We start from the raw sequence: 54108 nt of genomic DNA on the forward strand, positions 1-54108 counted from the left end.
ACACTTAACCAAGTTGAATTCATAATTTTCGGTATTGAAGCTGTGCTGTTGCCATTTATAATTTATCAAAGGAAAACTTTTGATGGGTATTTAAGATTAACGAATACCACTTTAAAAATAAAAAAGAGGAAAAAACACCTATCTTTTAATTTAAAGAATATTCAACAAGTATTTAAGAGTTATGATTCTAGTTATGAAGATTATCGTATTAGAATTATATTAAATGACGGTACAATAATCGAGGAAAAATGGTTTAATAAACAAGACAAGAAAACGTGGGAACTTGGAGAGTTATTTTTGGATGAAATCAACAAAAAAATCCAAAATCAAGATGACAATTAAAAAGGAAAAATCTGAATTATCTTTTTATAATAATAGAAAACAATTATTCATTCGTACAGAAAAAAATGATTACTAAAACAACTAATAACCTACTTCTTCCCTACCAACGAAAACAAGACATTTATTTGCCTTTGGACTTCAATGGTAATCTGATTTTAAAACAGCATAAATTTATTAAGTGGTCATTAAGGATTGCTTCTCCTTTGGTAGGTGGAGCAGAGTTGTATCAACTAATTGATGGATACCTTAATTTTGGTTGGAAAGGTATTGAATATCCAGATCTTTTTGGTTTTACAATTGCTGTACTCCCTGTAATTCTACTTCCTACTTTTTTATTTAAACCAAAGAAAGCTTGGCCTTTTAGATTTATTAGTTTCGAAGAAGATGCTTTAATTTTCAACTTTAAACGAAAAACCATTAAGGTTAAATACAATGAAATTTTAAGGTTTCAAATAGATAGTAATGGTAGTCGCTGTCATATAAGATTTACATTAAAAGATAACAGTAGTATTTCTGCTCCATGGATTCCTGAAAATACAGATAAAAAACATATCGCATTACGTATTGCGATTAATGATGAATTAAATAGCAGAATAAATAATTAGAAAAGTCGCATATCTAATTACTGAAGATATGCGACTTTTCTATTTTATTTTTTGATCACTTGTCGAATGATCACACCAACTTCTGTTTCAATTTTTATCAAATAAATACCTTTTCCATGATTAGATAAATCTATTTGGTTATGAGATGAATTGTTAATCTTGTTGCCTTGAAGATTGTAAATTTCAACTTTATCGTATTCAAATGATGAAATAATATTAAAAATTCCATCAGATGGATTAGGGTAAATTTGAAGAAAAACTTCGTTATTATCGATCTCTGTAATTATTTGAGGAGATGCTTGAATTGCATTTTCACAGCTTCCTCCTTCTTGCCAAGCCCAACCCCAATTATTATCAACATTGTATTTAGGGGATTCTCCAACATTTGGCCAATCACTAATTGCAGTATAATTAACCCCTGAATATTCAACAACATCTCCATTTTGATATTGAGTATTAGCATCCCAAATTGGACATGACGCCACTTCTTCAACATTAACAGTAACAGTTCTTATTTCTGAAACAGTTGTTGCACCTTCATTATCTTCAGCTACAGCAAAAATTTGAAAAGTACCATTTTCAGGTTGCCAATCATAGGTATATGGACTTGAAGAATCAGAACCTAAGTAATTATTATTGACATAAAATTCCACTTTTTCAATCTCTCCATCACTATCTTCAGCAGAAGCAGTAATGGTGAAATCATTGTTTTCAAATATTCCTGTAGAAGGAGAAGTAATAGAAATGAATGGTGAGATATTTTCAACAACATTAATAATTTTTTCAACTATAAATGTCTCTTCTGTTTGTTCATCAAAAGTACTCACTGAAATAGTAAAGGCTCCTGCTTGAAATCCAGTAAATTCTCCATCTAAACTATTTTGAGACCAAATTGGTGTAATTGGAATCACTCGATTACAGCTATCATACCCTATCGCCTCTAAACTAACTTTCTCACCAATTTTTATTTCATCTTTTGGTAAAATAAGTGCTAAATGACTCAATCCATTTGATTCACAAATTTGAAGAGGTGTTTCAAAAATTAAACCTTCAATCTTTACCTCATCGATATATATTTCTCCTTGATCTCCAGTATTACCATTTTTCTGCCATTTAAATCCGACAACTTTTGATAAGTCCCAATTTACAGAACTACCCCAATTGGGTTGATCAAACGAAGACCAATTTAACGTCACTTTTGTCCAATTTGCATGTGAAGGAATATAAGTTTGATAATGTGCATAATCTGACACCGTTGAAAGTAGCGTTTGCAAATGCAACCCATCCCCTTTATGATAAAAAGAAATGCCTGTTGAACCATTTAAATTAAAAGGAGTATCCTCTTCATTTAAGTTAAAACCAAAAGCTACAAAAGGGTTATATGGTAAAGATCCTTGATTTAGAGAGTAAGTGATTTTTGATGAATAAGCGGTATTATTAGCTCCTTCCGATGTCATTGTAAAACTTCCATTAGGATAAACAGATGACCCGCCATTAACACCATCATCATGTGCGTACCATTCTGTATTCATCATTGAGAGATTATCTATCTCACTATTACTAATCAATGTAGCATTTTCAGGTAAAACAGTGATCTCTTTTTCAATCGTGATATCATTAAAAGTGACAGATATTATATGTTCCCCCAATTGATTTGCTCTAAAAAGCCCTCCTTCTACATTTGATGCCCAAATTGGTTCAATTGATTCTTCTCCTCCACATTTATTGAAAGCTTTTACTATAAACTGTACTTGTTCACCTAAAAACAAATTTGAAATATCTGGAGATAATTGTAATTCCACTACAGAAGGATCTGAACAATTTTCAGGATCTTCAATAACATGAATCACTACTTGTTTTTCAATATTCCCTACACTTGCTGTTATTACGAAACGTCCAAAATCATTCGATGAAAAAACACCTTCAGGGGCATTATTTGACCAACTGATTGCTGTATTAACGATTTCTCCACATTCATTGTAAGCCTCTGCATTTAAAGTAATAACTTGATCTCTGAAAATTGAAATAGAATCAACTGCAAATTGAATAGCTGTGACATCATTGTTTGTACATTGTGCTCCATTTCCTACCGCTTTAAAAGCCATTGTATTACCTATTCCACCAACTTCAGAGATTGCTAGATTACTTGGACTACCGTCTAACCATCTTGCATTGGGGGATGATGAATCATTAAAAGTAACATTTCCTCCTTGATGCCAACATGCTCCAGTATGTCCATCTCGAGTATTATTCGCATGTTCTAACCATACTTCATGGTCCCAAGTTTGATTATTACCTGTCCTATCGATGTGCCAAATTGCTAAACCCTCATCTGGATAGAATTTTCCTCGTCCAGTTTTCCTCACTCCTTCCAATATGAAGAATTCATTTGTATTTGACGGATGATCGTATTTATAAATGGTTTTATCATTTACTCCATCTTCAATTGTGCCATTATAATTCGAAATATTCGTAGTTTGAGTCCACCCCGCTAACCATCTAAAATAAGGATTTGGAGGAATAGGATTCTTTGTACTTCCATACCCAGACATGATACAAAAGTTCCCAATACCACTTGTTCCTGTACTACTTGAATATTTATATAAGTCAGGCCAACCACAAAGCATATGACCATTTTCATGAATAATTGTTCCTATTGAAAGGTTGTCATTCACTGGAGAAGTATTATAATCTCTAGTTCCTACTCCATCTGCTGAAAACCCTGTATAAGTACCTTTATGATACCACATTCCTTTTGCCCAAGCTCTAGGACTTCCAGTATACATTAAGTTTATAGCCTGAATGTTCCCGTTTTTTTTACTGAGACTTGAAAAATCAAATCCCTCTTCATCAATTTTTGATAGTACAAACTGAAGTATTTCTCTAGCTCCAGCAGCGTATGACATGTTATCATATTCAGCAAAAGTCTTTGGTGCTCTATAATAACCAACTACTACATTGTCATATTCAACCAATCCCCCAGAGACATCTTTGAAGTATTTCTTTACTGAACTATAATTTCCATTGACTGTAAAATTCTCCCCATTCATCATTTGCTCAATGGTAGATTTATCCCAAACTGCAGGAGCATCACTAAAATCTACAAGTATGCTTATTGCCTTATACTTTCCTATCACTCGATTGGTATTTGTACCATGTTGTGTAGGTTTCAAGTCATGAAAAAATGAATTTCCAAAATGCTGATGCCCCCCTAAATCGTCTTCCGTTTGTTTTCTTTGTTTTTCAATAACAGACAGTGGTAAATCAAGGTGCTTCAATAAATCAGAAGTTGAAGTACGCTCAAATGTCGAAAGTGACGTTGAACCTTCATAGTGTATACCTGTAGAAACCAATTGGTCTTTTGTTTGATTCAATTGGGCATAGCAGATCCACCCTGTTTTTTCGTCATGAATTAATGTGTAACCATCAAGGCTTTCTGCTCTTAGATAGTAATCGTCTCCGTAAAGTTTGACTTGAACAATAGAACCATCAGGTTGATGAAATTCATAAAGCTCCCCATTTCTTGGAGCCGCTAACAATTCACACGTAGTAAAATACAGAACTGTCAGAAAGATTGGCATTAATTTAAAGTAAGTATTCATAGCTATTTATTTTATTCGCTTACAACAGCATCGTTGTAATTCATTTCATACGTCTACAATACTTCAAAAGAAATTAAGTACTTACTTCATCATTTATTCAAACTTCTACATTATTTGATTATATATTTTTTAGAGAGCGTTAGAAAAGGATTTTATTGATAATTATCATTATAAATTTATGTTGTTTCTCATTTTTATTTTCTTTTAAGTAACTTGCGTCATCAAATATTTACTAAATAAGTACAGATAGAATGGCCTATAAAATAGTTACTGATAAAAATTATGTATTCATTGAACTTTCAGGTAAAGTTTCTCAGCAAGAGATGCTTAAAGCAATTGCTGATGCTTCTATTGAATTAGAAGATAAAAGTATATTAATGGTTAATAGTAAAGCACTTAGTATTCCTTTTAACTTATATGAAAAGCATTCTTTTTTTGTAGCTTTAAATGAATTAAAAGTAAATAAGAACATACACATTATTACAGTTACAAATTTCATCAATGAAGAGCATAATTTATTGGAAATGGTTGCAAAAAATCGTGGATGGAAATTAAAAAATTGCCTCTATATAGAACAAGCTGAGCGTCTCATTGAAAAGATCATTCAGCCTGTATTATTATCCCCAAAAGATAGATTATAATATTAATTTATCAATTTTTCGATTCTATTTACCTCGTTAATTAGAAGAGGTAACGCCGGGTAAACCATACCATGATTGTACCCATCTAATTCCATTATTCTGGTTTCTTTGTGCCCTGCAACTTTCATCATTCTGTACATATAAGCATTCTCCTCATATCTACCCAAAAGTTCAAGTTCACGATCACCTGTTATTAATAATAAAGGTGGGGCATCCGCACGCACGTGATACAGGGGTGCTAAATTATCAATAATAGGTTGTTCACCTTTTATACCTCTCTCCTCTCTTACTGTAAAATGTGTAATTGTATGTCCTGAAAAAGGAATTAATCCTGCAATAGTATTTGCATCAATATCATGTTTAGCAAGATAAGATTTATCTAAACCTACCATACTAGCCAAATAACCACCGGCTGAATGTCCAGATATAAATATTTTTTCAGGACTTCCTCCATATTTCGTTACATTTTTAAAAGCCCATGCTACAGCTGCTGCTGCATCTTCAATATATACTGGCGCTTTTACTTTCGGATAAAGTCTGTAATTAACACCAATAACTGCTATTCCTTTTTCTTTTAAATATTCTGGAATTTCCTTTTGTCCTGAAGTTAAACCACCCCCATGAAACCAAACAACAGTTGAATAATTCTCTTTATTAGCTGGATAATAAAAATCCAAAACACATCTCTCATCTAAATAAGAATCTGTTTTTCTGGTTTTAGAATCATAATAATGAATTTCACTTTCTTGCTTGTATTCAATTTCTTGAGCTAGAGTATAAAACGAAAGGAATGTGAATAAAATCGTAAAATTTAATAGTTTGCTTTTCATATTTAGTCATTAAAAATAAACCCAAAATTTAATATATTCTTAAACTTTGGGTTTTCAAATTATAAACTCATATAATATTTTATGGCTTCTTCAATATCATTCCATTCAATATATTGATCGTAAGTACAATCTCCAATTTTGGTCAATAATGAGAAACTAAGTTTCTTGCCACTATTCTTTTTATCTTGTAATAGATAAGCGTAGAAATGTTGAAGGTCCGTTTCAAGGATTTCAACTTTACCATAAACAGAAAGAATATACTCTTGAATTTCTTTTAATTCCTCTTCTTTTAAACCCGTAAATTTTACTGATAAATAAGCTTCTGCAATCATTCCAATAGCAATTGCTTCACCATGTAATAATTTCCTACCAGGAATATCAAGAAGATAACTTTCAATCGCATGACCAATTGTATGACCATAGTTTAAGATTTTCCTTAAACCTTTTTCCGTTGGGTCGGAAGTTACTACACCATCTTTAATATTGATAGAATGAGGGATAATAGATTTTAAGTCTTGATCTGCTAAAGGTTTAGAAGAAACAGTTTTCCAATGTTTAGCATCAGCAATAAGACAATGCTTAATAACCTCTGCAAATCCAGAACGAAGTTCATTCGCAGGTAATGTTTTAATAAACTCAGGATATACCAATACCATATCTGGAATTCTAAATACACCGATATGATTTTTAAGTTTACCAAAATCAATTCCTAATTTCCCTCCAACACTTGCATCAACTTGAGATAATAAAGTTGTAGGCATTTGCCAAAAGTTAATTCCTCTTTTGTAGGTCGAAGCACAAAAGCCTCCCATATCACCAATTACTCCACCACCAAGATCAAGTACTGCAGCTTTTCTGTCAAAGCTAGCATTAGTTAGTTCTTGCCAAATGTGTTGACAAGTTTCAATATTTTTATTTTCCTCTCCACTTACTACTTCAATCAAAATATGTGAAGGTAAATAGTCTTTTACAATAGGATAACAGTCTCTTTTTGTGTTCTCATCCACAATGACTGCAAGGTTTGTATAGTTTTTTAGCCCTTCAAAGGTACTTTGATCTACGGTTTGTAAAAATGATACTTTATTAATACTCATAGCACTTTAATATTGAAAACTACTCTTCAAAAGAATGAACGCTTAGGATAAAAAATAAGGCGGAAGCACTTTCGTGTTCCGCCTAAATATTATCTAAACAGAAAAAATTAAGCTTTTTCTGTGTTTACTACTGCAGTTTGAAGACGGATAGACTCATCGTGAACCAATTTGAATAATTGCTCCATGAAAGTCTTGCTTAAACCTAACTTAGCTGCTTGCTCAGGACGGTTTTGGAAAATATCGATCCAACGACCTGCTTGGAAAACAGTAAGGTTATTGTCTCTCTTGTAGTCTCCGATTTCGTTAACAACACTCATTCTTTGAGATAATACCTCTAATAATTCGTTATCTAAACGGTCGATTTTACCACGAAGAGTATCTAATTTAGAATTTACTTCTTCAGCATCCGTAGTTGCTTTCTTGATTTTCACTTCGTTAAGAATCTCCGCTAAACGCTTAGGAGTAACTTGTTGTGAAGCATCAGACCAAGCATTATCTGGATCTCTGTGAGTTTCGATCATTAAACCGTCAAAGTCTAAGTCGATTGCTTTTTGAGATACAGGGTAAATAAGGTCACGCGTACCACCGATATGTGATGGATCACAAATCATTGGTAAGTTAGGAAGTTCAGTCTTTAAAGCGATTGGTAACTTCCACATTGGTACGTTTCTGTATTGTGTTTTTTCAAATGAAGAGAATCCACGGTGGATACCTGCAATTTGACGAACACCTGCACCATAAATACGCTCAATCGCACCTTTCCATAATGCTACGTCTGGGTTGATTGGGTTTTTGATCATTACAGGAACATCTTTCACACCTTTTAAAGCATCAGCAATTTCTTGGATTGTGAAAGGGTTTACAGTACTACGCGCACCGATCCAAAGAACATCAACACCATACTTAAGTGCTAACTCAACATGTTGAGCATTTGCAACCTCAGTAGTGATTGGCATATTTAGTTCTTTCTTTACATTTGCAAACCATTTTAAACCTTCTTCACCAATACCTTCAAAAGATCCTGGTCTAGTTCTTGGTTTCCAGATACCCGCTCTTAATAACGTAATATCTATCTCTTCAGTGATCTGACGGCAAGTATCCATTAATTGCTCCTCAGACTCTGCACTACATGGTCCTGCAATAGCGATTGGACCGCCATTTTTTACTACAGACCAGCTTTCTAATGATTGTATATCTTTCATATCGGATTTGTTTCAAATAGTAATAACTTCAAAATTACGAAAAATTGATTTAAATCAATAAATAATTGAAATAATTAAACAAATTAACATACATTTTTAATTATCGACAAAAAAATTTAAACGTTTAAAATGAAATTCGTATCACCTTTTTAAGACAAAAAGATAAAATCAATCCTAATACAATTGTAAAGCCGGATTTAAATAAGCATAATTGCATTGTAAAAGAGTAAGTACTTTTGAAGTGTATTTATTACCTTTACATAAAATTTATAAAAAAATAGAGTGACAAAAGATACAAAACATACAGAAAGCACTGAGAATCAAAACGATTTACCTGATATTTCAAAGATCGCCGTTATTGGTGGAGGTAGTTGGGCCACTGCATTAGTTAAAATTTTATCTGATGGTGGTAATACTTCTTTACATTGGTGGATTAGAAATAAAGAAGATATTAAACATATTCAACAATATCACTCTAACCCTAGATATTTACCTTCAGCAAAAATTTCAAGCGAAAAAGTAACCCCTTTCAATAATATAAAGGATGCTATTAAAGATGCCAATGCAATTTTATTAGCTGTTCCTGCTGCATTCGTTCTTGATGCAATCAAAGATTTGACTCCTGAAGATTTTAAAGATAAATATGTGATTTCAGCAATAAAAGGTTTAATACCTGAAAAACACATACTTGTCACAGAACATATTGAAAAGAATTTTGGTGTACACCATAAAAAAGTTGCAGTAATTGGAGGTCCTTGTCATGCTGAAGAAGTGGCAATGGAAAAACAAGCTTACCTTACTATTGCATCTGGTAGTAAACGATTTGGTACTGCTTTATCAGAAGCTATGAGTAATCGTTATATCAAAACTACTTCAATAAGAGATATTTATGGTGTAGAGTATTCTGCAGTAATGAAAAATATTGTTGCAATTTCATGTGGTATTGCCCATGGACTTGGATATGGTGATAATTTTCAGGCAGTTTTAGTCTCAAATGCTATGCAAGAAGTACAATATTTCTTGAAAGCAGCATATCATATTAAGAGAAATTTATTAGGAACGGCATACCTAGGTGACATGTTGGTTACTTCTTACTCACAATTCTCAAGAAATAGAACTTTTGGTAATATGATAGGCCATGGATATTCAGTGAAAGCTGCTCAACTAGAGATGCAGATGGTAGCAGAAGGATATTATGCTGTCAAAAGTATTTTCGAAATCGCTAAAAGATTAGAAATCGAAAATGATTTACCAATTACAAGAGCAGTTTACAATATCTTATATGAAAGAATCTCACCAATTGTTGAGTTCAGAATTTTAAAAGATCAATTAAACTAACTATATTCACACAACGTATATATAAACATAACCTTAGAATAGAAGTAAATCTCGTAATGAGACAACACTAATTATATATTGAAAAAAGCCTTTATTATCACACTTTCGTGTGGTCTGTAGTTTTCACATTCAAACTTTACAGGATAATAATGGCTTTTTTTTGGCTCTATACTTTCGTAGAAAAACACTTAAAACACATATAATAAACATTTTTAATTATTACTCGCATGCTAACGTCTAGTACAAAACAGATGGAAGAAGTGGATTTTCTTCCTATCAACGGAACTGATCACATTGAATTTTATGTAGGCAATGCCAAACAAGCTGCTTATTTCTACCAAGCTGCTTTTGGATTTGAGTTAATTGCTTACTCTGGGCCTGAAACAGGGGTTCGCGATCGAAGCAGTTATGTACTTCAACAAGGCAAACTTCGCTTCGTATTTACCACATCATTAAACACTAACTCAGAAATTGCTGAGCACGTGCATAAGCATGGTGATGGTGTAAAAGTATTGGCATTATGGGTTGATGATGCTCGTAAATCTTTTGAAGAAACTGTCAAAAGAGGTGCTAAAGCTGTACATTCTCCTCGTGTTATCTCCGATGAACATGGTGAAGTAGTCATGGCTACTATCGAAACATATGGCGATACAGTACATACTTTTGTAGAAAGAAAAAACTACAATGGTACATTCTTACCAAAATTTGCGGCCAAAACATCAAACTTCAAAACAAAAACTGTTGGTCTTAAATATGTAGATCACTGTGTAGGAAATGTCGACCTTGGTGAGATGGACAAATGGGTAAATTTCTATGAAGAAGTGATGGGCTTCAAATTACTGTTGACTTTTGATGACAATGATATCTCTACAGATTATACTGCATTGATGTCAAAAGTAGTCTCAAATGGAAATGGGTATGTAAAATTCCCAATTAATGAACCTGCTGAGGGTAAAAAGAAATCTCAAATTGAAGAATATCTTGATTTTTACAATGGCGCCGGCGTACAACATATTGCAGTAGCTACTGATGACATTTGTTATACCGTACAAGAATTAAGAGAAAGAGGTATTGAATTCCTTTATGTACCAGATAATTATTATGATGATTTAAGGGAACGAGTTGGTGATATTGATGAGGAAATTGATCAATTGAAAAAACTAAATATCCTTGTTGATCGTGATGAGGAAGGATACCTACTTCAAATATTCACTAAGCCAGTAGAAGATCGTCCAACTTTATTCTTTGAAATTATTCAACGTAAAGGGGCTCGTTCTTTTGGTAAAGGTAATTTTAAAGCTTTATTCGAAGCAATCGAAAGAGAACAAGAATTAAGAGGAAATTTATAGACACTTTAAGTTTAGAAATAATAAAAGGCCATCATTTTTCGTAATGATGGCCTTTCATTTTGAGGATATTTTCTTTTACTGCGTCAATGAATATTTAAATTGGAAACCAAATGCAGTAGATGTTCTTCTATAGGCATTTGATATTTTAGGATCATTGATTGTACGATCAAAGTAACATTGTAAACTTGCTCTATCATTCAACATATAATTGATTGTAGGTCTTAATGCAAGGTTCATATTTCCTGCAGTTACTACATTCTCCTCATCAATTCTATATTGAGTAGTTTGATTATCTCTTATTGAGAACGCCAATCTAAATGTAATATCATTTTTCAATACAGTGGTTCTACCTTTTGAACGGAATGGTAATTTCATTCCTGCCTTTGTATATCCTATATCTACAGTGAAATCATTATTTAATTGTTCTGTAACTTGTGCATTTGATAAATTCAAGGCTAACATTCTACCTTTATTATAATCAAATTTGATTTGAAGATCATTCATCAACTTGATATTAATACCAATCAATGGACCAAAACGCTCTTCGATATTTACTTGATTAATAACATAAACAGGAACAATTGTCGTAGAACCACCACTTTCAGGTCTAGCCTGAGGTTGATCATTAATATCATTTTGGGGTCCAATTTCAGTTGCTCCATATAATAGAGAAGAATTGTAACTACCTACTGTATAATTCGACTGATAACTATGTGATAAAGTGATCGACTTAAATGTATTTTTTAATGCCTTAATATTTGTCAGTCCTGTATATCTCACATCCCAGCTTGGAATTGGGAATGATGAAGGAAAAGCAGAAAGACCAACTTCACTTGCATCCTTACCAGTATACGCCGCGATAAATGCAGGAATTAAAACATCTTGATCATTATCTTCATATGTACCTCCTGAAGTATTTGTTGCATTTAAACGACCTTTTACTACATCTCTATTGGCAACAAATTGATTAAATACATCAGACTCACTATTTCCTGTAGGCTTACTAAATGCAGTTGGTAAAGTAAAGAAAGACATACCGAAAGTACCTGTTCTTTGTGGAGAAAACGACATATACTCATCTGATGCCTGATCAAAACGGAATACTTCTGAGTAAGCTTCGGTTGTTGTATGAGTACTAGATAAGGCAATTTTGAGATCTTTAATAGGCTCTAAATTTGCTCTAAATCGATATTCTTCTCTTTTTTGCTGAACAAATTGTTGATTTAGATAATCACTTGGTGCCAACCATCCATTCTTTGCCGCTTCATAACGAATTGTTGGATCTTGACTACCTAAAATAAAGGCTAAACCTGGTGCGTTATAACTAGGATCAAATCCCATATATTGAGCCGTTGGCATATAACCTGGAAGAACTGTTGAATTATTTTCAGAGTAAGTAAAATCAACATCTTTCAACATGGTTGCAATACGAATACCTACGTCTGTCAATTGTTCTCCAGCACCTTTCTTAGGTTCTTCTCTTCCTTTTAATTCTTTATTAATAGCAAGAAGTTCCTCTTCATATTCCTTAATTTGCTCTGTAATCTTCGCTAATTTTACATTTTTCTCCTCTACTTCTTCCTCAGTTGGTTCAGCTTGTAGAGCGGCTATTTCTGTATTATACTCTTCGATTTTGGCTTCAAGTGGAGCAATATCTTTTTCTTTTGCTTTATACTTCTCAATTTTCGTCTTTAACTTCGTAATTTTCTCTTCCAATTTTTCTGTCTCTTCTTTGACTTTATTGGCTTCTTCATTACGAATTTCTGTTTGCTTGGTTCTAAGTTTTTTCAACTTATCTTTTAACTTAATTTTCTTATAAGCTAACATTGTGTTGTCTTTCTTTGCTTTAGAACCATTAGAATTTCTTGAACGAGAACGACTTCTTGATCTTGTTGAAACCCCATTTTCAAGGTGATTAACATATCCCATTTTTTTATAAATGGTACTGAAATCAAGTTTCGAGTTAAACGATATTTGTTGTGTGTTTGAGAGAGTATTACCTAAAGTATCTGCTAAACCTAATGTTCCAGCTGTCCACTTAGTTCCTGCCACATATCTAGCGTTTGCTCCAACGAAATCTAAAGCAGGAATCTTATTTAATGGAATATTATATGTTCCTGAGATTTGTTGATCAAAAACTTTCATACGGCCAAAATTTAAGAGGTTCATTTTAACAGAATCTCTTTTTGCTTCAGAGTCTAAAGCTCCTTCAGGTTCATCCACCAATGCATTTGCAGTCGCTGCGTAATCAATCTTTAAACTTTTTGCGAAGTTCCATCCAATATTATAACCTCTATTAAAAAGGAAACTCTTCTCATAGGTTGGTGCAATTGTCGCAGTCGTAAACTCATTAGTATCTTTATCAAAAGTTCTGAATTGAGTGTAGCGATATACCCTATCTAAGTCACCTCTAATTGAATATGAATTAGGGATTGGCATAATATTAAAATCTTTAATAATTGCTCCCCAGTCACTCATTTCAGCATTTTTGAAAGGTTCCCAATTTTTCAATGGAGATTGATAAGAATAAGCAGCTCCTACTTTCCATTGTATGTAATCTTTTGCTTCGGTATTTTGATCTCTCATATGAGAATCACTATATGACCCACTTAAACTAAGGTTTTCAATATCCCAAGGATAACTTTTCGCCTCAGGATTCATTTTCACTTTACTTAAGTTTGTCAAACTAATACTTCGTGATTCTTCTAAATAACGAACTTGATCAGAATAATAAGCACCCTCAGATGCACTACCAAAACTAGTTTCAGCAATTGACAATGGTGTATCTGGATTTAACGGATCAAAATATGGATTAGAACCTTTACGGTCATAACTCATGTATATTGGAATTGTTAAACCGACTCTATTCAGGAAGATCTTTTCTAAATTAATATTTGTAGAGATACCAAATTCTAGATTGTCTTCTCTTTGACGGTCCCCAATTTTATCTTGTATGCCACCAAAGCCAACAGTACTATATCTCGTATTTGCTTTAATATTCATAAAGTCTGCGAGAGTAGCATCAATTGAAGCATTTGCCGCCCATGCTGAGAAAGTGCTGTACTCTGTCGCTCTTAATTCATTTGCCCAAATACAAACATCATATGGTCTTAAATCGTCTGTATTAGGGTTTCTAACACCGATCATCGCTGTTTGAACAGAACTCAAATCAGGATTACCAACTACTCGAACTCTATAATTGCCAATATTTGGCACAGTCAATACTGCTGGATAAGGATCACTAATAGAAGCTCCTTCAGAATTTCTCTTCGCTTTTAATTTATAGAGAGATTCTATGGCGATATCAATCTCATTTTCACGAGGCCAAATTTGCTCTTGTGTTGTAGAATATGGTTGAGTGATATATAGAGGAACTTCTATTTCATAATAGTTATTCACTAAATCAGTACCCAATCTTAAAAATGCTCTAAGGTCTTCATCAGAAGCATTATCAGATTCAGCATGAAGCTCCATTTTAATTCGCTTATAATTGACCAAATCTAGACTGAAGTTTTTATAAACGCCTACTCCATCATCATTATCTAAATTATCAACACAAACCTGTATTGACTGTTCATTAATTCTTCTTGTTACGGTTGATGTAGCATCATAGTCTCTTTCGAAACCTGGAGGTAATACATAGGGTATTTTTCCACTTTCATCAGTAATACCATTCTGTTCAATATTTACTGATGAAATATTTACTGTAGCGGTTGATGGAGTTCCAGATTCATCATCTATATTATCTGAATACTGTCTCCATTGTGCACCCACTAATTGAAAATCTAACATTCTTAATACAACAGGCTGCTCCCAATCTGTCATAAATAAACGAATATATTTAATTGATTTAAAGTTATCGATGCTACCTACTTTTGTATAATTATCTTCATCACGGATTGGAATTCTCACTTGATACCAAGTTACTAACTCTCTTGTTTCAGGTGCTTCTGATGTTACTCTATCAACAATATATGGGTTATTATTCAGTTGATTTGGACGTAAATCAAATTCATACTCAAAATATGCATTCAATTCATTCAGCGTATTATCAGCATTTAAATCCTCATTGTTTGGATAACTTGTATTTGAAGGAGTATATGAAGTTCCTCCAGAGTTTTCAGGTGAGTTACCTTCTGGACCATTAAACTTCTTATATCTTTCTAATACCTTTAAATCTTCAGCATCTAAATCACCACCCAAATAATATTGAAAATCATCACTAGATGGGTCAGATAAAATCTCATTTCTTGCTTCAGGAGAAAGGACAGCAGGTAAACGATCTATGAAGTTAGTTCTAAAAAATTCCTCTTCTTCTGCACTCGTTAAACCATCATATCCGATATCTTGTACTCCTCTACCAACTGCAGTATTAAATACATTATTTACGAATTGAGTAGTTGGAGAATAACCCCAAACAGATTGGTACAACAAATCTTTATTCGGTGTCATACCATTCTCAAAGAAGTGTCTTCCATCAGGAACTACATCTTCCGATACACTACCTAAATCGATGTATAATTTACCACCTGTTGTATTGTTTTGTCCCTCAACTAAAGCATTTTGACCTGAAATAAATGGATCCATCATCCAGAATTCAATATACTGAACATTAAGGTTATCAAAATCGACATCTGTAGTAATTGCCTTAGTAATTGCTCCAAAATTATCTGATGGATTCTTTAAAGTACCATCACCATTAAGATCAACATTATAGTTATAAGGACCTTTTTCTGAAGGATAGTATGCTAAATCAAAAGTAACTTCATTCGTATTAATTTGATTAGCTTGTCTATTTTTATAAACTTCATCATATGGAATCAAACGAACATAATGATTTTGCATATCTTCATCACTAATGTTAGAAGGTCTACTTGTGTTGCCTGAAGTATAATAGAATACATTATCAATATTATACCAAGCTAAACGTGCTCTCCTATCATTATACTTTAAAGAATCAAGTGGGTTATTTGGTACTACTCCAATTAAACCTTGATCTTCTAATATTTTTTGAGGTGTACTACCATGTGCCCATGAAGTAGGATTTAAACCTAAATCATAAGGTACTTCAGCTCCTTCAAAATCATCTATATAACCTGTACCATTTGTTCCAATCAAAGAAGGTGTGCCAGGAATCAACTGAGCAAATTCACCTTTAAATGAGAAAGTAGATTTTTCTTTTGTATCTAAACCAGGAATTCCATCCACTAATTTTGTTAGAAATCTTGATTCCGTAGTGTAATCCATTGTTAAACCCCACATAGTATTTTTGATAGGTTCACTACCAACATTTACACGAGAAATCAATGGCTTCTCAGATAAGTGCATTAAAGTACCAGAAATGATAAAGTCATCACTGATATGGTATTCTAAATCAACACCTGCAAGTGTTTTTGTTTGAAAGTTGAATAAATCTGCTCTTTCATAAGAAATTCTAATATCTTTTCCTGAAGTTAAAACCCCTTGATCTAAGATAGTTACTCTACCGAATTGATAATCTACAGTATACTGCACACCTTCAGTTAGTGTTACTCCTCCAGAAGTAATAATCACTGAATTTTCTGCTATATTAATACCTGGCAACAAAATCTCATTTGAAGAACCACCTTTATAGCTTCCTCGCATGAAGTATTTATTCTGTTGAGTGTTTAATATTGCATCAGCTTGTGTTTTATCGTATAAATCATAGAAAACATACTTTTGTTTTAAAGTACCTTCATCAGCCTCAAAATCATTCTCTAAAGTAGACCCAAAAGGTTCTAAAACTGGGAATATTATCCTACCATCTTGAGAATCAATTGTTACTCCTTCAACAAAGTCAAAGTTACCATCCTTTTGTAATTCGAGGTTCATATTTAATCGGTCTAAACCTGTTACCTCAATTAATGGTACATTCGCTAATTTCTTACCTTCTTGAATAGATGGGTTATCAACACCTGTATCATCATCTCTATAGATAATTCTAAACTGAAAATCTTCTCTTTGAATACCTGAAGTTTGAAGGGAATAAATATTTTTCATCATTAAATCCCACATTGGTAATGATGTATTAATTGTTGATGGGCTTAAAAGCTTCATGAACATTACATCATCTTGGGCAAGATTAGCAACATCTTCATTTAATTCACCCACTTTATAAGTCACACCACGATATTGATATTCAAAAGCCACTGCTAAAATTTCATCGTTTCTTAATGGTGAGCTTAATGATATATAACCCAATTGCTGATTATATGTAAACTCTGAAGGTGATAATTCTCTTGCACTTCTTAAAATTTCAAATTCAGAACCATTTTGCATTCCTAATGCCTCAAGTTCTCCTTTTACACCATCAGATTGTCTGTTTATACCTTCAACTGTAGCATATAATGTGTTTGCATCATTATCAGCTGTAGCACTTGTTACAGAATTATCTATCCATCTTGGATTGTAAGGTGTTTTTTCACCTAAGTCCATTAAACCTACTAAGTTTCTTTGGGTCTGAGTATCATTACTTCTGTTTGTAACATACACTTTCATACGTGTTACATTTACTCCAGAATTGATGGTAGGTGTTTGTGCTAAAGAAGATTCATAAATACTTCTAAAAAAATGAGCTATAAAAAAGTGTCTATTATTATCGTATGTATCTGCACGGAATTCAAATTCTCTATTCTGTCCACCATTTTTGATAGTAATCGTTTCTTGTGAACCTCTTTGACTAGAGAAAACACTGCTGACATATAGGTTACCGAATCTTAATTTAGTATAAACACCAAATAAATTTTGAGCACCAGTAATTAATGAGTTACGAACATTAAAAGATACATTACCTACTTGAATATCTTGAATGATATCATAATCATAGGCAGTATAACTCATATTATATTGTTGATCGAATTGGAATGTACTTTTTGTATCAAAATTGGCTGACATTTCTAATTTATCACCAATTTTACCTACCATTCCTAATCCAACTTGTTGATCAAAGTTAAATCCTCCATTTCGTTGTTGCGTTACAGGAACCTGAGGATTGTCAACTCTTTGGTAAAGTAAACCAAAGTCAAGCATTGCACTACCATTCAACTCAAAATCTAAAGTACTTCCTCCAAATAAGAAATCGGCAACTCTTCCTAATTCAATCTCTGGGATCAACCTTCCACCATCTTGACCAGGTAGAGCATCACCTCCATCCTGTGCTGTTGAAAGATTATTATAGTAATTGGCCATTTGCTTTTTGAACAGATAATCTCTGTAAGCATCATATTGAATGTAGGAAGGCACACGGTAATCGAGATTACCATTCAGGGTTTCTTTGACATTGTATTTACTACCTGTAGAATCAATAGAAATTGTCGTTTCTACATTAGGAGTGGTTCCTAACAAAGGCGTTTGTCGAGAAGGGACAGCAATAGGATCACCTAAGCGATCTTGCTCATACGGTTTAGAAGGCACAAACTTCGTTGTGTCTTGTTCCTGTATTGGCTCTTGAGGTTTATCTTGCTGAAAAACCTCAAGAGTTGTACTATTTATTGTTTCAGATGAAAAGCCATCGTGATTAAGAACGATGACATAAAATAGCACGCTTACAATAGTTACAACTCTTAAGCGAAACAAAGTGAGGTCAGATTATGTTGATAATTTAAATTGCACGCGAAATGCTCAAAAAGTAAATATTTATCTTATAGGCTGTTAATTATTTTTCAGAGCTAGTTTTATTAATTTTTCAACAGATAAGTCAGAACCATGTTTCTTAATTATCAGTTTGATTGACTTTTGTGCTCCTGCTCTTGTAAATCCTAAGGCTACAAGAGCATCCATAGCTTCATCCACTTTAGCGTTATCAGCAGCTACAGGTACAGAAGTCTGCATAAGTTCTCCTGAATACTGTAACTTAGATATTTTATCTCTAAGCTCTATCACTACTCTTTGTGCAGTTTTGGCACCTACGCCTTTTACACTTTGAATAGTTTTGGCATCTTCCTGCATTATGGCAGAACAGATTTCAGATGAAGACAGAGAGGATAAAAACGCTAATCCAGTGGAGGGACCTATACCTGAAACACTTATCAATAATAAAAATAAACTCCGATCATTCTCAGTTGCAAATCCATACAACTGTTGAACATCTTCCTTAACATAAAGATAAGTATATAAAGTACATTCTTCTCCTTCATTCAAAAGACTGAATGCATTTAAAGGCCAACGAATCTCATACCCAATTCCGTTTACGTCTAAAACGGCAAATGTGGGTAGTTTTTTCGTTAACTTTCCACTAATATAATAATACATATTTAAATTCTCTAGTCTATTTCCTTGAATGTTTTCAATTGTGCCTCCATTTCTCTAACTAAATCCCTTTTATTCATTCCTGGAGCAAAAATAAAGCCTTCTAAGTAGTATAAATAGGCTCCTGTTTTATCTGTAAAAGTATAGCTTACAAACGGGCCTCCCATTGAAATATTATTTGTTTTCCAAAGTCCTCTTACTTCCACTGCATGACGACCATCAATTTTAGTCGTTACTGCCTCAACAGGGACTAATTTCTCTGTTAACACAAATGAATTTTCATTACTTGGATCACCATATAGGTATTGTTTTGCTATTTTATCTCTAAAAGCTACAATCTCTTTTGGGTCAAACTGCTTCTTGTCAGTATATGGTACTTTTATTAAAAATACATTCATATCAAAAGCTAACTCAGGATGTCTTAACCAAATAAAGTTCTCATCATTTTGAGCTACTTTATAGCCATCCAATAGTTGTAAAGAAACTTTCCAATCTCTTCTTAAAAAATTGTCTGTTACTTTAGAATAATTTTTAGCAATATTTTTTTGAAGTATTTCAGTTTCCACAGTATGGAAAGGCTCTGAAATCGATCTTGCCTTAACAGGGTCTTCTAAAATTTCTTTTAATGTTGCCTCATTTTTAGCAAATAAAAGCTCAACCGTTTGTCCTTGAGCCCAAGCATCTTTTTTGACAAAATGAAACTTTTTATCATCTTTTCTTAATTTTTCAATTACACCTTTACCAAAATATGACCTTAAAACTGCACTTTCTTGTGTATTTTGATCAAAAGTTGTAACAATTAAAACATTTCTAGCCTGTTTCAAAATACTTGTAAAACCTGAAGGTGCAACTTGAGTCACAGTAAATTGTGGTTCTGGCTGAGGCAATACTCCTCTTGTTTTGCCTAAAACATTTTTATATAATAAAGAACCTACTCCATTACTAGGTTTCCATTGAACGGTATCGATAACCAATACCATTTCTCCTGGTTTACCTTTTGCTTTTGGTAAATATGATTTTTCAAACTCAGTTTTAGCTCCTTCCTTAGAAATACAAGAAGTGAAGTAAAATGAAATACTGAAAATAAATAGTGTTTGTAGTATTGTTTTAAATAGTTTCTTCATCTTATTCTTTCGTTCTGATTGTTGAGTGATCATTTATAAATTCTAAGCTTCTAACCTCAGAATAAGTATACTTTGACCCTTTTACACAAAATCCTACATGGCCTCCTTTTTTTGGAGTTTCCAAATATAGATATTTACTCTTTTCTGCAATATCAAAAGGATAGCTTTCTTTTGTTAGAAAAGGATCATTTAATGCATTAAGTATAAGTACGGGTTTTCTAATTTCATTCATTCTTCTTTCAGGACTTGCCTGATAATAGAATTCTTCTGCTGAAGAAAATCCATGAAGTGGCGCTGTATACAATTGATCAAATCCTCTCAAAGATTTGATTTTCTCCTCAAGCAAAGGTGATGCATCCACAGAAGACATCGTTTTACTTTTTTGGATAACTTTAGCTTTTAGCTTTTTGAAGAACTTCTGATTGTAAAAACTCTTCGCTTTTTTTTCTAATTCATCGCTACAAGTTTTTAAATCAATAGGCGTAGATATTGCTACTGCAGCTACAATATCATCCGTTTTCAAAGAATTTGTTCCTAAAGTATTTAATGAGATTGCTCCTCCCATACTGAAACCAACCAAAGCAATTTCTTTATATCCTTTTTCTCTGACAATATTCAATACAAAATCCATATCTATCACATCACCATGATGATAAAATCGTGGTAATCGATTGATTTCGCCACTACAAGACCTACAATTCCAAGCTAATGCATCCCAATTGTTTTCATTGGCTATTTTTGCCAAACCTTTACAATAATGACGATCAGCTCCCCCTTCTAAACCATGGGATATTACCACGATTCTTCTGTTACCTTTTGCTGACCAATCTAAATCTAAGAAATCTCCATCAGGTGTGTCATACCTTTCTCTATCATACTTAATCTCTTCAATATTACGCTTAATTGAAGGAACAATAGTTTGAAGATGACCATTGAGTTGCCAAAAAGGCATTTTAAATTTCTTTGGTTTAAGTACAGGCATATTTTTTAATTAACAATAGTCTGCATCCTGATTAGAATACTTTTTTCATCAGTGATGAGCTTAAAATAATCTCTTGAAGCTCCTTCTTCAGCAAATTTTATTTTCAATGGAATGAGAACGACCTCACCTTGTTCAACATTCCTCGGAAATTCTAATGCTTCCGCTTTCCCTTTTGTATTGAGTGATTCTAACACCAAAGGTTTAGCCCCAATATTAGTAATGTATAAAGGAAATACCACTTCATCACCTTGATTACCTTGTAGTTGAATTGAATAATTAGAGAGGACAGGAATTGCTTTTTTCTTCTCCATCCACCTTACATTATACTCCAATGGTATAGATACAAGATTCTTTAAATTCGTCACATTTCCTTGTAATGAGATCGAATATTGTGATATTTTAGCATCTGTTAATAAAATTATACTTCTGTAGAATGGTGTTTCCCCTTCTATAGGTTTAAAATTGACACTAAGCACAGCCGCATCGCCTGGGTTTAACCATTCGTGTGAAAATGTAGCTTGAGAACAGCCACAATCTGTATTTACCTTGAGTAAGTGGATTTTATCTGTCCCAATATTTTTAAAAGGAATATTAATTTGATATATATCTTCATAATAAACATTACCAAGATCTATATTTTGATTACTAAATTCCAACACACCATTATTTCCAAAAGCCAAACTTTCACAAATGGAAATCAGTAATAAGACTAAAAAATATCTAGTAATAAATTTTTCTTTCAATCCCTTTTTTCTTTCTTAAAATTCCTCTAATTATTTTATTGACATCGGCATTATTAGGGTAGGAAGTAATTACTTTTTCCAAATCCTTAGCTTCATAATGCTTGTTCATTTCTATATATCCAAAGCCACGGTAAATACCTTTAGCAATTTGAACAACCGCTCGTTCATTCTCATTACGACCTTTATCTATTAAAAACATATTGGGCACACCATAACTAAAACGCATCGCTGCTTGCTTTGCTCTTTTGTTATATTCTTCTACGGTTTCTTCACCTACACAAGCTCCATTACATGTTTTAAGATGATATCTAAAACAAGCTTTATCACTGTGATCAATTCCTGATAGTTTTTGGCAAAGTATATTTTTGTCAACCATTCTATCAAGAATTTTTTCAGCTTCTTTTCTAGAAAAAGTTGTCGTAATTGGATTATCACCTTCAGATAAAGGTGCTATTGAAAAATTGATATAACCATTAGCATCAACACTTTGGTAAATGCCGAAAAATGTTTTTGATCTCCTCTGAGCACGATTGAATTTTGGCAAATTCTTCTTGATCTCATCCGATTCCAAAAGTAATGCTACCAATTCACTTCCCGTCAGAGTTGTTTTTACATCTCTCACCATATCTGCCATCCTTTCTGCTCTAGGAGTAGACTTATTAGCGAGATGTTGTAAGATTCTTTTTCTAATATTTTTTGATTTCCCAATATAAATCAGTTCATCATCTTTGTCATAAAGATAATAGACACCTGTTTCATCTGGTAAACCATCAATCACTTCTTTAGACAATTGATAGTGTTTTTTTGAAGAGTACACATCATAGTCCGTCATCTCCTCAATCACTTCTAATGCATTGGGTTGCTTAAGTAATAATTGAAATAGTTTTGCTGTAGCTTCTGTATCTCCTATTGCTCTGTGTCTTGAGCTATGAGGAATACCAATTTCATCACAAAGTTTACCTAAGCTATATGATTTTTTACCCGGTAATAATACTCTAGATAATTCTACAGTACAAACAGAGTTTCTTCTGTATTTATAACCTAATGATTTGAATTCATCTTTAACGAAGTTGTAATCGAAATCTGCATTATGAGCTACAAAAAGACAATCTTTTGTAATTTCAACTACTTTTTTTGCGATTTCGAAAAATTTTGGAGCATTGCGTACCATTCCATTTTTTATCCCCGTTAAATTTTGGATAAATGGTGGTATACTCATTTCAGGATTGACAAAAGATTCAAAACGATCTATCTCAACTCCATCTTCTAAAATGATGATTGCTATTTCAATTATTCTCCCCCCTTGAGCAACTGAACCTCCTGTTGTCTCAAGATCTATTACCGCATACTTCATAAGCTGACAAAGCTAATAAAAAAAGCACTCTTTTACAGAATGCTTTCTTATGATTTCGCTATTTTTTTAGTTTCAGCTTCGTATAAACAGGAAAGTGATCAGAGACTTGCCCAAAATCAGTTAAAACTTTCCAATCTATTAACTCAAAATGCTTGGTTGAAAAGAAGACAAAATCAAGTTGTTCAATTGGTGTATCTGTTGGATATGTCAATGTATTCTTACTTAATAAATCTTCCTTTGCACACATTGCTCCAATTCTTTCATCATTATAAAACTCTAATACACCTTCTTCTTTGTAAGTTGGATCACTATTAAAATCTCCAACCATAATTACAGGCATTTCTTTTTCAACTCTTAAGAACCAATCTTTAAGAAATCGAATTTGTTTCTCTCTAGTTTTTACATCAAAAGCTTCTGTATGTACATTGAAAACCATTACATCTTGTCCTCCAACATTTATCAAAATTCGTTCTGCCAAACGATCTAAATACATCGCAGAATAGTAGTAGGGATGACTTTTCACTCTAGCCAATTCAGTTCTTTCGTGATCTTTAATTTCAAAATCAGTTAAAATTGCTTGACCACTAAGCATCTTACCAAAGTGAACAGACGGAGGAAAATACGGAAAAGGAACATACGTTTTATCCCAATTTATAGTCATTGCTCCATTTGCGTATCCTAATTCTTTACCTATCACTTCAAATTGATTGACTTCATATGAACGATTTCCACCATAATCTATCTCTTGTAAAGCCAAGATATCTACGCGGTTTTTCTTTAATTCTGCTAAAACTTTATCCATATTTTGCTGATAAAATTCCTCAGTAGGTCTTACCGAAGTATTATTGGTCATACCAGATAGATATCCAATATTATAAGAAATTACAGATATAGTAGAATCACTATTACTGGAGTTAGATTTTTCAAAAGTAACAGTCTTTGCATATTCAGATTTCTCTAGGTTGGGAGATTTTGCCCAAAAGAAAAATGCAACAGCCGCTCCAATTAAAATTAAAAGGAAATAGAGCACTTTGAGTAAAATTTGTTTCATTATGTATTCAGAATATAGTCAAAATTACCTCAGAAATCAATTATCTCTTTTAATGATTTCTGAAGTACAAAAATTAAAAAATCTTACCACAAGTGATAGACATCTCAAATTAATAACGAATTACTCAAAACTTTATCATTTTTAAGAAGAAAATTACACTTTCGGCATGATTTATTATTATCAATAAATATTGAATTAATGATTTATTACATTTCTAGCATTTATTTTCGATTTTATCTTACAAAATTTTAAAAATTTGTTAGATTGCATACTACATAAAGAGATTTTTTAAACATTTTTTGAATGAAGTCTACTGTCAAGGTAATTTTTGTCTGCCTAGGTAATATCTGTCGCTCCCCGTTAGCGGATGGATTAATGCATCATAAAGTATTAGAAAGAGGAATTGAAGAGTATTTCACAATAGACTCCGCTGGAACATATGCGGGTCATGCTGGCGAAAGAGCAGATTCAAGGATGCGTTCAACTGCTAAAAAACATGGTGTAGAATTAGCTTCAATTGCAAGACAATTTACAAAAGAAGACTTCGACAATTTTGATTATATAGTTGTTATGGATGATAGCAATTATACTAATGTGACTAGACTTACAAATGATCAAGGTCAAATAGCGAAAGTTGTTAAGTTAAGATCATTTGACAATCAAGCTTCAAATAAGGATGTAGATGACCCCTATTATGGTGGAATTTCTGGTTTTGAAGATTGCTTTCAAGTTGTTTCAGAAAGTGTAGATAATTTTTTAGAACAATTGGTTCAAACCCACAACATTCCAACTCCTTAACAAAATGGAAAAACTTCGACACTACAACTTCTTTATCACGATCATCCTTTTTTCTCTACTGACATATTCATCAGAACTAAAAGCACAAAAGAAAAAAACGTATGTAGTGGTAATTGACCCCGGACACGGTGGCAAAGACCCTGGCAAACCCAGAGGCTCATCATCTTATAAACATGAAAAAGATTTAAACTTATTGATTGCAAAGAAGATAGGACTTCTAATGCGTCAACAGTTACCGAATATACAAGTCTATTACACACGTACAAGTGATAAATATGTAAGCTTAGAAGATCGTGTTGATTTTGCAGAAGTTGCAAAAGCGGATTACTTTTTAAGTATCCATAGTAATTCAAATCCAAATAAATGGATTGTAGGCGCCAAAGCTCATGTAGATACTGATCAAGATGAAGTAAGTGTTGAACTTGCTAAAGTTTTATTAAACTCAATTGAGAAAAAAACACTGATTCAATCTAGAGGCATGATGAATAAAAGTGATAGAGGTTACAATCTTTATGTACTTAAAAATACATCAATGCCTTCAGTCCTAATTGAATGTGGTTTCTTGTCTAATCCTTATGAAAGGAAATATATTAATTCCACAAAAGGACAAAATGATATTGCAAACGCTATCTTTTTAGGCTTTAAAAATTTCCATGAGCAAAAGAATGTTCCTCAAGGAAATAATTATAGCATTCAGATATTGGCTACCAATAAGAAAGTTCCTAATTCAAATCCACAGTTTAAAAAACTATTGGCAAAAGGACATCTTATTAAAGAGCATCAAGTAATCAGAAATAATAAAAAAATATATAAATATACTGTAGGCAATGTTCCTACGACTCAAACTGCTCAATCATTAAAATTACGTATCCGTAATTTAGGATTCAGCGACGCTTTTGTGGTCAAACTCCCTTAACAATTTAACCACATTTTATATAAGCTCATTTCGGTGAATTTGATTATAAATCATTGAAATGAGCTTTTCTTTTTATATTTTGACGGAAATAAATAGACAAACAAAGCAAATGAACATTAAGAAATTATTTTTCCTTCTTTTAGGAATTACAATCCTAATTGGATGTGAGGAAAAACAAACAAGTAAAGGAGGAAAAATCGAAAGAGCTACATTTGGTGGAAGTGACGAAATCAAACAAGGCTTACACATATATAACTTTGATAATTCTAAAAAGAAAAGAGCTGAAATCAATTATACGGATGGAAAAAAAGACGGTATTGCTAAAGAATACTACAAAAATGGTCGTCTCAAACAGACCATAAATTATGTAATGGGGAAAAAACAAGGAGTTTCTAAAATGTATCAACAAGATGGTAAAACTCTTTATAAAGAAGCTTATTACGAAGACGGTATCGTTGTTCAAAGAAAGTACTTTTACAAGGATGGTACTTTAAAATCTGATGCATCATATATTGATGGAAAACCAACTATACACTTAAAAGAATATTATAAGTCAGGTAAATTAAAGACGAAGTATCCAAAAATACAGGTCAAAGAAAATGACGATACTGCTTTATATGATCAAGTTGTGTTGGAGGTTACATTATCAGAAAAAAGAAAAAATGTTCGCTTCTATGTTGCTAAAGATGAAAAAGCCAAGATAGAAACCATTGATCTTAAAAAATATGACTTAACACCAGTAGCTATGGTTGATAAAAGAGGTGTCATAGAATTTAAAGTACCAAAAGAACATCATATTATGGCAAAACTGCCAATTTATGCAGAATACACTACGATAAGTGGTCGAAAGAAAATAGATAAGCTGATTTACAATTTATACGTAACAAACTATTAAAAATAAAGCCTTCACTGTGAAAAGTGAAGGCTTTATTTTTAGAGCATATTGAGTTTTGTTGTTAAATTATAGGCATTCGGAAAATAAGATAAACCTTTCTTAAAGGCATTCCTTGCATTGGTTATTTGATTTCTTTTGAAATAAATCATTCCCAAATGATCATAGATTGTGACAACATTTTGTTCTGGAACTTGATAATGCTCAGCTGGATCATAGATTTGTTCAAACGCATCAATATTTTTCTTTGCTGTTTTCAAATCCTTCTGCATTAAAGCATCGAAAGCATTTTTGAAATATATCTCCAATAAGATTACTTGTAATTCCGTTCGATCTGTTAAAACTGGGTATTTTTCAAATATAGATTCCAAATATGATAACCTTGCATTTAAGTCAACTCTATAGTTTTTCATACAATTCTTGATCACTGATGCATTAATTAAGTTATTAACTTCCATATTCTTGGGCATCATTTCATAAGCCTGCATAGCATAGTCTATCGCTTTATCAAATTCCTCTTTTTCATAATAATAACGGCCTAACATTTCATAATGATCTAACTTGATTTTTTCTTGTGTAGTACTATCTCCAATATTCTCCAGGATTTCATAATACTTCAGATAGGTATCAACATCATTTTTATTAATTACCCATTCTTGTAAAAAACCATAATGCTCAGAAGTAAATGTTGAACTTGAAAGGTTACTATTATAGTCAAAGAACTTTGATAATTCTTTAAGTATCATGGCATACTTTTCAGTATATGGCTTATCCTTTGCTAACTTTTCAATATTTATATTGACAATAATCTCTTCAAATATCTCATTTTGTTCTATGAAATAAGCCTTTTTATATTCCTCTAGTGCTTCAGATAATTTTTCTTCAACAACATCTTGATATGCTTCATTAGAATATAACCAAGATATTAACTTTCGAAAATTGATATCAGTATCGCTAAAGAAATACTCATTAAAAACTGCATTAACTCCTTTAGTTTTTACTTCTTGAGCAGTTACTACCTTATCTGCAATAAGTTTATTAATGATATTTGATTTCATATTATCATTAATCGCTATAACTCCACTTGATCCAGGAGACGTAGATTCCATTATAATATCATATTCCTTTGGATATGCTGTTAAATAGACATGATTAGGTTTTTCTTTAATTTGGTAAGGAATATTGTAATGATCCAGAACCATTGCATATATCGCAGTAGCAGTGGCACAATTGTACTCTCCAATCGTAAATGCTTTATAAAAAGGGATCACTTCTATATATTTTGTAAACAAAGAGCTATGTACCTCTTTATAAATGACCTGAATCTGTTTCTTTGGCTTTTTTAATGTTATTTTCATCTTATCCAAATTACTGTAGATAGCATTCATTTTTGTCTCTACTTTTTGAATAAGTAATGCATCAGGATTACCTCCCATTTCAACCAATAAGGGTAAAAACAAAGTGGAATCATTTATGAAATCAGAAAAAGCAACTTTTTCTCTTTCCGTAGAAAATTTTAGTTCATCAATTGTATAATACTCCTGAGCATAAGAAAATCCAGAGTTAGTCAATAATAAAATAAAAAATAATAATTGCTTCATTCTTGGCAGAAGTTTGTCTTAATGGAATAATTTGTTTGCTTTCAGCAATATTACTAAATAATCTTTCCTTTTAAAACAGACCGATTAAACTCATTTTTGTTTGCAGTTATTACATTTTAACTCTATAATTGTATAGAATTTAAAATTAGTCAACATGTACACATTACAACAAACATATTCCCAGTATGTTATGGATGGTCAATTCTTCGACCCATCTCAGTTGTTGGCGTTCTCATAATTCAATTTTCTGTAGAAATACATCTTTTAATTAAAATAGGTTATCCTATTTCCGTCTACTATTTTTTCCAATAGCTAGACCTCAAACACATAGACAATTTTTGCATACACGCACTACTGCATACCCTTTTACATTCAAGTAATAAAGGGCCTATATAAACACATATCTACACATAACATAAAAAGATTAACACCTATGGAAAATATAAAATTACTAACTGTACGTTCTGAAATCGCAGCAGGTACAAGAGGCGCTGGCATGGGTATAGATGCCCTTATTGTCGCAAGTTTAGATCAACAATCTACTTTCTTTAAAGAAAATAAAGTTCAGAATATTGATGATGTAAACAACATCTTATTTAACAACAACAACTACCCTCATGCTAAGCATATCGATGGTGTTCACACGATGTTAAAAAGAGTTTCAAATCACACTTATGAAACGCTTGAAAATGGTGAAACACCTGTAGTATTGGCGGGAGATCACTCTACTGCAGCAGGTACTATTTCAGGTATTAAGAAGGCCTATCCAAACCAAAGGTTGGGTGTAATTTGGATTGATGCTCATGCAGATTTCCATTCTCCTTTTACAACACCATCAGGAAATATGCACGGCATGCCTTTGGCAATGGTTAGTGGTATTGATAACCTTGAAAGTGCCATTAATAGTCCTTCTGAAGAAACATTAGATTATTGGGAAGACATCAAAAATGTTGGTATCAATGGTCCAAAAATCGTTCCTTCAGATGTTGTATTTATTGGTGTAAGAGACACAGAAGGCCCCGAAAATGAGATCATTTACCAACATAATATCCGTAATATCTCAGTAGCTGAAGTAAGACAACATGGTGCTGAAAAAGCTTCTCAAATTGCTTTAGATCAATTAAAGGATTGTGATATTATTTATATTTCATTTGATGTAGATAGTATGGACCCTTCAATTAGTAGAGGTACTGGTACTCCTGTAGAAAACGGATTAACTGTAGAAGAAGCAATGACTTTGAATACTCTTTTAGTTAGTAATGAAAAAGTAGTTTGCTGGGAAATGGTGGAAGTAAATCCTACTCTAGATCGGGATAACGTTATGGCAAACAATGCCTTTAGAATTCTCAATAAAACTGTAGAATCGATAAAAAAGAAAGCTATGTTAATGGTTGGATAAAAGGAAAAGCCTATCATTTTCACATCAAATGATAGGCTTTTATATTGCTTCGAGGTTTTTATTTCGTACCTCTGTACATTTCAAATTTTGCAAGACGACATTCAATTGATCCATTATACAATTGAATTTTCTTACTTGGTCTTAACCCAACATATTTCAATGCTTTCATATTTCCAGAGAAGATCCAAGCATCATATCCACTGAAATCTTGCTTTAACTTATCTCCCATTTTTTGATAAAGCTCTTCAATATCTTTACCAATACGCTCACCATAAGGAGGATTACAAACGATGATACCATTTTCACCAATTGGCTTTCTATCAAAGAAATTGATTTTAGAGATTCTTAAATCTTCGTCTAAACCTGAACGTTCCGCATTTGAGTAAGAAACATCAACTGCTGCTCTATCGATATCTGAACCTACAATAGGAACTTCAATCTCTTTTCTATTTCTTTTGGCTTCTCTAAAAATCTGATTGAATAATCTACGATCATAATCTTTCCAATTCATGAAAGCAAACTTCCTTTTTAAACCTGGAGGTGTATTACTTGCGATCATGGCTGCTTCAACAAGAAGGGTTCCTGAACCGCACATTGGATCCAAGAAAGGCCTATCACCTTTCCATCCTGTCATCATGATAATCCCTGCCGCTAAAACCTCATTTAAAGGAGCTTGACGTTGCTCAGAACGGTAACCTCTCCTATTTAAAGCCTCTCCTGAGCTATCTAAAGATAATATACATTCACGTTGTGAAACATGAATATGGATCAACACTTCGGGGCTCTTCACATCCACATTAGGTCTTCTTTTAAAAACCTCAGAAAAGTGATCTGCAATAGCATCTTTTACTTTTAAAGCGACATATTTGGAGTGACGGAATGTATCCGACCATACAGTATGATCAATTGCAAATGTACCGTCAACATCAATATATTTTGCCCAATTTACTTTCTTTGTTTTTTCATAAAGGTCCTCTTCGCTTCTTGCTCTAAAGTTCTTTATTGGAAGTAATATTTTTAAAGCAGTACGAACATGTAAATTCGCTTTATAAAGGATTTCTTTATCTCCTTCAAAAGTAACCGCTCTGTTCGCAACTTTTACATTTCTAGCACCAATTGCTATTAATTCGTCTTTTAATAATTCTTCCAAGCCAAAGAAGGTTTTGGCTGTCATTTTAAAATCTTGTTCTGCCAATGCTCTATATTTTAAATATTTCCGCAAAGGTAAGCAGAAAAAATAGTATTCTTAAGGCAAACATACATTCATTGACAATGTGAAAGGCTAAAGTGTAATACTGTATTAAAATAATCTTATGTAAATAAAAAAAGAGTCCACCCATTTTATTGAGTTGACTCTTCTAGGTATAGTAAAATTACTTTACTATTCATTTATTTTCTTCTTTGCCAATTTTAAGATACTTTCTACTTGTTGATCAATTGTCAAGTAAGATGTATCTACAACAATAGCATCTTCCGCTTTTTTCAATGGGCTTTCTTTACGAGTAGAATCCAAATGATCTCTATTGCTAATATCAGCTTCCACATCTACAAGGTTAGTAGCCACACCCTTCGCTTCCATCTCTTTCAAGCGACGTTTTGCTCTAACAGTAACATCTGCTGTCATAAATACTTTTAATTCAGCATTTGGAAAAACTACTGTACCGATATCTCTACCATCCATTACAATACCTTTCTCTTCACCCATTTTTTGTTGTTCAGCTACATTAAAGACTCTCACTTCTTTAATACTAGCTACATCACTTACTCGACTTGTAATCTCCATATTTCTGATAAATGGCTCAACATTCACATCATTAATATGAATATCACCAATACCTGTAGATGGATTTAACTCAAATTTTAAAGATATATTTTCTAAAGCATTATTTACTTCATTCATATCTGAAAAATCAACTTCATTTTTCAGAAAGTAATAAGTAACGGCTCTATACATGGCTCCAGTATCAATAAAAATATAATCTAAAGCTTTTGCTACTGCTTTAGCTGTAGTACTCTTACCACATCCTGCGTGCCCATCCAGAGCTATAATAATTTTCTTCATAAATTTTCTATTTCAAACGCTAGCTTACTTAGAATCATAGAAATATAAGCTTACGAATATAAAAAGAAAACCCTATGTATTCTAAAAAACACATAGGGTTTTTATATAAACTAAGAAGGATGCTACTTCTTAAATAAATTTCTAAACATTACAGCGTAGTAATCAGTATCGAATAACTTCACATCGTTTTTCGCTTGAAGGGTAAAGAATAGCCCCATCACGAATAAGAAGATATTTGACATCCAAGCACCTAATATTGGATCAATAAGTAATTCTTTCGCCATCTTTTCACCTGTAATCGTCAAGATATAATAGATTACGAAGAAAAATACTGATACAAGTACTGGAACTCCTAAACCACCTTTCTTGATAATTGCACCAAGAGGGGCACCAATTAAGAACATCATTAGAATAGCTACAGCAGTAGCAATTTTCTTTTGAACATCTAATGTATATTTCACTTCTTCTCTCATTTGATTCTTATGTCTAGAAGCATTAGACTTTAGAACGTTATAGAAACTTGAAGCACTGTTATATGCTGAAGATGCAATTCTTAATTTATTCTCCTTTGCAGAAGGATCATATTCTTTCTTAGATACTTTTTCCTTGTCATGCTCATTCTTATTTGATGTATAGCGATAGTAGAATTGTGTTTTACCATTTTTCACTAACATATTGCTATAATCCACCATTGCCTTATTTAGAGAGTCTTGCTCGTCTAAAAGTTGTGTACGGTTTTTCATCAAATTATGTCCCATGAATAAATCTTCTTTTGTTTCATTCATAGCATATGATGCCATGCTGAAATAAAATACTGAAGAATCAAACTCTGAGTGTACATATTGAATATCAGCCTTACTTTTTTTGTCTTCTACTTCACTATAAGCATTCCCTTCGTAAAGTGTCAACATCATAAAAGTATCATCGTTGATCAGCTGCATTTTACCATGATTGGCTAGAATTACTTCTTTATTTCCACGATGACCTTCGTGCTTATAAATAATAACATCATGGATACCTTCACCATCTTCATCCTTCTTAGCTACTTTAATGCTATACCCTTCTAAACCATCATAGAAAGCACCTTCCTTAAGGTTTATCGTAGGCTTAGTTTGTTTAATATCATAAAGTAAACTATATGCTTTTAGATTGGCATGAGGGACAATCGTATCATTATAGACTAATTGAACTAGCGTTACTACCACAGTAAATAAAAATACTGGGCGCAACACTCTTAAAAGAGAGATACCTGCTCCTTTGATTGCTGTAAGTTCTGAATGCTGTCCTAAACTACCGTAAGTCATTAGTGTAGCAAGAAGTACGGCTAATGGAAGTGCCACAGGTACTAATGCTAAAGCAAACCAGAAAAATAATTCTATGTATACGTCATAACCTAAGTCTTTACCCAAAAAGTAAACAAACTTAGAGATCATATACTGAGACCAAAAAATAAAAAGTACAATTGACGATGTTAACGCAAATGGACCTATGTATGCTTTTAATAATAGCTTATCTAGCTTCTTCATACTTTATAAGTGTGATTTTCTATACCCACAGTTTTTTAATGGGTAACGCAAATCTAAAAAACTGCTTTTTATTTTGTGTATTCTTTTTTGATGTATAGCAAGTTTTTAAAAACTTTAACAACCTTTAATCCATATATTCATCTACAGCATCTTCAATTGCTCTCATTTTACTTTTTGAGAATTGACCATATGTTACGTAAAGAATTTTTCCTTCGGGAGAAAGTATATAAAAATAAGGGTCAGCTTTATCTCCTAAACCTAAAGCTTTTTTATGTTGTTTTACGTCACCCATTATAATCGCAATATTTTCATGAAGCTTAGCATCAATCTTCTTTTTCATTTGTCCTTTGATTGATTTTTCAGCCGTTTTTGCTATTCCTCTTGCAAGTGCAATGAAATACATATTAATATCATATGTATCGGTATCAAAAAAAGTAGATTTTGGAGGATTGATAAATTTATCATAAATCGGCTGCATCCAAGTTTCAAGATTGTCTTGTGATTTCTTTGAATAAGCGACACCAATTAAGGTAACTTTTCCTTTTGCTGCACCTGGCAAAGTAAGTTTCTTATCTTTTAAAGTTTCTGCTTCCATAGTGGGAAACTGCTGACCTTTTTGTGCAAAAGCTGTGGATAAAAAAATCAATAATAATCCGACTAGTGTAAATAGCTTTTTCATTAATTAAAGTGTTATTGTTTTTATGTTAATATTTTCTGTATAAACCAATAGTAAAGTAATTTCTGTATATCCTATTTTCTGAAGCTCTCGACCATAGCGTCTAATTTGTTCATCATGTTCTTTTTCATAATTACCCGTCTTATAGTCTAAAACTACCGCTTCGTTTCCTCTTATCAGAAGTCTATCAGGACGATCAACAATCACTTTATGCATTTCCTGTTTGATAGGAGTTACAATTTCTGATTCGTTAAGCACTTCATATCCTGATTTTTCATCAAAATACATCTCTAAATCTGGATGATAAACCACATCAAAAAGCTTTTGAATGTAATCTCCTTTTTCAGTAGAAGAAATAAATCCATTTACTTCCAAATTTCGGACCGCATCATGAACATCTTCTTTATATTTTATCCTTTCAAAAGCTTTATGAACTAAAATACCACTTTCCTGGGCCTCAAGAATATCTATGAAGGTAATTTCTTTTTCGCCTTGCTCATAAACACCACTTTTCAACCTTAATTTATCTGTATTATCCGTATGTGTGATATTTATTCTATGTAATTGCTCTTCTACCTCTTCTACCTCTTTCCCTTCTGTGTTATCGTTAAAGAATTGAAATTCATGAAATAAGACATCATCAATAGTATCTGAAGCTAATTCTGTAGGTTTTACTTTATGGATATATTCTAAAATTGGAACAGAAACTGTATCTTTTGTTTCCGTTTTATCTCCATTCTTTTTCACCTTTGCTTCTTCAGTAATAAATAAATGTAAGTACTTCTCTGCTCTCGTTGTTGCCACATACAACATATTAATAGCATCGATATAAGTATCATTACATTCCGAGAGATATTCTTCTTCAAATGGAGTGTCTTCAAGTTTTGAATTCAAAGGTAATTGTACAGCATTAAGTTCAGGAATCACATCATTACCTTCCCAATCAAACCACTTTGCATCTCCTTTTTTAGGTATTGTAGACCAATCTGCAAAAGGCAACAATACTATAGGAAATTCTAGTCCTTTTGATTTATGAATACTTAATATTCGAACTGCATTGGTATTTTCAGGAGTAGAAATCGATAAAGAGTCTTTCTTATTTTCCCATTTCTGTAAAAATTCCTGAGCGGAGTTTCCATTTTTCTCTGAATGTTCGAGTATAAAATCTAAAAACTTAATGAGATACGTTTGTTCAGTGATACGAATATTCAACTTAAATATACGGATCAGATGCTCCATTAAATCGTATAAGGACTTTCTACGGAGATTAGAAACAGAGATTTTTATATCAAATTGATTTTCTAATAAATATTCAAATTGCTTATGATTCTCACAATCTTTTACCTTATCTCCTAGTATGATATAGCGATCTCCATTTACTTTTTCTGATTCTCCATTTACTTCATCCCAACGTTTATTTTTAATATCTTGAAAATGTCCTTCTAGAAAACGAACAATTTTCATAAATAGAATTTTATCAGCTCTTGTAACCAAAAGACGAATCATTTGAATCAGAAACTGTATACTTGGTGCTGACGAAACTAATAATGATTCACTTGAAATAACTTCAATTCCCTCTTCGACTAATTTTTCTGCAATTAGAGAACCGTATTTATTAAAGCGAACAAGAATAGCGATATCTTTCCATTGGAATTTTTTATCCGATACCAGTTCATGAATTACTTGAACAATTTTATCTAAGTTCGCCTCTTCAACTGTGCTTTTCGCTCCTACTTTTTGACAAACTGAAACTCTTACCTGACCTCCTTTTCTTGTATTGCTATTTTGGAAAACATCTTCATAAAATTGATTCAAGAGAGTATTATTATAATTCAATGCGATGTTTTTGTATAGGTCATTATTGAAAGAAATCACATTTTCATAACTCCTCCAATTTGTATCTAAGTTTTCAGGTGCAGCAGCTCCTTCTAAAGTATGTTCTTCTTCTTCTAGAGCAGTACCTTTTGCAGTTGGAATATCAGGTAAAGCAACCAACATTTCAGGTTTACCACCTCTCCAACGATAAATAGATTGTTTTGCATCTCCTACAACTAGACATTCGCCTTGATACATTGACAAGGCATGAGCAACTAAAGGAATAAGATTGTGCCATTGTGTTTTTGAAGTATCTTGGAATTCATCAATTAAAATATGACGATAACGTTCACCTAACCTTTCATACAAATATGGGACTGGTGATGCTTCTACAATTTTATTGATATTTTCACCAATTTCTGAAATATGAACCACCCCCTGTTCTTCTTTCAAAGCAGACATTTCTTCTCGAATTACTTCCGCTGTGATGATAAGGTAAATTTTATCATATACATTTTTAATCAATGTTGCTCTTTGAACTATATCAACAAGTTCTTGTGCTCTCATTTGATATATACCTAATGCACTATCAAATAAGGAAGCTGATTTTTTATAATTCGCTTTAGTGGTTAGTACACTTCCATCTGTACCATTAAATATCTTAAGAGCCGTGGCATTTGGTGTGACATCATTATCACCAATTTTACCTTCAAATTTACCTACATAACTCGATTGATATCTTCCTAAAGAATCAATTGGAACTCCAACAGCGGACATTTCACTTTTAAAATCAGCTAGTTTATCATCCTTTTCCTTTTGAAGATCAACATAAATTTGTTTCTGTAGTTTTTTAGCGAGTTGAGCATAATCATTTATACTCATTTTATCAGAGGTTGTTGGATTGATGCCCAATTTCTCAATTATTTTCCTTTGGTCTTCATCAAAAAGTACTTTACCAAATGCTTTGATTTGAGGTAAAATATTCCAACTCGTCCCCTCTTCTGCTTTTTTAATTGAAAATGTCTCAAGAGCTTCTGTCAATTCTTGATGATCAGGCTGTCCCAATTTATCCATCAACAAATATGAGGCATCTTCAATAAGTTCATCTCCATTCAATACCAATTCATAGTTGAATGGAAAATTTAGATCTCTTTTAAAGGCTTGTGCTATTTTTTGACTAAATGCATCAATTGTACTTACAGAAAAATTAGAATATCCATGTAAAATACGCTGGTGTACAATCTTAGAACGGGTATAAATACGGTTTAAAATGATTTTCTCATCTAATCCGTTCAAATCCGAAACAATCGCTCCTAACATCCCATCATCTTCTACTTTTGGTTTTTCTGAAAAAGATTTCAATTGATCCAAAATCCTATCTTTCATTTCTGAAGTAGCAAGGTTAGTAAAAGTCACCGCTAAAACATGCTGAAAATAATTAGGATTAAATTCTTCATCATAGAGTTTTAATTGTAAGACTATCTTGATGTATTCTTTAGCAAGAGTAAAGGTTTTTCCAGCACCAGCAGAAGATCTATATATTTTAAACATAAGTTGTTTCTAATTATCAAAGGGTTACCAATTTAGCTTTTCTTTTACAACATCTCTGTATGTTTTACCTATTGGAATTTCAGTTTTATCAATCCACAATGCATGTTTTTCAAAAGCTGTAACATGATTCAAATTTACAATATATGATCGATGGATGCGCATAAAATTATATTCTGATAATTCTTTTTCTAGTTTAGTTAATGAATTGAGAGAAATGATTCGATCTTGCTCTTCTATAAAATAAGACACATACTCTTTCAAACCTTCTATATATTGAATTGCATCAGGTTTTACTTTATATATTTTTTGATCTCCTTTAATATACAATGTCTTATCATCCGAAGAAATTCCTTCTAGTGATTCATTATTTTTATAATTAATCAGCTCAACCGCTTTGTTTACACCTTTAAGAAATCTTTCAAATGCAAATGGTTTTAGCAAGTAATCGACAGCATCTAATTCATAAGAAGATACAGCATATTCTGCGTAAGCAGTTGTAAAAATGACAGCTGGCGGATTTTTTAATACTTTAAGCAAATCTAGCCCATTTAACTCCGGCATTTGAATATCTAAAAATAAAATATCAATAGATTCATTACTCAAAATATTCATCGCTTCAATTGGTGATTTACAACTTCCTTTTTCAATTAGGTAAGGTGTTTTCTCTATATATGCTGATAATAAGGTTCTTGCGAGTTGTTCATCATCCACGATTAAACAATTGTAGCTTTTTTGCATTTTTCTGTTACTCTGTTTATGACTCTATTCGTGATACAAGATCTATATTTTCAATACAAATACTACTATCCTTTCACATGAATTATTAGATTTGTAAGAATTTTTTTAACACAATCATGAACGGAGATACAATATTATATATAATCGTCTTTATTCTTACGGCAGAATTTGTCTTGGAAAGAGTTTTAAGTTCTTTGAATATTAAAGCAATGAGTGATGTATTACCAGAAAAATTATCTGGTTTATACGATAGTGAGGAATACAAAAAATCTCAAGACTACCAAAGAGAAAAAGATCAACTAGGTTTTTACAGTAATACTGCAAGTTATATTTTGACCATCTTACTCTTATTAGGAGGTGGGTACGCTTGGATTGATAAATTTACAAGAGGTGAATTTGAATCGTCTACAGGTCAAGTTTTAGCATTTTTTGCAATCATCGCATTAATTTCTGATGTTATTGGAATTCCATTTGAGTTATACAATACTTTTAAAATTGAGGAAAAGTTCGGGTTCAATAAAATGACAACAAAAACTTTTATCCTTGATAAAATTAAAGGGTATGCTCTAGGAGGAATCATTGGTGGTCTTCTTTTATGGGGATTTATTGCATTTTATTCGAACTTCCCTGATACGTATTGGGTCATTGCTTGGGTTGTTTTTATGTTGTTTGCATTAGGTGCAACAATGTTTTATGCCAATTTAATTTTACCGATGTTCAATAAAATCACACCTCTAGAGGATGGTGAACTGAGAACTGCGATTGAGAAATATGCTGAAGGAGTAGATTTCCCATTAGGTAGAATTATGGTGATGGATGGATCAAAAAGATCAACGAAAGCCAATGCATTCTTTAGTGGATTAGGTGGCAATAAAAATATTGTATTATATGATACATTAATTGAAAAGCTTTCTACGCCAGAAATTGTAGCTGTACTAGCTCACGAAGTAGGTCATTACAAGAGAAAACATACTCTTCAAATGTTCTTCATTTCAGCATTAAATATGTTCATCACTTTATTCCTATTGAGTTTATTTATCAATTCTAGTGAATTAGCTGAAGCAATGGGAGTATCTAAACCCCAAGATATTATCACCAATGCAAAAAGACATATCTTATCGCCATTGAATTTGATCGCATTTTCTATGCTTTATAGCCCAATTTCTTTAGTAACAGGCTTAATTGTCAATGCATTCTCAAGAAAAAATGAATTTGAAGCTGATGCTTATGCTAAAGAGACTTCTTCTAGTGATGCCTTAATTGGTGCTTTAAAGAAATTATCTGTGGATTCGTTGAGTAATTTAACTCCTGATCCAAATTATGTAAAAATGCATTATTCACATCCTCCATTACTTCAGAGAATGGAAGCAATGGAAGATTAAACATTTTACCATATCAACAAAAAAGCTACTTAGAATTTAGGTCTAAGTAGCTTTTTTTATTGATCCAATAGATCTGATTTTGGAATTTTTCCTCCTTCAGGAATTAGATCAACTAAAGATTTTTGTTTTAGGATATCTAACTGAGCATCCCTTACGTCACACATTACTTTCTTGAGTGTACAACTTACTTCGTCTTCACAATCTTCACAAGGTTCGTAGTAATTTAAGCTTACACAAGGCAAAGGAGCAATAGGTCCTTCTATCATCCTATGAATATCACACAGTGTCACTTCATGTGGATCTTTGATAAGGTAATATCCTCCACCCTTTCCTTTTTTGCTACTCAATACCCTTCCTTTTCGAAGTTCGAGAAGAATACTCTCTAAAAATTTCTGAGAGATATGTTCTTTGTTAGCGATTTCACTAATTAAAACAGGTCCCTCTCCATATTTTGAAGCCAAAAATCGTAATGCTTTTAAGGCATATTTTGTCTTTTTGGATAACATACTAGTTCTATAGTTTATGTATTATATGCAGTTTATTGCAAATTTAATGAAGTTCTTTAATAATCTATTTTAAGATACAATATAAATACTAGAATTTTGGTATGAAGTATAATATTTCTTAGATAAAACTCTTTAAGATTAGTAAAAAATACCTATCATTGACATAAAATAAATCATAGACTTTTTTAACTATCTAAATCATGGATAAAGTTCTTGAATTTTTTGCCGTTTTATCAGATGGTCAAAAAATAACATTAGTATTAGTAGTACTAGCAGTTATTTTAGTAGCATGGAGAATTGCAAAAACAGCAATAAAACTTTTAACTATAGCTGTAATATGTATTATTGGCTTCTTAGCTTACGATAAACTTGAGTTAAGTAGTGTTGAAAAAACAGCAAGAAAAGCAAAATATCATATTAACAAAGCTGTTGAGTAAAAAATTATTATTGAAATACACATTTAATACATTACATGTTTTGTGTAAAAAATACAATAATTCTTGTTTTTTATAATTAACATTTGTTTATTGAAAGGTCGAATGATAGAAAGTTCCACTTTTTATCACTCCTCTTAACAATTAAGTGAAGGGTTTAGAAATTTTTTTTCTTCTAAACCCTTTCTTTTTTTAATATAATTTCGGATTCACTAATGGAATCATAGCCAAAATCATTGCCTGAACATAATATTCAGTCCTTCCTAAAGCATTTAACGTCAAAGATCCTACGGCTCCACCTTTTTGCTTCGATCCAACTTCATTAAAAACTTGATCATTAGCATGACCTAATTCTATTCCCTCTTCTACTAATTGCTGTACTTTTGGCGGCAAGTAAAAAACACCCGTCTTTCCTTTTCCCATTTTTCCTTGATCATCAATCACACACATCCAAGCAAAAGCCAACATTCTTCCTTCTTCATCTTTGTCAATACCTCCTTCCATACCGACCCAGTAATTAGCATCAGGCATCATTTGTTTAGCATTATTTGCACGATTAAAAGCACCTTGCCAAGTTTCTTGGTCAGTCATTGGCTGATCTGACACATCTGAAGGAGCATTACAACCTGTGACATCAAATTGAACATTTGGTAATATTTTCTGCATTCCAGACAGTGCTGCATTAATTTTTACAGGATTTTTTGATGCAACTACGATTTTTTTATTCATTTTTTAAACATTTCTTGTAAATTTGGCAAAGTGAATGTTGAAAACCATGTTTTTCTACCTCACATTTTGATTACAAACGTAATAAAGCATTGGGTTATCATCAAATAACATCGTTATGTTAAAAAATTTACTGATAAAAAATTACGCCTTAATTGAACACACTGAAATTACTCCTAATAAAGGATTAAATATAATCACAGGTGAAACTGGAGCTGGTAAATCTATCATGCTTGGAGCACTTGGTTTATTAAAAGGTGGTAGAGCTGATACAAAAGCTTTATTTGATCAAACTTCTAAATGTGTCATTGAAGGTACATTTGATGTTTCTTCTTATAAATTAAAAGAGGTATTCGATGATCTAGAATTAGATTATGAAGATGTTTCTTTATTAAGAAGAGAAATTACTCCTAGTGGGAAATCTAGAGCTTTCATCAATGATACTCCTGTACGATTAGAAGTAATGCGTAAAATCAGTGAACATTTGATGGATATTCACTCTCAACACGATACATTACAATTAGGTTCTAATATTTATCAATTAAACCTAGTTGATTCATACGGTCGTTTAGAAGGGAAAGTGGAACATGTTTTTGTTGCTTACAAAGAGTATAGAAAAACAGCCCAAGCATATCAGCATTTATTAGATGAATATCATCAAGTAAAAGAGGAATTTGAATTTAATCAGTTTCAATTAAACGAATTAGATGAAGCAAATCTAGATGATATCAATCAAGAAGAATTAGAAAAAGAGTTAGAAAAATTAGAAAACGCTGAAAATATCAAAGTGGCTTTAAATACTATATTAGAAGCACTTAGCACTTCAGATTTTTCTGCAGACTCATCAATATATACATCAATCTCAGAGATGTCTGGGTTATCTAACTACTCAGAAAGTCTTTCTAATTTAAGAGATAGACTAGACAGTTGTCATATTGAACTTAGAGATATAATTTCTGAAATTGAAAGAGAAGAAGATGAATTACTTTTCGATCAAGAGAGAATCTTCCAAATCAAAGAGACCTTAGATCAAGTTTATGGCTTACAACAAAAGCACAGAGTAAATGATCTTAATGAACTTATTGAAAAAAGAGAAGAATTAAGAACTAAGGTCGATAAAGTAGAAAGCTTTGATGAAGCGTTATTAGAAGCTGAAACAGAGAAAAAAGTAGCGTATGAAACTTTAATGGAGATCTCAGAAACCTTATCTGAAGCACGTAAAAAAGTAATTGTTCCTTTGACAGAAGAATTGAATAATGCGCTGAATGATCTAGGTATGCCTAACGGAAAAATTGTAGTTGATCAAAAGATTACGGAAGTTTCTGCATCTGGTGTAGATGAAGTTGAAATCTTGTTTACAGCAAATAAAGGACGAACGCCACTTCCTTTAAGGGATGCTGCATCAGGGGGTGAATTTTCTAGATTAATGTTAGCGATTAAATATATTTTAGCAAGTAAGACCTCTTTACCTACAATTTTCTTTGATGAAATTGACACAGGTATTTCAGGTGAAATCGCTATTAAGGTGGGTAATATTATGGAAGAAATGAGTGATAACCATCAGGTATTCACAATCAGTCATTTACCACAAATTGCAGCACTAGGTAAACAGCATTATTATGTTTACAAAGATCACGAAGGTGAAGCTACAGTCAGTAAAATCAGAACTCTAACTGAAAAAGAAAGGGTATTAGAAATTGCTCAAATGATTGGTGGTGCACAACCTAGCGAAGGCGCTATGATAAGTGCTAGAGATTTAATCTACTCAAGATAAGTCACAACTATAAAAAAGTAGGAAGTTCAAGATTATAAGCAACCAACAAATTGTGTTTCACCACTTCTTGGACTTTCTACTCTAAAGCTTAACATTTTATTCAATAAGTCTACTTTACCTTCTAAGCTTTCCTCGCTATCATTACAACAAACTTCAAACATATCTGAAGCTACTTCTTTTGTTGCTAGAGGCAATGTTTCACCACTCTCACAACCATCCATAATAATCTCCAAACGAACATTATTCATATCGTCTACAGTAATGGAAGTTTGTGCATCTATTTCATATTTATAATCATCAACTACTTTAAATAGTTTTCCTGAATATAAACCGGCTAATTTGTCAAGGATGTTATCTTTTAAGTCTAACATGAGAATCTATGATAATAATTTAAAAAAACAGGTTACGTGATAATCTGCATCCGCCCTGTAGAAGTTCGTATAATTGAATAGTAAAAAACAATTTTCTATTCACCCATTAAAACTACAAACAATTTTCCAAAAATCTCAAGGAAAATCAATATAAATTCTAAAAATTATTATAATATTAGAATTTAATTACAAATGCTATACTGACTATCATTCTTTGTTTACGACAAACTCAAAAATCTTTTCAAAATTGATTAATATAAAATTGCAATAAAACCTAGATACTGTGTATGTTTGCAGCTAAATTTTAATATATACCTAAATTAAGTACATCATTTTTTAGTTATGAACGCAATTAAAAGCACCAACTTTTCTTTCGAAAATGCCACAGGTGTTTACCACGGCAAAGTCAGAGATGTGTATTTCTTCGAAAATAAGATTGCCATCGTTGCCACCGACCGAATTTCAGCATTTGATGTTGTACTTGATCGAGCAATTCCTTACAAGGGCCAAGTTTTAAACCAAATCGCAGAAAAATTTCTTAATTTGACTGCAGATGTAGTTCCTAATTGGCTAGAAGATTCACCAAGTCCTAATGTGCACATTGGTAAAAAGTGTGATGCATTCGAAGTCGAAATGGTGATTAGAGGCTATTTAGCCGGTCACGCATGGAGAGAGTATAAAGCAGGTAAAAGAATGCTTTGTGGTGTAGCGCTACCTGAAGGGTTAAAAGAGAATGATAAGCTTCCAACTCCAATCATTACTCCTTCTACAAAAGCAAAAGAAGGACATGATGAGGATATCTCAAGAGAAGAAATTCTTGCACAAGGTATTGTTTCAGAAGAAGACTACGTTCAATTAGAAAAATATACTTATGCTTTATTCCAAAAAGGCACTGAGTTTGCTGATGAACAAGGTCTGATTTTAGTGGATACAAAATATGAATTCGGGAAATACAATGGAGAAATCTATTTGATTGACGAAGTACATACGCCAGACTCTTCTAGATACTTCTACAAAGAAGGATATGAAGAAAGACAAGCGAATGATGAACCACAAAAACAGTTATCTAAAGAGTTTGTTAGACAATGGTTAATTAAGAATAACTTTCAAGGAAAAGAAGGGCAAGTCCAACCAATAATGACGGATGAATTTGTTAATTCTATTTCTGATAGATATATTGAATTGTACGAAAAGATCACAGGTGAAAAGTTTGATAAAACAACCTACGATCATCGTGACGAAGAAATTTTTAATTCAATATCCACACAATTAGGATAATTTTACGATCAGTTAAAAAATTGTGTGTATATTGCTTTTTATTAAGATAGACTATATTAAGAAATTATGAGATTTTCTGTAAATAAAAGCGAAAAATATACTGTATTAATCCCTGAAGAGGAGAAATTAGATTCTTTAAAAGCACCACAGTTAAAAGCTGAGATTGTTACTATGTTCCAATCGGGTACTGAGAATTTAATTATTGATTTATCGAGCGTTAAGTACGTTGATTCATCAGGATTAAGCTCTATTCTAGTTGCAAACAGACTTGCTGGAGAAGTTAATGGCCGTCTTGTTTTAGCTGGATTAAATGAGCACGTAATGAAATTAATCAAGATTTCTAAATTAGAAACAGTTTTAAATCTTTTACCTACGGTTCAAGAAGCTATTGATTCTGTATTCTTACACGAAATCGAAAAAGATATTGAAGGCGAAGAAGAAAATTAAGCCTTATTAATAAATAGCATTATTTTTATAAAGCTCGAAGTGCGATTTTTGCATTTCGAGCTTTTACTGATTTTTACTAACAAACTTATCCCTTGTCGTTCGAAATAACAATATTAGGTTCAAGTGCCGCCGTTCCCGTAAAAGGAAGGCACATGACATCTCAACATGTTCGTATCGGTAATCATCAATTTCTAATTGATTGTGGTGAGGCTACACAGCATCAGTTGCTTGATTTAGGTATTAGTTTACATAAAATTGAGCACATATTCATTAGTCACCTTCACGGAGATCATTTCTTCGGTTTACCAGGACTCTTGTCTACGATGAATATCCAACGTAGAACGGCACCCCTATATATCCACGGACCTAGAGGTTTAGATGAAGTTTTGTTAGCTAGCTTTAAGCATTCGCATACAGAATTAAATTACGATATCTTCTTGTATGACAACCCTACTATGTTTTCTGAAGTCATTTTCGAAAACGATCATATTACGGTTGAAACTATTCCTTTAACGCATCGTGTTCCTTGTACTGGTTTTCTATTTAGAGAAAAACAAAAGCAGTATAGAATTATCCCTGAAAAATTACCCTCAGGATTACCTTTTGATGCATTCAGGGCATTAAAAAGAGGAGAGAACATACAATTTCAAGGAGAAACTATTGAATACAAAAATGTCACTTTACCTCCTAGAAAGTCTCGCTCTTATGCTTTTTGTTCAGATACAAAATTTAGTCGAAGCGTAATTTCTAAAGTTTATGGCGTAGATTTACTATACCATGAATCTACATTTATGCATAGACATTTAGATAAAGCAAACAATACCTATCATACTACTGCCCTTCAAGCCGGTCAAATCGCAAAAGAAGCAAAGGTAAACAATCTTTTAATAGGACACTTCTCTGCTCGATATGGAGATCTAAAAGTATTGTTAGACGAAGCCAAAACTATGTTTGAAAACACTGATCTCGCCAAAGAAGGTCGAAAATTTTCTATCATAGAAACAGACTAATGTGGACTTTTATATTATATTTGATAGTGTCAAATAAAATATAATACTATGCCATTTGGATTTTTTAAAAAGAAAAAGAAAGAGGTCGCTCATTATGACCCTACCAATATTAAAATCACTGATATTAGAAAAGGTTACATTCTAGACTTTGATCTACAAACTTGGGAGGTTACTGAGGAATTTGAATATGACTGGGGAGACAATGAGTTTTCTTACGAATTTAAATTAGATAGTGCTTCAGAATCTGTATTTTTAAGTGTAGAGGATGAAGGAACTATTTCAGGAACTGTATCCAAAAAGATCATGTGGGGTAAATTACCTGAAGAAGTTGAAGATGATATTCAAAGCAAAGGTAAACCACCCAAACAAATTGTCTTTAATGGTGTAACGTATTACAGAGATTCTAAAAGTGTTGGTTATTGGAGAAATGTTCATACTACTGATAGTAATGATAGCTTAGAATATATCTGTTGGGAATATTATGATGATTCCGAAAAAAATATTATTACATTAGAACAATTTGGTGATGAAGAATTTGAAGCATCTGCTGGAAAGGTTTACCCTCCTTCTGCTTTTACAAACATTCTTCCTAACAAATAAGTTATATTTATCAAAATATTAAAATCAACTACCTATTAACGTGCAAACAAAAACATTCACATATAGAAGAATATTATTATTCTTATCATTTCTATTTTTAATCTCTTGTTCATCTCAGGAAAAGTTTAGAAAAACACCTGTAGATCAACTGATAATAGACATGAGTAGTATTCAAAATTATACAATATTACTTCATGATATGGATGCAGATGAACACTTATTTTCTGCAGACGAATATAAACATCAATATAAAGTAATCACTATGGGAACGGATAGTATCCCTAAAGAAACGATTACAGCTTGGTATCCTGTTTCAGAATCTTTTTTCAACCTTCACTCAGGTGATATTGGAATGGAAGTCGCTTCTAAAGTGAATGGTAAACTAAGCAAACAAGTATCACCTCCTGGCTATTCTGGATATGTTGGAAATTCTCAATATGGACAATGGCGTACGAATCCTAGCACTGGAACAAGTTTCTGGGAATTCTACGGAAGATATGCAATGTTGAGAAGTATCTTTGGTATGGGGTATTATGGTCCAATTTACAGATCTACCTATGTTGATTATAGAAGACATTATTCTTCAGGAAGAAATTACTATGGTGGTAGTTCTGGATCTCCAAGATATGGAAGTTATTCATCTGGAGCCTCAAAAGCTAATCCAAGTTTTTCTAGTCGTATGAGAAGTAATAGTGGCTTTAAAAATACAGTAAATAACAGTGTAAGTCGTTCACCTGCTCGTTCAGCAGCTGGTTCTCGTGCATCTGGATACAATAGTTCTAGTTCAAGATACGGTAGCGGTTCATCTTCTCGTTCTAGATCTTCATCTTCAGGAGGAAAATAAAGATTTTTTATATATAAAATATAGCTTGGCCCTCAGTAGAACAACTGAGGGTTTTTGTTTCAAACTAGCAAATGAAAACTTCTTTTTTATCAAAATCTAATACTTTAAAACTGGCATTATTTGCCACTGGATTATCGGGTATTGTTGCAGAATATGTATTATCCACTTTAGCCACCTATTTTCTGGGTAATTCTGTATTTCAATGGACACTTACCTTATCTTTTATGCTTTTTGCCATGGGATTAGGTAGTCGATTCAGTAAGTATTTAGACAAAGACCTAATTGAAAAATTTATTGTTGTTGAATTCATCCTATCATTTTTAGTTTCTTTCAGCTCAATAATAGCTTATGGTATTTCTGCTTATGTGAGTTTTAATGAGTCATTACATGTATTTCCATTACCTATTGATGGGGTATTAATTTACTTTACAAGTATCTGTATTGGATTTCTAATTGGTTTGGAGATTCCTTTAGCCACACGTCTCAATGATTCTTTCGAATCTTTAAAAGTCAATATATCTTCAGTAATGGAGAAGGATTATTTCGGAAGTTTATTCGGTGGACTTTTCTTTGCTTTTGTTGGTTTACCCTTTTTAGGTTTAACCTACACTCCTTTTATTTTAGGCTTTGTCAACTTAAGTGTAGCCATACTTTTACTTTGGAGACTTGATGATATTATTTCTCCTACTTGGGTAAAAAACTTAAAAGTAAGTAGTGTTGTTCTTTTTGTAATTATTGGTATTGGAATGTTCAAAGCCAAAGATGTTATCAATTATGGAGAGCAACAACTTTACAAAGATGAAGTAGTTTTTCAGAAACAGACCTCTTATCAAAGACTTGTTATCACACGTTGGAAGCAAGATTATTGGTTGTATATTAATGGACACCTTCAATTGAGTACATTTGATGAATGGCTTTATCATGAACCAATGGCGATACCTGCTTTAGCTTTAAACGGTAGACCACAAAATGTATTGATTCTAGGTGGTGGTGATGGCTGCCTTGCTCGTGAAGTTTTAAAATTCCCATCGGTTGAAAAAGTGACCTTAGTTGACCTTGACCCTGGAATGACAGATTTAGGAAAAAACAATCCTATTTTTGTAAAACTAAATGGTGGAGCTTTAAATGATTCAAAAGTAGATGTAATTAATGGAGATGCATTTACTTATCTAGAAAATACTAAAGATTTCTACGATGTTATCTTAATGGACTTCCCTGACCCTAAATCTATTGAATTAGGTCGTTTACAATCAAAAGAAACATTCCGAATGTGTTGGCATCATTTACGTCCAAACGGTGTAATCGTCACACAAGCAGGAAGTCCATATTATGCGACAAAAGCCTTTTATTGTATCGAAAAAACAATGCAAAATGCTGGATTTAATACTATACCTCTTAGAAATCAAGTACTTACTCTAGGTGAATGGGGATGGGTAATGGGTACAAAAGAATTATCTTCTGATCAGATGAAAGAGAATATCAGACATTTAAATCTAAAAGATATTCCTACAAAATGGCTAACAGAAGAGTCATTAATGGGAATTACTTCTTTTGGAAAAGGATTAGTAGAATTCGATAGCTCCAAAGTAGAAGTCAATACAGTACACAACCCTGTTTTACCCTCTTATTATGGGAAAGGAAACTGGGATCTCTTCTAGAAAAATACCCCAACATTTTATCATCAAATGTTGGGGTATTTTTATTAAAGACTTTCCATTATCGAATTAAATTCTTCAGGAGTATTCGCATTTGTCATTTCTTGCTCTTGATTTGCGATGAGTAATTCAATCTCGCTATTGATCAAAGCTTTTCTTGGACAAGAATAACCCCAACTTAGAAATTCTAATAACCTTCCGTACATTTTTGGTTCCCAAATACAAATCAATGGTTCAGGAAATGCTAATGTTGGACTTTTAAATGAAGTAGCAAATTTTTGTGGATTCCTATTTTCCACCAATTGAGTTAATGACAATTCACTTAGTAATGGTAAATCACAAGCAACCACTAACCACGCACTATTAGGATCTTCTTGAAAAGCAGAGAGAATTCCTCCTTTCGGTCCAAGACCTAAGAATTTATCAGTAATTTGGTTTACTTCAGCAAATTCTTCTTTTTCATCCGCAACAGAGACAAATACTTCATCACAATACTGAGAAAGCAAATCATAAGTATGTTTCCATTGGGGTTGCTCATGGTAAGTAAGCATTGCTTTATCTTTACCCATTCTTGTTGACTTCCCTCCTACCAAAACAAGTCCTTTTAACTTAGGAATTATAATTGATTGTTCTTTGATAAATTGGGTAATCTTTACTTTTTCATCAGCAAAAAATGTAGGTAGTTTGGCTAATTCTGGCTTTTCTGATAAAAGATCCTCTGGCAATTCAGTGTTCCCATCAGTAAAAATTACTGCTATAGGATGCTTTATCTTCGCAATCTTTTTTAATAACGGCTTTCTACTATCAACAAAAAGTAATTGTTTTTCACCTTCAAAATGATTTCCATTTACCAAAGTGATCTCACAACTTTTAAACAACTGTCTTAATTCAAATGAAGAATATCCTTCTTGAGTATCAAAACGTTTAAAATTAATCTTATCTGTATAAGAAACTACTGTTTTCCCAAAAAATGATTTTGCTTTTTCTTCCTCATCACTTTTATGATCCATATCCAAAAAAGCAACTTTTAATGGTGCTAATTCTGTTGAAATTTCTGCAACAAAATTCTTAATATCACCACATGTTGTCCCCATGATTGCAATTTCATTACAACCAAAGTTTCCAATATTTCTCCTTGTTAGTTTGGCGTGTTTTTGATGTTTCATCTTTTAAAATCGGATTTCCCTCCCGTTTTATGCATTAATTTAGTTTCTTTAATTACGATATCATGAGACAATGCCTTGCACATATCATAAATGGTCAACGCAGCTACCGTTGCTCCAGTAAGCGCTTCCATTTCGACTCCTGTTTTTGACGTTACAGATGCAGTACTTATGATGGTAATTTCAGTCTCAGAAGACCAATTGATCTCAATATTACATTTATCTAAAGGAAGTGGATGACACAATGGTATCAGATCTGATGTCTTTTTGGTCCCCATAATACCTGCAATCATTGCTGTTTGAAAAATAGAACCTTTTTTTGTTGCATTATCTTGACCTTTAATCTGAATCGCTACTTCTTTTGGAAAAGCAATAATGGATTGGGCAATCGCAATACGTTTAGTTATATTTTTATCACCAACATCAACCATAGATGGATTTCCATCATTATCTAGGTGTGTTAATGTATTTTTTTCGTCTTCTTTTTTCATTCTTATAAGATCAATAAGTAATTTCGGAAGACAATTTCAGAATAAACAAACTTGTATGCAAAATCATTTGATAGAACCTTCAGCGGTTGAAGAAATAATCTCAAAAATTACCTTTAAGAAAAAAGTAGAAAGCATATCTCTTTCTGAAGCTAACGGTAGAGTACTAGCTAAAAATATTTATGCTGATAGAGATTTCCCTCCATTCAATCGAGTAGCTATGGATGGAATTGCTATAAATTTTAAGGAAATTGAAAAAGGAAATCACACTTTTTTTATAGAAGGTACTCAAGCAGCAGGTAGTCCTCAAATGACGCTTAAAAGCAGTAATCATTGCTTAGAAGTAATGACGGGTGCAATGTTACCCAATAATGTTGATGTAGTCATCCCTTATGAATGGACAGAAAAAAACGGAGACTATATGAACGTTGCTGACTTCAAAGAAATCCAACAATTTGGTAACGTACACCTTCAAGGTATCGATCAACATAAAAATGATCTCCTTTTAGAAAGTGGTCAAGGGATAACTTCTGCTGAAATTGGTTTATTAGCAACTGTAGGTAAAACTAAAGTTGATGTTTATACACTTCCAAAAATAGCGATTATTGCTACTGGAGATGAGTTAGTTGATATCAGTGACACCCCAGCCCCTCATCAAATTAGAATGTCTAACTGTTTTACGATTAAAAGTAGAATAGAAGAAGAAGGAATTACATCTACGATTTTCCATCTAAAAGATGATTATGAAACACTAAAAGATGAAATCAATGCTCTTTTCAAGAATTTTGATATTTTTATATTTAGTGGAGGTGTTTCAAAAGGAAAATTTGATTATTTACCTCAAGTATTTGAAGAATTGGAAGTCAGAAAACAATTCCATGGAATAAGACAAAGACCTGGTAAACCTTTTTGGTTTGGTATTACAAAAGAAGATCAACCTATTTTTGCATTGCCGGGCAACCCTGTTTCTACTTACCTATGTACGAATAGATATTTTATTCCTTGGCTATTTCAGCAAAACATAATTCATAAACCATTAATCAAAAAGTGGGCAACGCTTGCAGAAGACTATTCGTTCAAAAAACCATTGACTTTCTTTCTCCAAGTAGAGGCAAAATACAATGACGAGGGTGAATTACTTGCCTACCCTATAAAAGGAGGTGGATCAGGAGATCTAACAAGTCTCGTAAAAGCAAACGCTTTCTTGGAGTTAGACGGAGATCGTTCTAACTTTAGTAAAAATGAAAAATTACCTATTTGGTTTTATAAAAAATAGATCATGAAATTAAGATTATTAGACAATAGTATCAGAGTTCGTTTAAATAAAGTCGATCTTGATACGCTTCATAAAGATGGTGAAGTTTGGACTGTTTCTCAATTAGGAAAAACATCCTTCTCTTATGGTGTAAAATCTATAGAAAGAGGAGATATGAAAGTTGAAATGGAAAATAATCGATTACAATTTTGTCTAAATGTTGATCAAATCAATGAATGGCACGGATCAAATACTGTAGGATTTTCTTCTGTTCAAGAAAATGAAGATGGATCAACATTAAAATTATTAATAGAAAAGGATTTCAAATGTCTCACTGATCGAGATGAAGATGAAAGTAATAACTTTGAAAACCCGAATAGCACTTGCTAATAAAAGAAACCACACCATTAAGAACGGTGTGGTTTTTTGTTGCTAATACTCTATTCTATGATTAACTAATCGGTCTTTACTTTTTATAGTAATATGAAATATTGATCATATCAAGAATTATCCATCGCTAAATGTGCATCCCCTTACGTTTATATTATCTAATCATCAGATAAATCAGATAATTAAACTTTAGATTTCACAACATTTAAGTTGTATAGCAGAATTGTATTCTTTTGAAGGATGTATTCCTTTTTACTATTTTAGTAAGTGAGGAATCTAGTTTTTTAATTTACCTAAACTGTAGATTCCTCTATATTTTTTTACATGTTTGCATCTAATATTGCATTGATGATGTGTACCACACCATTTGAAGCTTCATTATTAGCGATAGAAACTGTAGCATTACCAATCATTACAGTCTCACCATCAATTGAAACTGTATAAGTAGCTCCACCTAAAGTTTCAACCTCCATACCATCTGATAAATCAGTTGATAAAACTGTACCTTCTACTACGTGATCTAATAAGATTGCTGACACTTCTTCTGCTGTTAAGGCATCTAAATCAACACCTTCGAAAGCTGAATTAACTGGTGCGAATACTGTGTACTCTCCGCCTGATAAGGTCTCTACTAAACCAGCCTTTACTACTGCTGAAACTAATGTTGATAAATCTTCAGTCGCTTGAGCTAATTCTACGATAGTTGGAAGCATTTCTTCCTCCATTAAAACCATATCAACTACATGAACTAAACCATTTGAGGCCATTTGATCGGCTGCTGCTACTGTTGCATTTCCGATCATTACTGATGACCCAAGTGATACCATATATTTTGCTCCACCTAAAGTTTCTACTTCCATACCATCTGATAAGTCAGTTGATAATACTGTTCCTTCTACCACGTGATCTAATAAGATTGCTGATACTTCTTCTGCTGTTAAAGCATCTAAATCAACTCCTTCGAAAGCTGAATTAACTGGTGCAAATACTGTGTACTCTCCACCTGATAAGGTCTCTACTAAACCAGCTTTTACTACTGCTGATACTAATGTTGATAAATCTTCAGTCGCTTGAGCTAATTCTACGATAGTTGGAAGCATTTCTTCCTCCATTAAAACCATATCAACCACATGAACTACACCATTTGAGGCCATTTGATCGGCTGCTGCTACTGTTGCATTTCCGATCATTACTGATGACCCAAGTGATACCATATATTTTGCTCCACCTAAAGTTTCTACTTCCATACCATCTGATAAGTCAGTTGATAATACTGTTCCTTCTAC

At 32.5% G+C, this 54108-nt stretch carries 44 protein-coding genes (1 of these 44 cut by a window edge); 20 read left to right on the forward strand and 24 right to left on the reverse strand.

Annotation, left to right across the window (positions count from 1 at the left end; all coding sequences use genetic code 11):
- Window positions 1-342: the 3' portion of a hypothetical protein gene (locus tag ACXAHM_RS14855; RefSeq protein WP_474961242.1), read on the forward strand. Its footprint begins 231 nt before the window's first position; 342 of the gene's 573 nt are visible here — the last part of the coding sequence; the start codon falls outside the window, past its left edge; its stop codon occupies window positions 340-342.
- Between the two features lie 65 nt (window positions 343-407).
- Window positions 408-947 (forward strand): hypothetical protein, encoded by a 540-nt coding sequence (locus ACXAHM_RS14860; protein ID WP_474961243.1) that lies wholly within the window; start codon window positions 408-410, stop codon window positions 945-947.
- 44 nt (window positions 948-991) lie between these two features.
- Here the strand turns inward: ACXAHM_RS14860 and ACXAHM_RS14865 are convergent, their stop codons facing one another.
- Window positions 992-4549, reverse strand: coding sequence for a M6 family metalloprotease domain-containing protein (locus tag ACXAHM_RS14865; RefSeq protein WP_474961244.1), 3558 nt, complete (start codon window positions 4547-4549; stop codon window positions 992-994).
- Window positions 4550-4800: 251 nt separating this feature from the next.
- Here ACXAHM_RS14865 and ACXAHM_RS14870 point away from each other — a divergent pair, with 251 nt between their 5' ends.
- The gene (locus tag ACXAHM_RS14870; protein ID WP_474961245.1) at window positions 4801-5190 is read left to right on the forward strand and encodes a hypothetical protein; all 390 of its coding nucleotides are present in this window, start codon (window positions 4801-4803) and stop codon (window positions 5188-5190) included.
- 2 nt (window positions 5191-5192) lie between these two features.
- Here the strand turns inward: ACXAHM_RS14870 and ACXAHM_RS14875 are convergent, their stop codons facing one another.
- The 3 genes from ACXAHM_RS14875 to ACXAHM_RS14885 form a co-directional block, all read right to left on the reverse strand.
- Window positions 5193-6020, reverse strand: coding sequence for an alpha/beta hydrolase (locus ACXAHM_RS14875; RefSeq protein WP_474961246.1), 828 nt, complete (start codon window positions 6018-6020; stop codon window positions 5193-5195).
- 59 nt (window positions 6021-6079) lie between these two features.
- Window positions 6080-7114: a 3-dehydroquinate synthase gene (aroB, locus tag ACXAHM_RS14880; RefSeq protein WP_474961247.1), complete on the reverse strand. Its 1035-nt coding sequence runs from the start codon at window positions 7112-7114 to the stop codon at window positions 6080-6082.
- A gap of 107 nt (window positions 7115-7221) precedes the next feature.
- Window positions 7222-8316 carry a chorismate mutase gene (locus ACXAHM_RS14885; protein ID WP_474961248.1) on the reverse strand — a complete coding sequence of 365 codons (1095 nt, stop codon included), beginning with the start codon at window positions 8314-8316 and terminating at the stop codon, window positions 7222-7224.
- 282 nt (window positions 8317-8598) lie between these two features.
- On the opposite strand from ACXAHM_RS14885, the gene ACXAHM_RS14890 reads away from it, so the two are divergent.
- Together ACXAHM_RS14890 and hppD are read left to right on the forward strand one after the other, a co-directional pair.
- A complete protein-coding gene (locus tag ACXAHM_RS14890; protein ID WP_474961249.1) occupies window positions 8599-9654 on the forward strand; it encodes an NAD(P)H-dependent glycerol-3-phosphate dehydrogenase in 1056 nt (351 codons plus the stop codon).
- Between the two features lie 227 nt (window positions 9655-9881).
- Complete coding sequence (gene hppD / locus ACXAHM_RS14895; protein ID WP_474961250.1) at window positions 9882-11003, forward strand: 4-hydroxyphenylpyruvate dioxygenase; 1122 nt, start codon at window positions 9882-9884, stop codon at window positions 11001-11003.
- Window positions 11004-11078: 75 nt separating this feature from the next.
- Here hppD and sov read toward each other — a convergent pair whose 3' ends face one another.
- The 7 genes from sov to ACXAHM_RS14930 all read right to left on the reverse strand — a co-directional run bounded on the left by sov (window position 11079) and on the right by ACXAHM_RS14930 (window position 24525).
- Window positions 11079-18599: a T9SS outer membrane translocon Sov/SprA gene (gene sov / locus ACXAHM_RS14900; RefSeq protein WP_474961251.1), complete on the reverse strand. Its 7521-nt coding sequence runs from the start codon at window positions 18597-18599 to the stop codon at window positions 11079-11081.
- Between the two features lie 75 nt (window positions 18600-18674).
- Window positions 18675-19274, reverse strand: a complete 600-nt coding sequence (gene ruvA, locus ACXAHM_RS14905; RefSeq protein ID WP_474961252.1) for a Holliday junction branch migration protein RuvA — start codon at window positions 19272-19274, stop codon at window positions 18675-18677.
- A gap of 11 nt (window positions 19275-19285) precedes the next feature.
- The gene (locus ACXAHM_RS14910) at window positions 19286-20395 is read right to left on the reverse strand and encodes a DUF4837 family protein (RefSeq protein WP_474961253.1); all 1110 of its coding nucleotides are present in this window, start codon (window positions 20393-20395) and stop codon (window positions 19286-19288) included.
- Between the two features lies 1 nt (window position 20396).
- Complete coding sequence (locus ACXAHM_RS14915; protein ID WP_474961254.1) at window positions 20397-21377, reverse strand: YheT family hydrolase; 981 nt, start codon at window positions 21375-21377, stop codon at window positions 20397-20399.
- 5 nt (window positions 21378-21382) lie between these two features.
- Window positions 21383-22057, reverse strand: coding sequence for a DUF1573 domain-containing protein (locus ACXAHM_RS14920; protein ID WP_474961255.1), 675 nt, complete (start codon window positions 22055-22057; stop codon window positions 21383-21385).
- Window positions 22058-22097: 40 nt separating this feature from the next.
- Complete coding sequence (locus ACXAHM_RS14925) at window positions 22098-23474, reverse strand: exonuclease domain-containing protein (RefSeq protein ID WP_474961256.1); 1377 nt, start codon at window positions 23472-23474, stop codon at window positions 22098-22100.
- Between the two features lie 58 nt (window positions 23475-23532).
- Window positions 23533-24525, reverse strand: a complete 993-nt coding sequence (locus ACXAHM_RS14930; RefSeq protein WP_474961257.1) for an endonuclease/exonuclease/phosphatase family protein — start codon at window positions 24523-24525, stop codon at window positions 23533-23535.
- Window positions 24526-24828: 303 nt separating this feature from the next.
- On the opposite strand from ACXAHM_RS14930, the gene ACXAHM_RS14935 reads away from it, so the two are divergent.
- The 3 genes from ACXAHM_RS14935 (at window position 24829) to ACXAHM_RS14945 (ending at window position 27134) form a co-directional block, all read left to right on the forward strand.
- Window positions 24829-25323, forward strand: a complete 495-nt coding sequence (locus ACXAHM_RS14935) for a low molecular weight protein-tyrosine-phosphatase (RefSeq protein ID WP_474961258.1) — start codon at window positions 24829-24831, stop codon at window positions 25321-25323.
- Window positions 25324-25327: 4 nt separating this feature from the next.
- Window positions 25328-26239, forward strand: coding sequence for an N-acetylmuramoyl-L-alanine amidase family protein (locus ACXAHM_RS14940; protein WP_474961259.1), 912 nt, complete (start codon window positions 25328-25330; stop codon window positions 26237-26239).
- Window positions 26240-26348: 109 nt separating this feature from the next.
- Window positions 26349-27134 (forward strand): toxin-antitoxin system YwqK family antitoxin, encoded by a 786-nt coding sequence (locus tag ACXAHM_RS14945; protein ID WP_474961260.1) that lies wholly within the window; start codon window positions 26349-26351, stop codon window positions 27132-27134.
- Between the two features lie 38 nt (window positions 27135-27172).
- On the opposite strand, the gene ACXAHM_RS14950 is transcribed toward ACXAHM_RS14945, so the two are convergent.
- Window positions 27173-28732, reverse strand: a complete 1560-nt coding sequence (locus ACXAHM_RS14950) for a tetratricopeptide repeat protein (RefSeq protein WP_474961261.1) — start codon at window positions 28730-28732, stop codon at window positions 27173-27175.
- Window positions 28733-29165: 433 nt separating this feature from the next.
- Between ACXAHM_RS14950 and rocF the strand changes: the two genes are divergently transcribed.
- Window positions 29166-30131: an arginase gene (gene rocF, locus ACXAHM_RS14955; RefSeq protein ID WP_474961262.1), complete on the forward strand. Its 966-nt coding sequence runs from the start codon at window positions 29166-29168 to the stop codon at window positions 30129-30131.
- A gap of 58 nt (window positions 30132-30189) precedes the next feature.
- On the opposite strand, the gene ACXAHM_RS14960 is transcribed toward rocF, so the two are convergent.
- The 6 genes from ACXAHM_RS14960 to ACXAHM_RS14985 form a co-directional block, all read right to left on the reverse strand.
- Window positions 30190-31353 (reverse strand): THUMP domain-containing class I SAM-dependent RNA methyltransferase, encoded by a 1164-nt coding sequence (locus tag ACXAHM_RS14960; protein WP_474961263.1) that lies wholly within the window; start codon window positions 31351-31353, stop codon window positions 30190-30192.
- 159 nt (window positions 31354-31512) lie between these two features.
- On the reverse strand, window positions 31513-32193 hold the full coding sequence (gene cmk, locus ACXAHM_RS14965; protein WP_474961264.1) for a (d)CMP kinase: 681 nt from the start codon (window positions 32191-32193) through the stop codon (window positions 31513-31515).
- 122 nt (window positions 32194-32315) lie between these two features.
- Window positions 32316-33719, reverse strand: a complete 1404-nt coding sequence (locus ACXAHM_RS14970) for an LptF/LptG family permease (RefSeq protein WP_474961265.1) — start codon at window positions 33717-33719, stop codon at window positions 32316-32318.
- Between the two features lie 124 nt (window positions 33720-33843).
- Entirely contained in the window at window positions 33844-34398 is a 555-nt protein-coding gene (locus ACXAHM_RS14975; protein WP_474961266.1) for a hypothetical protein, read from the reverse strand.
- A gap of 3 nt (window positions 34399-34401) precedes the next feature.
- Window positions 34402-37761, reverse strand: coding sequence for a UvrD-helicase domain-containing protein (locus ACXAHM_RS14980; RefSeq protein WP_474961267.1), 3360 nt, complete (start codon window positions 37759-37761; stop codon window positions 34402-34404).
- A 24-nt stretch (window positions 37762-37785) separates the two neighbouring features.
- A complete protein-coding gene (locus ACXAHM_RS14985; protein ID WP_474961268.1) occupies window positions 37786-38499 on the reverse strand; it encodes a LytR/AlgR family response regulator transcription factor in 714 nt (237 codons plus the stop codon).
- Between the two features lie 116 nt (window positions 38500-38615).
- Here ACXAHM_RS14985 and ACXAHM_RS14990 point away from each other — a divergent pair, with 116 nt between their 5' ends.
- Window positions 38616-39881, forward strand: coding sequence for a M48 family metallopeptidase (locus tag ACXAHM_RS14990; RefSeq protein ID WP_474961269.1), 1266 nt, complete (start codon window positions 38616-38618; stop codon window positions 39879-39881).
- Window positions 39882-39937: 56 nt separating this feature from the next.
- Here the strand turns inward: ACXAHM_RS14990 and ACXAHM_RS14995 are convergent, their stop codons facing one another.
- Window positions 39938-40387: an RrF2 family transcriptional regulator gene (locus tag ACXAHM_RS14995; RefSeq protein WP_474961270.1), complete on the reverse strand. Its 450-nt coding sequence runs from the start codon at window positions 40385-40387 to the stop codon at window positions 39938-39940.
- 200 nt (window positions 40388-40587) lie between these two features.
- Here ACXAHM_RS14995 and ACXAHM_RS15000 point away from each other — a divergent pair, with 200 nt between their 5' ends.
- Window positions 40588-40824, forward strand: a complete 237-nt coding sequence (locus ACXAHM_RS15000) for a hypothetical protein (protein ID WP_474961271.1) — start codon at window positions 40588-40590, stop codon at window positions 40822-40824.
- A 189-nt stretch (window positions 40825-41013) separates the two neighbouring features.
- Here the strand turns inward: ACXAHM_RS15000 and yjjX are convergent, their stop codons facing one another.
- Window positions 41014-41550: an inosine/xanthosine triphosphatase gene (yjjX, locus tag ACXAHM_RS15005; RefSeq protein WP_474961272.1), complete on the reverse strand. Its 537-nt coding sequence runs from the start codon at window positions 41548-41550 to the stop codon at window positions 41014-41016.
- A gap of 115 nt (window positions 41551-41665) precedes the next feature.
- On the opposite strand from yjjX, the gene recN reads away from it, so the two are divergent.
- Window positions 41666-43321 (forward strand): DNA repair protein RecN, encoded by a 1656-nt coding sequence (recN, locus tag ACXAHM_RS15010; RefSeq protein ID WP_474961273.1) that lies wholly within the window; start codon window positions 41666-41668, stop codon window positions 43319-43321.
- Between the two features lie 32 nt (window positions 43322-43353).
- Here recN and ACXAHM_RS15015 read toward each other — a convergent pair whose 3' ends face one another.
- Complete coding sequence (locus tag ACXAHM_RS15015) at window positions 43354-43692, reverse strand: hypothetical protein (RefSeq protein ID WP_474961274.1); 339 nt, start codon at window positions 43690-43692, stop codon at window positions 43354-43356.
- Between the two features lie 342 nt (window positions 43693-44034).
- Here ACXAHM_RS15015 and ACXAHM_RS15020 point away from each other — a divergent pair, with 342 nt between their 5' ends.
- From ACXAHM_RS15020 to ACXAHM_RS15045, 6 genes are all read left to right on the forward strand, one after another.
- Window positions 44035-44970: a phosphoribosylaminoimidazolesuccinocarboxamide synthase gene (locus ACXAHM_RS15020; RefSeq protein ID WP_474961275.1), complete on the forward strand. Its 936-nt coding sequence runs from the start codon at window positions 44035-44037 to the stop codon at window positions 44968-44970.
- 66 nt (window positions 44971-45036) lie between these two features.
- A complete protein-coding gene (locus tag ACXAHM_RS15025) occupies window positions 45037-45417 on the forward strand; it encodes an STAS domain-containing protein (protein ID WP_044202651.1) in 381 nt (126 codons plus the stop codon).
- Window positions 45418-45509: 92 nt separating this feature from the next.
- A complete protein-coding gene (locus tag ACXAHM_RS15030) occupies window positions 45510-46427 on the forward strand; it encodes a ribonuclease Z (protein ID WP_474961276.1) in 918 nt (305 codons plus the stop codon).
- 48 nt (window positions 46428-46475) lie between these two features.
- The gene (locus ACXAHM_RS15035; protein ID WP_474961277.1) at window positions 46476-47027 is read left to right on the forward strand and encodes a DUF4178 domain-containing protein; all 552 of its coding nucleotides are present in this window, start codon (window positions 46476-46478) and stop codon (window positions 47025-47027) included.
- A 40-nt stretch (window positions 47028-47067) separates the two neighbouring features.
- Window positions 47068-47871: a hypothetical protein gene (locus ACXAHM_RS15040; protein WP_474961278.1), complete on the forward strand. Its 804-nt coding sequence runs from the start codon at window positions 47068-47070 to the stop codon at window positions 47869-47871.
- 71 nt (window positions 47872-47942) lie between these two features.
- On the forward strand, window positions 47943-49529 hold the full coding sequence (locus ACXAHM_RS15045; protein WP_474961279.1) for a polyamine aminopropyltransferase: 1587 nt from the start codon (window positions 47943-47945) through the stop codon (window positions 49527-49529).
- A 44-nt stretch (window positions 49530-49573) separates the two neighbouring features.
- Here the strand turns inward: ACXAHM_RS15045 and ACXAHM_RS15050 are convergent, their stop codons facing one another.
- Entirely contained in the window at window positions 49574-50692 is a 1119-nt protein-coding gene (locus tag ACXAHM_RS15050) for an NTP transferase domain-containing protein (protein WP_474961280.1), read from the reverse strand.
- Entirely contained in the window at window positions 50689-51180 is a 492-nt protein-coding gene (gene moaC, locus ACXAHM_RS15055; protein ID WP_474961281.1) for a cyclic pyranopterin monophosphate synthase MoaC, read from the reverse strand. Before moaC ends, ACXAHM_RS15050 begins: the two co-directional genes overlap by 4 nt.
- A 55-nt stretch (window positions 51181-51235) precedes the next feature.
- On the opposite strand from moaC, the gene ACXAHM_RS15060 reads away from it, so the two are divergent.
- Together ACXAHM_RS15060 and ACXAHM_RS15065 are read left to right on the forward strand one after the other, a co-directional pair.
- Window positions 51236-52453, forward strand: coding sequence for a molybdopterin molybdotransferase MoeA (locus ACXAHM_RS15060; RefSeq protein ID WP_474961282.1), 1218 nt, complete (start codon window positions 51236-51238; stop codon window positions 52451-52453).
- Between the two features lie 3 nt (window positions 52454-52456).
- Window positions 52457-52822, forward strand: a complete 366-nt coding sequence (locus ACXAHM_RS15065; protein ID WP_474961283.1) for a DUF7009 family protein — start codon at window positions 52457-52459, stop codon at window positions 52820-52822.
- 320 nt (window positions 52823-53142) lie between these two features.
- Here ACXAHM_RS15065 and ACXAHM_RS15070 read toward each other — a convergent pair.
- The coding region (locus tag ACXAHM_RS15070; RefSeq protein ID WP_474961284.1) for a fasciclin domain-containing protein at window positions 53143-54108 on the reverse strand (966 nt) is incomplete at its 5' end.

It is taken from the genome of Flammeovirga sp. AWQ4_249 (genome assembly GCF_056161045.1).

Coding starts and splice junctions, on each gene's coding strand:
- ACXAHM_RS14860 (WP_474961243.1), top strand. CDS start 408: ATGATTACTAAAACAACTAATAACCTACTTCTTCCCTACCAACGAAAA.
- ACXAHM_RS14865 (WP_474961244.1), bottom strand. CDS start 4,549: ATGAATACTTACTTTAAATTAATGCCAATCTTTCTGACAGTTCTGTAT.
- ACXAHM_RS14870 (WP_474961245.1), top strand. CDS start 4,801: ATGGCCTATAAAATAGTTACTGATAAAAATTATGTATTCATTGAACTT.
- ACXAHM_RS14875 (WP_474961246.1), bottom strand. CDS start 6,020: ATGAAAAGCAAACTATTAAATTTTACGATTTTATTCACATTCCTTTCG.
- aroB (WP_474961247.1), bottom strand. CDS start 7,114: ATGAGTATTAATAAAGTATCATTTTTACAAACCGTAGATCAAAGTACC.
- ACXAHM_RS14885 (WP_474961248.1), bottom strand. CDS start 8,316: ATGAAAGATATACAATCATTAGAAAGCTGGTCTGTAGTAAAAAATGGC.
- hppD (WP_474961250.1), top strand. CDS start 9,882: ATGCTAACGTCTAGTACAAAACAGATGGAAGAAGTGGATTTTCTTCCT.
- ruvA (WP_474961252.1), bottom strand. CDS start 19,274: ATGTATTATTATATTAGTGGAAAGTTAACGAAAAAACTACCCACATTT.
- ACXAHM_RS14910 (WP_474961253.1), bottom strand. CDS start 20,395: ATGAAGAAACTATTTAAAACAATACTACAAACACTATTTATTTTCAGT.
- ACXAHM_RS14915 (WP_474961254.1), bottom strand. CDS start 21,377: ATGCCTGTACTTAAACCAAAGAAATTTAAAATGCCTTTTTGGCAACTC.
- ACXAHM_RS14925 (WP_474961256.1), bottom strand. CDS start 23,474: ATGAAGTATGCGGTAATAGATCTTGAGACAACAGGAGGTTCAGTTGCT.
- ACXAHM_RS14930 (WP_474961257.1), bottom strand. CDS start 24,525: ATGAAACAAATTTTACTCAAAGTGCTCTATTTCCTTTTAATTTTAATT.
- ACXAHM_RS14935 (WP_474961258.1), top strand. CDS start 24,829: ATGAAGTCTACTGTCAAGGTAATTTTTGTCTGCCTAGGTAATATCTGT.
- ACXAHM_RS14940 (WP_474961259.1), top strand. CDS start 25,328: ATGGAAAAACTTCGACACTACAACTTCTTTATCACGATCATCCTTTTT.
- ACXAHM_RS14945 (WP_474961260.1), top strand. CDS start 26,349: ATGAACATTAAGAAATTATTTTTCCTTCTTTTAGGAATTACAATCCTA.
- ACXAHM_RS14950 (WP_474961261.1), bottom strand. CDS start 28,732: ATGAAGCAATTATTATTTTTTATTTTATTATTGACTAACTCTGGATTT.
- rocF (WP_474961262.1), top strand. CDS start 29,166: ATGGAAAATATAAAATTACTAACTGTACGTTCTGAAATCGCAGCAGGT.
- cmk (WP_474961264.1), bottom strand. CDS start 32,193: ATGAAGAAAATTATTATAGCTCTGGATGGGCACGCAGGATGTGGTAAG.
- ACXAHM_RS14970 (WP_474961265.1), bottom strand. CDS start 33,719: ATGAAGAAGCTAGATAAGCTATTATTAAAAGCATACATAGGTCCATTT.
- ACXAHM_RS14975 (WP_474961266.1), bottom strand. CDS start 34,398: ATGAAAAAGCTATTTACACTAGTCGGATTATTATTGATTTTTTTATCC.
- ACXAHM_RS14980 (WP_474961267.1), bottom strand. CDS start 37,761: ATGTTTAAAATATATAGATCTTCTGCTGGTGCTGGAAAAACCTTTACT.
- ACXAHM_RS14985 (WP_474961268.1), bottom strand. CDS start 38,499: ATGCAAAAAAGCTACAATTGTTTAATCGTGGATGATGAACAACTCGCA.
- ACXAHM_RS14990 (WP_474961269.1), top strand. CDS start 38,616: ATGAACGGAGATACAATATTATATATAATCGTCTTTATTCTTACGGCA.
- ACXAHM_RS14995 (WP_474961270.1), bottom strand. CDS start 40,387: ATGTTATCCAAAAAGACAAAATATGCCTTAAAAGCATTACGATTTTTG.
- ACXAHM_RS15000 (WP_474961271.1), top strand. CDS start 40,588: ATGGATAAAGTTCTTGAATTTTTTGCCGTTTTATCAGATGGTCAAAAA.
- yjjX (WP_474961272.1), bottom strand. CDS start 41,550: ATGAATAAAAAAATCGTAGTTGCATCAAAAAATCCTGTAAAAATTAAT.
- recN (WP_474961273.1), top strand. CDS start 41,666: ATGTTAAAAAATTTACTGATAAAAAATTACGCCTTAATTGAACACACT.
- ACXAHM_RS15015 (WP_474961274.1), bottom strand. CDS start 43,692: ATGTTAGACTTAAAAGATAACATCCTTGACAAATTAGCCGGTTTATAT.
- ACXAHM_RS15020 (WP_474961275.1), top strand. CDS start 44,035: ATGAACGCAATTAAAAGCACCAACTTTTCTTTCGAAAATGCCACAGGT.
- ACXAHM_RS15025 (WP_044202651.1), top strand. CDS start 45,037: ATGAGATTTTCTGTAAATAAAAGCGAAAAATATACTGTATTAATCCCT.
- ACXAHM_RS15035 (WP_474961277.1), top strand. CDS start 46,476: ATGCCATTTGGATTTTTTAAAAAGAAAAAGAAAGAGGTCGCTCATTAT.
- ACXAHM_RS15045 (WP_474961279.1), top strand. CDS start 47,943: ATGAAAACTTCTTTTTTATCAAAATCTAATACTTTAAAACTGGCATTA.
- ACXAHM_RS15050 (WP_474961280.1), bottom strand. CDS start 50,692: ATGAAACATCAAAAACACGCCAAACTAACAAGGAGAAATATTGGAAAC.
- moaC (WP_474961281.1), bottom strand. CDS start 51,180: ATGAAAAAAGAAGACGAAAAAAATACATTAACACACCTAGATAATGAT.
- ACXAHM_RS15060 (WP_474961282.1), top strand. CDS start 51,236: ATGCAAAATCATTTGATAGAACCTTCAGCGGTTGAAGAAATAATCTCA.
- ACXAHM_RS15065 (WP_474961283.1), top strand. CDS start 52,457: ATGAAATTAAGATTATTAGACAATAGTATCAGAGTTCGTTTAAATAAA.